The organism is Pseudomonas sp. BF-R-30, from assembly GCF_019956175.1.
Lineage (GTDB): Bacteria > Pseudomonadota > Gammaproteobacteria > Pseudomonadales > Pseudomonadaceae > Aquipseudomonas > Aquipseudomonas jessenii.
Window position 1 is genome coordinate 287,897 of sequence record NZ_JAHBDE010000033.1, and the last position, 42,741, is coordinate 330,637.

General features: G+C 61.1%; 37 protein-coding genes (1 of these 37 running past the window's edge). 17 read left to right on the plus strand and 20 right to left on the minus strand.

Annotated features, from left to right (window positions below):
* The 5 genes from cobG to KGB20_RS18420 form a co-directional block, all read left to right on the plus strand.
* A protein-coding gene (gene cobG / locus KGB20_RS18400; RefSeq protein ID WP_154910395.1) for a precorrin-3B synthase crosses the window boundary here: on the plus strand, positions 1–121 show its end. The gene continues 1,187 nt to the left of window position 1, outside the view; the window shows 121 of its 1,308 coding nt (coding positions 1,188–1,308); its start codon lies beyond the left edge, outside the window; its stop codon occupies positions 119–121.
* Positions 114–740 (plus strand): precorrin-8X methylmutase, encoded by a 627-nt coding sequence (locus KGB20_RS18405; protein WP_057712171.1) that lies wholly within the window; start codon positions 114–116, stop codon positions 738–740. The genes cobG and KGB20_RS18405 overlap by 8 nt, the downstream gene beginning before the upstream one ends.
* On the plus strand, positions 740–1,471 hold the full coding sequence (locus KGB20_RS18410; RefSeq protein ID WP_057716525.1) for a precorrin-2 C(20)-methyltransferase: 732 nt from the start codon (positions 740–742) through the stop codon (positions 1,469–1,471). Before KGB20_RS18405 ends, KGB20_RS18410 begins: the two co-directional genes overlap by 1 nt.
* Positions 1,471–3,180, plus strand: a complete 1,710-nt coding sequence (gene cobJ, locus KGB20_RS18415) for a precorrin-3B C(17)-methyltransferase (RefSeq protein ID WP_154910381.1) — start codon at positions 1,471–1,473, stop codon at positions 3,178–3,180. The genes KGB20_RS18410 and cobJ overlap by 1 nt, the downstream gene beginning before the upstream one ends.
* Before the next feature lie 186 nt (positions 3,181–3,366).
* The gene (locus tag KGB20_RS18420; RefSeq protein ID WP_154910382.1) at positions 3,367–4,212 is read left to right on the plus strand and encodes a hypothetical protein; all 846 of its coding nucleotides are present in this window, start codon (positions 3,367–3,369) and stop codon (positions 4,210–4,212) included.
* Positions 4,213–4,418: 206 nt separating this feature from the next.
* On the opposite strand, the gene KGB20_RS18425 is transcribed toward KGB20_RS18420, so the two are convergent.
* The 14 genes from KGB20_RS18425 to gcbA form a co-directional block, all read right to left on the minus strand.
* The gene (locus KGB20_RS18425; RefSeq protein ID WP_150813560.1) at positions 4,419–5,015 is read right to left on the minus strand and encodes a MarC family protein; all 597 of its coding nucleotides are present in this window, start codon (positions 5,013–5,015) and stop codon (positions 4,419–4,421) included.
* A gap of 65 nt (positions 5,016–5,080) precedes the next feature.
* The gene (locus tag KGB20_RS18430; RefSeq protein ID WP_154910383.1) at positions 5,081–7,858 is read right to left on the minus strand and encodes a hybrid sensor histidine kinase/response regulator; all 2,778 of its coding nucleotides are present in this window, start codon (positions 7,856–7,858) and stop codon (positions 5,081–5,083) included.
* Positions 7,859–7,958: 100 nt separating this feature from the next.
* A complete protein-coding gene (purD, locus tag KGB20_RS18435) occupies positions 7,959–9,254 on the minus strand; it encodes a phosphoribosylamine--glycine ligase (protein WP_154910384.1) in 1,296 nt (431 codons plus the stop codon).
* Between the two features lie 156 nt (positions 9,255–9,410).
* Positions 9,411–11,018, minus strand: coding sequence for a bifunctional phosphoribosylaminoimidazolecarboxamide formyltransferase/IMP cyclohydrolase (gene purH, locus KGB20_RS18440; protein WP_102669203.1), 1,608 nt, complete (start codon positions 11,016–11,018; stop codon positions 9,411–9,413).
* Positions 11,019–11,100: 82 nt separating this feature from the next.
* On the minus strand, positions 11,101–11,421 hold the full coding sequence (gene fis / locus KGB20_RS18445; RefSeq protein ID WP_015093301.1) for a DNA-binding transcriptional regulator Fis: 321 nt from the start codon (positions 11,419–11,421) through the stop codon (positions 11,101–11,103).
* On the minus strand, positions 11,418–12,428 hold the full coding sequence (gene dusB / locus KGB20_RS18450) for a tRNA dihydrouridine synthase DusB (protein ID WP_057712163.1): 1,011 nt from the start codon (positions 12,426–12,428) through the stop codon (positions 11,418–11,420). Before dusB ends, fis begins: the two co-directional genes overlap by 4 nt.
* 184 nt (positions 12,429–12,612) lie before the next feature.
* Positions 12,613–13,866 (minus strand): DUF3426 domain-containing protein, encoded by a 1,254-nt coding sequence (locus tag KGB20_RS18455; RefSeq protein WP_154910385.1) that lies wholly within the window; start codon positions 13,864–13,866, stop codon positions 12,613–12,615.
* 30 nt (positions 13,867–13,896) lie between these two features.
* A complete protein-coding gene (gene prmA, locus KGB20_RS18460) occupies positions 13,897–14,775 on the minus strand; it encodes a 50S ribosomal protein L11 methyltransferase (protein WP_090452919.1) in 879 nt (292 codons plus the stop codon).
* A gap of 253 nt (positions 14,776–15,028) precedes the next feature.
* Positions 15,029–16,387, minus strand: a complete 1,359-nt coding sequence (gene accC / locus KGB20_RS18465) for an acetyl-CoA carboxylase biotin carboxylase subunit (RefSeq protein ID WP_057712161.1) — start codon at positions 16,385–16,387, stop codon at positions 15,029–15,031.
* A gap of 17 nt (positions 16,388–16,404) precedes the next feature.
* A complete protein-coding gene (gene accB / locus KGB20_RS18470; RefSeq protein ID WP_008053948.1) occupies positions 16,405–16,869 on the minus strand; it encodes an acetyl-CoA carboxylase biotin carboxyl carrier protein in 465 nt (154 codons plus the stop codon).
* 24 nt (positions 16,870–16,893) lie between these two features.
* Positions 16,894–17,349, minus strand: coding sequence for a type II 3-dehydroquinate dehydratase (gene aroQ, locus KGB20_RS18475; protein WP_007971361.1), 456 nt, complete (start codon positions 17,347–17,349; stop codon positions 16,894–16,896).
* Between the two features lie 132 nt (positions 17,350–17,481).
* Positions 17,482–19,227 carry a protein-disulfide reductase DsbD gene (locus tag KGB20_RS18480; protein ID WP_154861082.1) on the minus strand — a complete coding sequence of 582 codons (1,746 nt, stop codon included), beginning with the start codon at positions 19,225–19,227 and terminating at the stop codon, positions 17,482–17,484.
* Between the two features lie 191 nt (positions 19,228–19,418).
* Positions 19,419–21,365, minus strand: coding sequence for a methyl-accepting chemotaxis protein (locus KGB20_RS18485; RefSeq protein ID WP_154910386.1), 1,947 nt, complete (start codon positions 21,363–21,365; stop codon positions 19,419–19,421).
* A gap of 52 nt (positions 21,366–21,417) precedes the next feature.
* Positions 21,418–23,088 carry a diguanylate cyclase GcbA gene (gcbA, locus tag KGB20_RS18490; protein WP_057712158.1) on the minus strand — a complete coding sequence of 557 codons (1,671 nt, stop codon included), beginning with the start codon at positions 23,086–23,088 and terminating at the stop codon, positions 21,418–21,420.
* Between the two features lie 486 nt (positions 23,089–23,574).
* Between gcbA and KGB20_RS18495 the strand changes: the two genes are divergently transcribed.
* The 6 genes from KGB20_RS18495 to KGB20_RS18520 all read left to right on the plus strand — a co-directional run bounded on the left by KGB20_RS18495 (position 23,575) and on the right by KGB20_RS18520 (position 30,353).
* A complete protein-coding gene (locus KGB20_RS18495) occupies positions 23,575–24,642 on the plus strand; it encodes a DUF2333 family protein (RefSeq protein WP_150813551.1) in 1,068 nt (355 codons plus the stop codon).
* Between the two features lie 3 nt (positions 24,643–24,645).
* On the plus strand, positions 24,646–25,203 hold the full coding sequence (locus KGB20_RS18500) for an NUDIX hydrolase (RefSeq protein ID WP_057712156.1): 558 nt from the start codon (positions 24,646–24,648) through the stop codon (positions 25,201–25,203).
* A 296-nt stretch (positions 25,204–25,499) separates the two neighbouring features.
* On the plus strand, positions 25,500–25,871 hold the full coding sequence (locus tag KGB20_RS18505) for a translation initiation factor Sui1 (RefSeq protein WP_057712155.1): 372 nt from the start codon (positions 25,500–25,502) through the stop codon (positions 25,869–25,871).
* A gap of 219 nt (positions 25,872–26,090) precedes the next feature.
* The gene (speA, locus tag KGB20_RS18510) at positions 26,091–28,004 is read left to right on the plus strand and encodes an arginine decarboxylase (protein ID WP_057712154.1); all 1,914 of its coding nucleotides are present in this window, start codon (positions 26,091–26,093) and stop codon (positions 28,002–28,004) included.
* 232 nt (positions 28,005–28,236) lie between these two features.
* Entirely contained in the window at positions 28,237–29,556 is a 1,320-nt protein-coding gene (locus KGB20_RS18515; protein ID WP_154910387.1) for a type VI secretion system Vgr family protein, read from the plus strand.
* Complete coding sequence (locus KGB20_RS18520; RefSeq protein ID WP_154947839.1) at positions 29,553–30,353, plus strand: DUF4123 domain-containing protein; 801 nt, start codon at positions 29,553–29,555, stop codon at positions 30,351–30,353. The genes KGB20_RS18515 and KGB20_RS18520 overlap by 4 nt, the downstream gene beginning before the upstream one ends.
* 31 nt (positions 30,354–30,384) lie before the next feature.
* Here the strand turns inward: KGB20_RS18520 and KGB20_RS18525 are convergent, their stop codons facing one another.
* Both KGB20_RS18525 and KGB20_RS18530 read right to left on the minus strand, forming a co-directional pair.
* The gene (locus KGB20_RS18525) at positions 30,385–31,734 is read right to left on the minus strand and encodes an MATE family efflux transporter (RefSeq protein ID WP_154910389.1); all 1,350 of its coding nucleotides are present in this window, start codon (positions 31,732–31,734) and stop codon (positions 30,385–30,387) included.
* A gap of 163 nt (positions 31,735–31,897) precedes the next feature.
* On the minus strand, positions 31,898–32,191 hold the full coding sequence (locus KGB20_RS18530; protein WP_154910390.1) for a hypothetical protein: 294 nt from the start codon (positions 32,189–32,191) through the stop codon (positions 31,898–31,900).
* A 262-nt stretch (positions 32,192–32,453) separates the two neighbouring features.
* Here KGB20_RS18530 and KGB20_RS18535 point away from each other — a divergent pair, with 262 nt between their 5' ends.
* The 4 genes from KGB20_RS18535 to KGB20_RS18550 are packed head-to-tail and all read left to right on the plus strand — an operon-like array spanning position 32,454 to position 34,745.
* A complete protein-coding gene (locus tag KGB20_RS18535) occupies positions 32,454–32,756 on the plus strand; it encodes a MazG-like family protein (RefSeq protein ID WP_085727452.1) in 303 nt (100 codons plus the stop codon).
* On the plus strand, positions 32,756–33,505 hold the full coding sequence (locus KGB20_RS18540) for a methyltransferase domain-containing protein (protein WP_154910391.1): 750 nt from the start codon (positions 32,756–32,758) through the stop codon (positions 33,503–33,505). The genes KGB20_RS18535 and KGB20_RS18540 overlap by 1 nt, the downstream gene beginning before the upstream one ends.
* Before the next feature lie 12 nt (positions 33,506–33,517).
* On the plus strand, positions 33,518–34,126 hold the full coding sequence (locus tag KGB20_RS18545; RefSeq protein ID WP_057712147.1) for a DUF4136 domain-containing protein: 609 nt from the start codon (positions 33,518–33,520) through the stop codon (positions 34,124–34,126).
* Between the two features lie 55 nt (positions 34,127–34,181).
* A complete protein-coding gene (locus KGB20_RS18550) occupies positions 34,182–34,745 on the plus strand; it encodes a DUF4136 domain-containing protein (RefSeq protein ID WP_057712146.1) in 564 nt (187 codons plus the stop codon).
* A 108-nt stretch (positions 34,746–34,853) separates the two neighbouring features.
* On the opposite strand, the gene KGB20_RS18555 is transcribed toward KGB20_RS18550, so the two are convergent.
* Together KGB20_RS18555 and KGB20_RS29035 are read right to left on the minus strand one after the other, a co-directional pair.
* Positions 34,854–37,622 carry an ATP-binding protein gene (locus tag KGB20_RS18555; RefSeq protein WP_154861075.1) on the minus strand — a complete coding sequence of 923 codons (2,769 nt, stop codon included), beginning with the start codon at positions 37,620–37,622 and terminating at the stop codon, positions 34,854–34,856.
* Positions 37,619–37,747, minus strand: a complete 129-nt coding sequence (locus tag KGB20_RS29035; RefSeq protein WP_256355997.1) for a hypothetical protein — start codon at positions 37,745–37,747, stop codon at positions 37,619–37,621. Before KGB20_RS29035 ends, KGB20_RS18555 begins: the two co-directional genes overlap by 4 nt.
* A 918-nt stretch (positions 37,748–38,665) precedes the next feature.
* On the opposite strand from KGB20_RS29035, the gene KGB20_RS18560 reads away from it, so the two are divergent.
* Entirely contained in the window at positions 38,666–39,022 is a 357-nt protein-coding gene (locus KGB20_RS18560) for a DUF6124 family protein (RefSeq protein ID WP_090452940.1), read from the plus strand.
* Between the two features lie 58 nt (positions 39,023–39,080).
* On the opposite strand, the gene KGB20_RS18565 is transcribed toward KGB20_RS18560, so the two are convergent.
* Positions 39,081–39,935 (minus strand): MaoC family dehydratase, encoded by an 855-nt coding sequence (locus tag KGB20_RS18565; protein WP_154910393.1) that lies wholly within the window; start codon positions 39,933–39,935, stop codon positions 39,081–39,083.
* 2 nt (positions 39,936–39,937) lie between these two features.
* Positions 39,938–41,290 (minus strand): 3-oxoacyl-ACP reductase, encoded by a 1,353-nt coding sequence (locus tag KGB20_RS18570; protein ID WP_150813542.1) that lies wholly within the window; start codon positions 41,288–41,290, stop codon positions 39,938–39,940.
* A 223-nt stretch (positions 41,291–41,513) separates the two neighbouring features.
* On the opposite strand from KGB20_RS18570, the gene KGB20_RS18575 reads away from it, so the two are divergent.
* Positions 41,514–42,741 (plus strand): acetyl-CoA C-acetyltransferase (locus KGB20_RS18575; RefSeq protein ID WP_223532832.1); only part of this gene is annotated, 1,228 nt, incomplete at its 3' end.

The following is a 42,741-nucleotide window of genomic DNA, read 5'->3' on the forward strand; positions in this document are numbered from 1 at the left end:
CGACCTCTATTTTCGCGATGCAGCGCAGCCGGGTTTCGGCGCGCTGCACGCACGCAACCTTACTATTGAAGCGGTCGCGACCCTGCTCGACGCCCGCTCACGGAGCCCCCTTGATGCTTGATTACATCCGCGACGGTCAGGAGATCTATCGCAACTCCTTCGCGATCATTCGCGCCGAGGCCAACCTCGACCGAATCCCGGACGATCTGGAGAAACTCGCGGTCCGTGTCATTCACGCCTGCGGCATGGTCGAGGCCATCGACGGCCTGCAGTTTTCCGAAGGTGCGGGCAAGGCCGGGCGTGATGCGCTGGCGGCCGGCGCGCCGATTTTGTGCGATGCGCGGATGGTCTCCGAAGGCGTGACCCGTGCGCGGTTGCCGGCGAACAATCCGGTGATCTGCACCTTGCGCGACGAGAGTGTTCCGGAACTGGCTCGTGATTTGGGTAACACCCGCTCAGCCGCTGCGCTGGAACTGTGGCGCCCGCATCTGGAAGGCAGCGTGGTGGTCATCGGCAACGCTCCGACGGCACTGTTTTACTTGCTGGAAATGCTCGACGCCGGCGCGCCAAAACCGGCGCTGATCCTCGGTTTTCCGGTGGGCTTCGTCGGTGCCGCCGAATCCAAGGCCGCGCTGGCGGCTGACAGCCGTGGCGTGCCTTTTGTCATCATGCAGGGTCGCCTGGGCGGTAGCGCCATGGCCGCCGCCGCCGTCAATGCCCTCGCCACGGAGATCGAATGATGCAGCAACCTGGACGTTTGATCGGCCTCGGCGTCGGTCCCGGTGATCCGGAACTGATTACCGTCAAGGCCCTGCGCTTGCTGCGCGAATCCCCAGTGGTGGCGTACTTCGTGGCCAAGGGCAAGAAAGGCAACGCCTTCGGCATCATCGAGGCGCATCTGCAGGAAGCGCAGAATTTGTTGCCGCTGGTGTACCCGGTGACCACCGAAGCCTTGCCGGCACCGTTGTCCTACGAGCAAGTGATCAGCGACTTCTACGATGACGCAGCCGACGCACTGGCGACGCATCTCGATGCCGGTCGCGACGTGGCGGTGATCTGCGAGGGCGATCCGTTCTTCTACGGCTCCTACATGTACCTGCACGACCGACTCGCCGAGCGTTATCAGGCCGAAGTCGTGCCCGGTGTGTGCTCGATGCTCGGCGGGGCCTCGGTGCTCGGTGCGCCGCTGGTGTATCGCAATCAGAGTCTGTCGGTGTTGTCCGGTGTGTTGCCGCACGACGAACTCAAGCGTCGCCTGGCCGATGCCGATGCGGCGGTGATCATGAAGCTTGGGCGCAACTTTCCCAAGGTTCGCCAAGTGCTGGAAGAACTCGGCCTGGCCGAGCGCGCGTTGTACGTCGAGCGCGCGACCATGGCCAATCAGAAGATCGTGCCGCTGGATCAGGTCGAGCCGATGTCCTCGCCGTACTTCTCGTTGATCATCGTTCCTGGTGAAAGGTGGCAAGGCTGATGACCCGTCCAGTTCCGGCGATTGTCATTCTTGGCAATGGCAGCCTCGCCACCGCGCGTAGTATTCAGCAGGTGTATCCCGACGCCCTGATCCATGGCTTGGCCGAACGGGTCGAAGGCGCGGATCGGGTCTATCAGGAGTTCGGTGCGACCCTGCGCGAACTCTATCAACAGGGCACGCCGATCATTGCCCTGTGCGCGGCCGGGATCGTGATCCGCACGCTAGCGCCCTTGTTGCTGGAAAAAGGCGCCGAACCACCGGTGTTGGCGGTAGCCGAAGACGGTAGCGCAGTGGTTCCACTGCTGGGTGGTCTTGGTGGGGTAAATGTGATGGCGCGGGAGATTGCCGCCGCGCTGGAAGTCGCGGCGGCGATCACCACCAGCGGCGAGTTGCGTTTCGGCACGTGCCTGCTCAACCCGCCCAGTGGCTATGCCCTTGGTGATCTGGAGTTGGGCAAGCGTTTCGTTTCCGATTTGCTCGCTGGCGAAACGGTGCGCATTGAGGGTGAGGCTCCGTGGCTGGCGCAGGCGCAGTTGCCCGAAGATGCGCAGGCCCGACTGGCGGTGCATGTCAGTCATGCCGAACGGACACCCGCGGCCAACGAGTTGTTGATCTACCCGCGCAATGTGGTGGTCGCCGTGGACGCTGGCCTGGTGAACGTCGCGGGAGCGGTGCGCGAGGCATTGCATCAGGCAAGAATCGCCGTGCAGTCGCTGGCTTGCCTGTTGGCCGCCGATACCGAAATGGCCAGCGCGGCGTTGCGTGAGGCAGCGCTTGAATTGGGCGTGCCGTTGCGCTTTGCCCATGCAGGGAAGGTGCTTGGCGAGCGTCTGCGTACTGCCATGGGTCAGCCCGTTTCCATGCTTGGTAACGACACTGTTGCCATTGCGATAGCAGAGCAGCCGCTGGACCCGTTGCAGATCGGCCGTCCGCGTGGACGGCTGGCGGTGATCGGCCTTGGGCCGGGGGCTGCAGAACTGATGGTGCCGGCTGTGAAGGCTGAACTGGCCCGCGCCAACGATGTATTGGGCTATGAAACCTACGTGCGTATGGCCGGTCCGTTTCGCGACGATCAGGTGCTGCATTGCACCGACAACCGCGAAGAGATGCAGCGTGCCCGCCACGCTTTTGAACTGGCGGCCCAGGGGCGTTCGGTGGTGGTGGTTTCTTCAGGCGATCCCGGGGTTTTCGCCATGGCCGCGGCTGTGCTTGAGGCGCTGCACGAGTCCACCGACGTCCAGTGGCACAACGTCGATCTGGAAATTCTGCCGGGTGTTTCCGCCTCCCTGGCGACGGCTGCTCAGGCCGGTGCGCCGCTGGGTCATGATTTCTGTGTTCTGTCGCTATCGGACAACCTCAAACCCTGGTCGATCATTGAAAAACGTCTGGATCTGGCAGCGCAAGCTGATCTGGCAATGGCGTTCTACAATCCGATCTCACGTTCCCGACCTTGGCAATTGGGGCGTGCGCTGGAGATCGTCGCCCAACATCGCGCACCTGGAACGCCAGTCGTGCTAGGGCGTGATGTCGGACGCCCGGGGCAGACATTGCGCGTGACGACCCTCTCTCAATTGACTCCAGAACAGGTGGACATGCGGACCATGGTGTTGATTGGTTCATCCACGACTCGTGTGTTTCATCGTTCGCAAGGAGTGCCGTGGGTTTATACGCCGCGTAGTTATGGTGATAAATTAAGCGATATCAACTAGGTTAATATCAAGGTTCAGTGCAGTGTTGTTCGAGCCGAATGGCTCGACAATTGCTGCACGTTTGTGAAGGTTGATGGATGCTTACATATGTCGACATTTAATCGGGTTTGATGACGGAGTTGGAGTGGTTTAGATTCGTTTTGTCTCTGTTGGAGACTTAAACGAACTTAAAAGGAATTGTCCGATATGGAAGTCGTGGAAGGTTTTATTACTCACAAGCAATGCACCGAAATTGGGAAGGCGCGTCTTGCCAGGTCAAAGGCGTTGTTGAACAGTGTTCCTCGTGCAAAAGCATTAATGTCGACCACCTCGTCGAGTTCACTTAAGGCGTTGGGCGATTCAAGTCCTACCAGGGAACTGGATGCTTTGGTTTTGGGTAATACGCTCATTGGTTATGGCGACAATATTTCGCTTGAAAATATGACGATTATCGAAAATCTCATAAAGTTTTCGAAGTTGGAGGCCGATCGCGAGACTAAAGAGAGTCATAGCCCCGCCGCTTGGCACCGAGCCTTTCTCCAGTGTATGGAGGATATGGGGTGTTCTGTTCCCATCAACGCGAGCATCGAATACAAAAAGAGGTCTGGCAGCGGGACAATGAGGAATGTTGTCAGCACTATTATCCAAGCGGGCGTTGAAGCGGCAAAAGCTGCTATTCCTGGTGCAACCGTGTTAAGTGCCGTCGCAGACAGCACATTGTCGGCATTGGAAAAAGAGCCTGAGACAATCAAGGTTTTCAACTATGAAGTTACTAAGGCTAAGGGTGTGAAGCTGGCCTTGCTGCCTTGTGAACAAACGAAGAACGGATTGGTTATGGTTTCGTTTTCATCCGTTAATCATGTCGGAGATCAAGTGGGTGGTGGGGTTTTGTTTCTGGATTTGAAAATTGCAAGTCTCGATATTTACCAGGGCTCCAACTTTCTCGCCTTCAATCCTTCTGCTTACGCCGAAGTGAAAGATGATGTCGAATTTATCCTGGCGCAGAATCGGAAAGAAGTGTTGGCTAAAAGATTTGTGCGTCGCAGGCAGTGAATTCAATCAAGCCGGGTCAGAGGCTGATTGTCTCTGGTCTGTTTGAAACATGTAGGGATGTTGAGGGGGAAGGGTTACCCGGTTTGCGTCCATGGGGATTGCGAGGAGTACGAAGCAGACGCCGTACAGCGGTGAGGCACACGGCGACATCTGGATGCTTCGAGTCCTCTGGCCCCACGATTGGCCAGAATCGGAGTGCTTGATGTTCAAGGTACCAGGTAGCCCCTGACCCCAGTGAAGATGATCTGTGCCGCCAGTGCACACACGAACAACCCCATCAATCGGCTGACGATCTGTAACCCCTGGTCGCCGAGAATCCGTTCGATGCGGCTGGACAAGAACAGCACCACGCCCACGGTAAAACTGGCCAGGGCAATGCCGACAATGGCCGTGAGCTTGTCGTCCCAGTGCGGCTGGCTCACGCCCATCACCAGCAAGGCACCGATGGTGCCGGGGCCGACTGTCAGCGGGATGGTCAGTGGAACGATGGTGACATCCTGCTGCACATTGTCGGTCTGTACCGCCGATTTGCCTTGTGCCATGCCCAGCGCCGAGATGAACAGCACACTACCGGCACCGATACGAAAGGCGTCCACGGTAATGCCGAACACACTGAAAATCACTCGGCCGAACAAGTACAGCAGAACGCTGGAGACCAGGGTGGCGACCGCTACTTTCCAGGCCAGCCGACGCTGTTCCTTGCGCGAATAACCACGGGTCAGGCTGATGAAGCAGGACAACACGAAGAATGGGCTATAGAGCACCAGCATCTTCAGATAAACGCTGAACAACACATGGAGCATGGTGCCGGGCTCACTGGCGAGGGAAGTCGAGGGGGAGTCTATCAGGGGTTGCGACGTCTGTCGGCTCAGGACGTTGGGGTCGTCGTGCGTTTCTGCTGATCACGCTGGGCGACCCAGTGTTCGATCAGTTCGCGCAACTGCGACAGTTCCACCGGCTTGGCCATGTGTCCGTCCATGCCAGCCTGGCGCGCACGCTCTTTATGTTCGGCAAGGATATGGGCGGTCAACGCCACCACAGGGGTGCGAACCCGCTGGTTGCCGACTTCCCAGGCACGCAATTGCTGGGTGGCCGAGAAGCCGTCGAGGATCGGCATTTCGCAGTCCATCAGCACCAGGTCGTAACGCTGGGCTTTCATCGCCTGCAGGGCTTCTTCGCCGTTGCAGGCGGTATCCGGTTGCAGGTTGAGCTTGCTCAGCATGCCGCGGATCACCTTGGTCGAGATGCTGTTGTCTTCAGCCACCAGAATGCGGAAGTCGCAGGGGACCTTGACCGGCAGCATCGGGCCGATTGGCACGGGCTGGGTCGCGACGAGCCCTTTGTTGCGCTGAGTCAGTTCGTCGGCCAGAGTGGTCTTGAGGGTGTAGCCGGCAACCGGCTTGGCCAGGATGCGCTTGATCCCGGAGTTGCGCGCGATGATCTTGCTCGGTGCGTTGCTGATGCCGGTGAGCATGATCAGCAGGATGTCATGGTTCAGGCTCGGGTCTTCCTTGATCTTGGCCGCCAGTTGCATGCCGGTCATGCCGGGCATGTTCTGGTCCAGCAAGACTATATCGAAGTAATCGCGCAAATGAGCCTTGGTGCGCAGCAGAGCCAGCGCCTCCTTGCCGGAAGATGCGGCGCTGACGTTCAGGCCCCAGGCGCTGCATTGCTGCACCAGCACCTTGCGACAGGTGTCATTGTCATCCACCACCAATACCCGCGCACCTTGCAGCGGGCCGTCGAGGTCGGAGGTCGGGTGTTCGAGGCGATCCGGGTCCAGCGGCAGGGTCAGCCACAGGGTGCTGCCCTGGTTGTTGCCGCTCTTGATCCCGAATTCCCCCTGCATCAAGCGGATCAGCTGGCGGGCTATCACCAGCCCCAGGTTGCCGCCCAACTGGGTGGCCGAAAGAAAATGCCGGCTGTGCAGTTCGGCATGCATCAGGGCGTCGCGCTCTTCGGCGTCCATGGGCTCGCCGCTGTCCTGTACGGCGATACGCAGGCGTGGTTTGGTGTTGCGCTCGTCGAGCGCCACGACGATCAGGATTTCGCCTTCATCGGTTTTTTTCAGGGCGTTTTCAAGCAGGCTCAACAGCGTCTGGCGCAAGCGTGTCGGGTCACCGCTGATCACCCGCGGCACTTGCGGCTGGATGAAACTGATCAACTCGACGTTTTGCTGCTCGGCCTTGGCGCGGAAGATGCTCAGGCAGTCTTCGATCAGCGCGTTGAGGTCGAACTGCACGTCGTCCAGTTCAATCTGTCCGGACTCGAGTTTGGAAATGTCGAGAATTTCGTTGATCAGTGTCAGCAGTTCGTTGCCGGCGCTGTGGATCGTCTGTACGTAGTCGCGTTGCTTGACCGATAGCGGTGTGCCCAGCAGCAGTTCGGTCATGCCGAGGACGCCGTTCATCGGGGTTCGGATTTCATGGCTGATTTTCGCCAGGAACTCGGCTTTGGCGTTGATCTCGGCGTTGCTGGCCGCCAGGTCACGACTGATGCTGAAGCGGTCTTCGGTGATGCGTCGCTGGCGCTCGCTCAGTGCGATGCTCATCAACAGGCCGCTGATGCAGATGAACGCCAGCAATGTGGTGATCAGGCCATGGGGTTCGATCAGGGTCAGCCCCAACAGAGCAGGCAGGATGACCAGTGTCCCGAGGTTGAACACCACCATGGCCGCCACGAAGAGGCGAGCCGGGCGATAACCTTTTTGCCAGTGATAGGCGCTTATGAACAGCATGGTCAGGCCAGCCAGGGCGACCAGGCCGTAGGTAATGAAGTTCAGCGGCAAGGTATTGACGAACAGCAGCATCAGGCCGCAGGCGGTGATCAGCAGGACCTCGCCAAGCAGCAACCGGTTCAGCGGATGTGGCCCGAGCGGGGTGAAGAAACGATAGGCAAGCATCAGGCCGCAGGGTGCGGTCATTAATAATGCCAGGTAAGCCCCTGGCGTTTGCAGTGCATGCCAGTCCGGCAGCCAGGGGCCGGCGAGATTCAGCAACAACAGCAGACTGAGCATCAACAGCCCTTCGCATGTCGCCAACCAGAGGGCGCTGTGCGAGCGGGTGTAGGCGTAGCGGATGAGGTTGTGCAGGATCAGCATGGCGATGCAACCGAACAGCAGGCCATAAATCAGCGTCTGGTTCTGGTTGGCGGCCGAGATGATCGCTGACTGCAGGGTGATGTAGGGGCGTAACTGATGGTCGGAGGCCAGTCGCAGGTATACGTCGAGGGGGGTGTCGCTTTGCGGCAGGGCCAGCATGAAGTCGCTGCTGGGCAATGGTCGCTCGGATTGGGGGTGTTCGTTGCCCGTGCTGGATTGATCGATCAGCTTGTCGCCGTCCAGTACGTACATGTTGAACTGGCGCAGGTCAGGCGCGAACACGCGCAGCAACTGTTCATGTTTGCCCGGTGCAAGCCTGAATCGCAACCATAACGCGCCATCGGGTTCGGCGGCGGTAATGCGGTCGAGTTCGATAGGGCTGAATTGATTGGTGTAACGTGCGGAACGGATGTCGCTCAGTTGCAGGTCGCCCTGTTCGTCGAGCAATACCGCCCAGCCACTGCCTTGCGCGGCCTGGGCCGGTAGCATGCAGAGCAAGGTCAGCAAAGTGACGGTCAAGCTTATGGCAATCCTGAGCCAGCGCACGGCGAAATCCCTTCGTTAGGTTGATGCCAGAATATAACGATGCGCGGCGCCGGAATAGCCAGGCAATAAACGGTGTTCATTGCCTGGCGCGGTGTTTACCTTATTCCGGATTTTCGCCACGCTCGCGGGCAATGGCGCGGTAGCCAATGTCCTTGCGATAGAAGCAGCCTTCCCAGTCAATCGAAGCCGCGAGCTTGTAGGCCTGCTGCTGTGCAGCGTCAACGCTGGCACCCATGGCCGTTGCGCAAAGCACCCGACCGCCGGCCGTTACGACTTGACCGTCCTTGAGCGCAGTACCGGCGTGGAAGACTTTGCCTTCCAGTGCGGCGGCTGCATCCAGCCCCTTGATGGCCACGCCTTTGGCGTAGTCACCAGGATAGCCGCCAGCGGCAAGCACGATGCCGACGCTCGGGCGTGGATCCCATTGCGCTTCTACTTTGTCCAGCGCCTGGGCCAGAGCAGCCTCGACCAGCAGCACCAGGCTCGACTGCAGGCGCAGCATCACCGGTTGGGTCTCAGGGTCGCCGAAGCGGCAGTTGAATTCGATGACTTTTGGGTTACCAGCCTTGTCGATCATCAGACCGGCGTACAGGAAACCAGTGTAGACGTTGCCTTCCTCGGCCATACCGCGCACGGTCGGCCAGATCACCAGATCCATGACACGCTTGTGCACTTCGGCGGTGACCACTGGCGCCGGGGAGTAAGCACCCATGCCGCCGGTGTTTGGACCGGTGTCGCCGTCGCCGACGCGTTTGTGGTCCTGGCTGGTGGCCATCGGCAGGACGTTCTTGCCGTCGACCATGACGATGAAACTGGCTTCTTCGCCGTCCAGGAACTCTTCGATGACCACGCGCGAACCCGCATCGCCAAAGGCATTGCCCGCCAGCATGTCGCGCACGGCGTCTTCGGCTTCGGCCAGGGTCATGGCGACGATCACGCCTTTACCGGCGGCCAGGCCATCGGCCTTGATCACGATCGGAGCGCCTTTTTCACGCAGGTAAGCCAGGGCCGGCTCGATTTCGGTGAAGTTCTGGTAGTCGGCAGTCGGAATCTTGTGGCGAGCCAGGAAGTCCTTGGTGAAGGCTTTCGAGCCTTCCAGCTGCGCAGCGCCGGCGGTCGGACCGAAGCAGTCCAGGCCACGGCTGCGGAACAGGTCTACAACACCGGCAACCAGCGGCACTTCAGGGCCAACGATGGTCAGGGAAACGTTTTTCTCGGCAAAGTCTGCCAGTTGCTCAAGCGCCAGTACGTCGATGGCGACGTTCTCGCACTTGGCTTCGATGGCGGTACCGGCGTTCCCCGGAGCCACGAACACCTTCTGCACGCGCGGATCCTGAGCCACTTTCCAGGCCAGGGCGTGTTCACGGCCACCGCTGCCAATGATCAAAACATTCATTTCAAAAACCTCGGATGACGCTAATTCTGGAGGCGGCACTGGAGCCGCTTTTCTGTGGGAGCGGGCTTGCTCGCGAAAACGGTGTGTCAGTCAACATCAATGTCGCTGACAGATTGCATTCGCGAGCAAGCCCGCTCCCACAGTTGATCGTCGTACTTAGTGACGGAAGTGGCGCATGCCGGTAAAGACCATGGCGATGCCGGCTTCGTCGGCAGCTGCAATCACTTCAGCATCACGCATCGAGCCGCCTGGCTGGATCACGGCAGTCACGCCTGCCTTGGCCGCATTGTCCAGACCGTCGCGGAACGGGAAGAAGGCGTCGGAAGCCATCACCGAACCGGCTACCTGCAAACCGGCATGTTCCGCTTTGATAGCAGCAATACGCGCGGAGTTCACGCGGCTCATCTGGCCGGCGCCGACACCGATGGTCTGGCGATTCTTGGCGTAGACGATGGCGTTGGACTTCACGTACTTGGCAACTTTCCAGGCGAAGATCAGGTCATGGATTTCCTGCTCGCTCGGTGCGCGCTTGGTCACCACTTTCAGGTCGTCGGCGCCAATCATGCCGATGTCGCGGCTCTGTACCAGCAGGCCACCGTTGACGCGCTTGTAGTCCCAGGCGGCAGCGCGGTCAGCCGACCACTCGCCGCAGGCCAGCAGGCGTACGTTGGCTTTGGCAGCGACAATGGCGCGGGCCTCTTCGCTGACCGACGGAGCGATGATCACTTCGACGAACTGACGTTCGACGATGGCCTTGGCGGTCTCGGCGTCCAGTTCGCGGTTGAAGGCGATGATGCCGCCGAAGGCGGATTCGGTGTCGGTGGCGTAGGCCAGGTCGTAGGCCTTGCGGATGCCGCCTTCGGCATCAGGGCTGACAGCCACGCCGCACGGGTTGGCGTGCTTGACGATCACGCAAGCCGGCTTGACGAAGCTCTTCACGCATTCCAGCGCGGCGTCGGTGTCGGCCACGTTGTTGTACGACAGTTCCTTGCCTTGCAGCTGGGTCGCAGTGGCGATGCCAACTTCGGCAGGCTTGGCTTCAACATAGAACGCCGCGCTCTGGTGCGGGTTCTCGCCGTAGCGCATTTCCTGGGCCTTGATGAACTGGCTGTTGAAGGTGCGCGGGAACTCGCTGCGACCTTCGGTGCTCAGGGTGTCGGCCGACTGGTTCACGGTGCCCATGTAGTTGGCGATCATGCCGTCGTAGGCGGCGGTGTGCTCGAAGGCCTTGAGCATCAGGTCGAAACGCTGGGCGTAGGTCAGGCCACCGGCCTTGAGGTTTTCCAGGACGCTGGCGTAATCGCTGGCGTTGACCACGATGGCCACGTCCTTGTGGTTCTTGGCGGCGGAACGGACCATGGTCGGGCCGCCGATATCGATGTTTTCGATGGCGGTCGGCAGGTCGCAGCCTGGCTTGTTGATGGTGGCTTCGAACGGGTACAGGTTGACCGCTACCAGGTCGATCGGCTTGATGCCGTGCTCGTTCATGATGGCGTCGTCGATACCGCGACGACCAAGGATCCCGCCGTGGATTTTCGGGTGCAGGGTCTTCACCCGGCCGTCCATCATTTCCGCGAAGCCTGTGTAATCCGCGACTTCCACTGCGGCAACGCCGTTGTCCTGCAGCAGCTTGAACGTCCCGCCGGTGGAGAGGATCTCGACGCCCAGGGCTTCAAGCTCCTTGGCGAATTCGAGGATCCCGGTCTTGTCGGAAACGCTGATCAAGGCGCGGCGGATCGGCAGGCGGGTAGTCTGGTCGGTCATCTCAATTTCCATCAAAAGCAAAGGAAGTCAGCAAAAAAGGCGACCGGTTTTACGCGGGCGCCTTTCTGGTTTGATTGAATGCTTACAACAAATCGTACTGCTTGAGTTTCTTGCGCAGCGTGCCCCGGTTAAGCCCGAGCATCTCGCTGGCCTTGGTCTGGTTGCCCTTGACGTAGTTCATCACGCACTCGAGCAGGGGAGCCTCGACTTCGGAGAGCACCAGGTTGTACACATCCGTGACGGCAGCGCCCTCAAGGTGGGCGAAATAATTGTGCAGCGCCTTCTCGACACTCCCGCGAAGGGTCTGACCTTCTTCGCTTGGCGTATTGAGGTGCTGTTTCAAATTCACGTTGTCGCTCACGGGTGTTGTTCCACTCACTAAAGTCTCGGTCATCATCGTCATGCGGCCACCCACTCTCCGTCCCCTGTCAGGCTCTTGTAACGCTCGGCGAAAAACGCCCGAACGTTGGCGCATTGTGCATCCGTACCATCCAAACGATTGAAGTGGGCGCGAAACTCCCTGGCGCCCGGCAGGGTTGCGAGATACCAGCCCACATGCTTTCGAGCAATGCGTACGCCCATCACATCACCATAGAAGGCGTGCAGGGCAGCCAGATGCTCTAGCAGAATGCGTTCCACCTCGATCAGTTCCAGCGCCGGGAGTTTCTCGCCGGTACGCAGGAAATGGTCGATCTCGCGAAAAATCCATGGCCGCCCCTGGGCAGCCCGGCCAATCAACAGGCCATCGGCACCGGTCGCGTCGAGCACGTACCGGGCTTTTTCTGGCGAATCGATATCGCCATTGGCGAAGACCGGAATCGACACCGCCTGCTTGATTGCGGCAATGGTGTCGTACTCGGCTTCACCGGTGTACAGGTCGGCACGGGTGCGGCCATGCACCGCCAGCGCCGTAATGCCTGCCTGTTCGGCGATCTTCGCCACCGTCAGGCCGTTCTTGTTGTCCCGGTCCCAACCGGTCCGGATCTTCAGGGTAACCGGCACATCGACCGCAGCCACGACGGCCTGCAGGATCTCGGTTACCAGGGGTTCATCCTTCAACAGTGCGGAACCGGCAGCCTTGTTGCAGACTTTTTTTGCCGGACAGCCCATGTTGATATCAATGATCTGCGCACCCATTTCAACGTTGGCACGGGCGGCGTCCGCCAGCATCTGCGCGTCCCCACCGGCGATCTGTACCGAGCGTGGCTCGGGATCACCTTCGTGGATCATGCGCATGCGCGACTTGCGGGTGTTCCACAAACTCATGTCGCTGGTGACCATTTCCGAGACGACCAGTCCCGCGCCCAAGCGCTTGCACAGCTGACGAAAGGGCTGGTCGGTGACACCCGCCATGGGGGCGAGAATCAAGCTGTTATGTAATGTGTATGGGCCGATGCGTACCGCCGACATAGGACTTCCCTGTTGTGGGGCCGGATCATGAGAGTTCGAAAAAGGGTTGGCATGATACCCGCTCTCGATGACTGGATAAAGGCTGAATTGAACAAATTCTGAACAGTTATTCTGTTATTACCCGTGGTTTGGTTTGCCTGGAGCAGTCAGAAAGCCGGCGTTAATCCGGGAGTAATGAAGCGTTTCACTCCGGAGAGTGGAAGCTCAGACTGTAGTTCACGGCCTTGGCACCTGGGTCGAGAATGTCCAGGGCGATGTGGATCGGCGTTTGCGGAGGCATCTCCGCCATGCCTTCGAGATCGCCATTGAGGTACTCGCCAGGCTTGAAGCGACGACTGGCGATCAGATGGCCATTGAGGTCGGCGAAACGCAGTTCCAGCAGCGGGAAGGGCTGGGAGAAGGGCGCGCGGTTATAGATGATCGCATCGACCACCAGGGCGCCATTGAACTCGGGGTGGCTGCGCACCACCAGATTGCTGCTTTTGATTTTCGCGATGTCGACTTTGGAGGGCACGGTGCAGCCGATTTGCGGGCACAGTTGCTGGAACCACGGGCGATATTGATCCTGTCGCGCCAGTTCGTCGAAATGGTAGGCGATGTACTGGCCGGCGAGGGCGCCAGCGGCAATCAGCACCAGCAGCAACCACAACAGCCGTCGGCCCCAAGGTGAACGGCGTTTTTGCCAGTCCAGTTGCAGCGGGTCGTCGGTCAGGTCTTGCAGCGCTTCGGCGCGTACGCCCGGTTCGCTGCGTTCGCGTCGCTTGCGCAGCGGTTCTATCGAGGGCAGGTTGTCGTCGATTTCGCTCTCGTCGGCGGCCGACAGGCGTTCGTGGTTCAGCGGCGCATCAAGAGGGTCGTGCAATCGCAAATGGGGTGGTTGCGATTCGTCGTCGAGATCAACCGGTTCCAGGGACAGCGAAGGTTCGGTGCGTGAGGTTTTGCTCGTTTCGACCGTCGGCTCTGGTGTTTCAAGGCTGTCGAGCGGTTCGTCGACTGGCGCACGATCGGCCGCCGACGCGCTGAACAGGCTGTCGGACCACGGCTCCTCGTCGTCCTGCCCGGCGCTGTCGCGACGGGCGCTCAGCGAGTCGTCGCGATGGCGGCCGAGTTCGGTGGCCGGCTGGATTTCCCGCTGTTCGAGCCGGGCGAGTTCTTCGTCGAGGTCGAGACTGTCCAGGTCCAGTTCGGTCGCGCTCCATTGCTTTTGGCTGATGGCGCGCGGTGGCGATGGCTCAAGGGGCTCCTCAGGCTGCACAGGCGGGAGCGGCGTCGCGACCGGTGCTTCCTTGCCGGCCTGCTCAAGCAACTGCCTGGCGGCATTGAATACCTGCAAGCAGGAGCCGCAACGAACCACCCCGCGAGCCACGCTCAACTGGGCATGGCTGACGCGGAAGCTGGTTTGGCAATGCGGGCACTGGGTGACGAAGCTGTCGGTCATGCGGCGATCCGGATTATGCAGGCGATCATTCTAGCGCCGACGGCCAGTGATGCGCACCCAGCCATCGCGATTGGCGATCGGGTCCAGATCGAAGTCCCTGGCGTAGGCGGCAGCGACTTCGTCACCCTGTTCGGCGAGGATGCCCGACAGCGCCAGGCGACCGCCCGACTTGACCAGGCCCGACAGCTGCGGCGCCAGGGAAACCAGCGGGCCGGCGAGAATGTTGGCCACCAGCACATCGGCTTGAACCTGTGGCAAATCTTCCGGCAGATACAGTGGGAACAATTCATCAGCGATGTTATTGCGCCCGGCGTTGTCGCGGGACGCTTCCAGCGCCTGCACGTCGATGTCGGTACCCACGGCCTCCTTGGCGCCCAGCAGCAGGGCGGCAATCGCCAGAATCCCCGAGCCGCAGCCGAAGTCCAGCACGTTGCAGTCTTTCAGGTCCTGGCCGTCGAGCCATTCCAGGCACAGTGCGGTGGTCGGGTGGGTGCCGGTGCCGAACGCCAGGCCCGGGTCCAGCAGCAAATTCACTGCATCAGGCTCCGGCGCGGCGTGCCAGCTCGGCACGATCCACAGGCGCTGGCCGAAACGCATTGGCTGGAATCCGTCCATCCAGCTGCGTTCCCAGTCCTGGTCTTCGATCACTTCGCTGTGGTGCTCGGGAAGCGGGCTGCCGGTCAACAGCTCCAGATGGGCCAATACCGGGCCTGGCTCGGTGCCGCCTTCGAACAAGGCCAGCAGGTGCGTGTGGGACCACAGCGGCGTGGTGTTGAGTTCCGGCTCGAAGATCGGCTGATCTTCGGCATCCATGAAGGTCACCGATACGGCGCCCACTTCAAGGAAAGCGTCTTCATAGGTTTCGGCTTGTTCTGGGCTGATGGCGAGACGGACTTGCAGCCAAGGCATGGCGGGCACCTTTGAAAAATATTGATTGCAGCCTAGCGGGCTGCGAGAAGCGCGCAAGTTTACGCGAGCGCGGGGCTTTTGTGGGAGTCCACTGTGCCTGTGGGAGCGGGCTTGCTCGCGAAAGCGGTATGCCAGTCAATAAATGTTTGCCTGACACACCCTCTTCGCGAGCAAGCCCGCTCCCACAGGGGGGGGTGAAACCTTTAGAAACAACAAAGCCGCCCGAAGGCGGCTTTGTTGATCGGGTCGAAGCTTAGTGCTTCTCGCCAGCCAGCTTGTGCTCGAGGTAGTGAATGTTCACGCCCCCTTTGCAGAAGCCTTCATCGCGGGTCAGGTCGCGGTGCAGCGGGATGTTGGTCTTGATCCCGTCGACCACGATTTCGTCCAGCGCATTGCGCATGCGCGCCATGGCTTCGTCGCGGGTTGCGCCGTAGGTGATCAGCTTGCCGATCAACGAATCGTAGTTCGGCGGAACCGCATAGCCACTGTACAGGTGCGAGTCGACGCGAACGCCGTTGCCGCCTGGAGCGTGGAAATGCTTGACCGTGCCCGGGCTCGGCATGAAGGTTTTCGGGTCTTCGGCGTTGATCCGGCATTCCAGCGCGTGACCGCGGATGACCACGTCATCCTGGGTGAACGACAGCTTGTTGCCGGCGGCGATGCTGAGCATCTCCTTGACGATGTCGATGCCGGTGACCATTTCCGAAACCGGGTGCTCTACCTGGACACGAGTGTTCATCTCGATGAAGTAGAAGCGGCCGTTTTCGTACAGGAACTCGAAAGTGCCTGCGCCACGGTAGCCGATATCGATGCAAGCCCTGACGCAGCGTGCGAGTACTTCCTCACGTGCGTTTTCGTCGATACCCGGTGCCGGCGCTTCTTCAAGAACCTTCTGGTGACGACGTTGCAGCGAGCAGTCGCGGTCGCCCAGATGGATGGCCTGGCCCTGGCCATCGGAAAGGACCTGGACTTCCACGTGACGTGGGTTGGTCAGGAATTTTTCCAGATAGACCATCGGGTTGCCGAACGCCGCGCCTGCTTCGGAGCGGGTCAGTTTCGCCGAGGCAATCAGGTCTTCTTCCTTGTGCACAACGCGCATGCCGCGACCACCGCCGCCGCCAGCGGCCTTGATGATCACCGGGTAACCGACTTCGCGACCAATGCGCAGAGCGGTTTCTTCGTCTTCCGGCAGCGGGCCGTCAGAACCCGGAACAGTCGGTACGCCGGCAGCGATCATGGCGTGCTTGGCCGATACCTTGTCGCCCATCAGGCGAATGGTTTCGGCTTTCGGGCCAATGAACGCAAAGCCGGATTTCTCGACCTGCTCGGCGAAGTCGGCGTTTTCCGCAAGGAAGCCGTAGCCCGGGTGAATGGCGGTGGCGCCAGTCACTTCGGCCGCGGCAATGATTGCCGGAATGTGCAGGTAGGAGTGGGCGGCCGATGCCGGACCGATGCAGACGGATTCGTCTGCCAGGCCCAGGTGCATCAGTTCCTTGTCAGCCTTGGAGTAAACGGCGACGGTCTTGATGCCCATCTCTTTGCAGGCGCGCAGGATCCGCAGGGCGATCTCACCGCGGTTGGCGATCAGAACTTTTTCCAACTTCGCAGTCATCAAAGGCTCTCCGCGGTTCAAACGATGGTGAACAGCGGTTGGTCGTACTCAACCGGCTGGCCGTCTTCGACGAGGATGGATTCGATCACACCGCTGGTTTCAGCTTCGATGTGGTTCATCATCTTCATGGCTTCAACGATGCACAGGGTGTCGCCTTTCTTCACGGTCTGGCCGACTTCTACGAAGGACGGCGAGGTTGGCGAAGACTTGCGATAGAACGTACCGACCATCGGCGAACGGGCAACGGTGCCGTTCAGTGCTGGCGCGGCGGCGGCAGCAGGTGCGGCAGCGGCAACCGGAGCGGCGGCAGCGACAGGCGCGGCAGCCGGAGCATGCATTGGAGCTGGCGCGTAGTACTGCTGAGCCGGGGTCTTGCTATGACGGCTGATGCGTACGGACTCTTCGCCTTCCTTGATCTCGAGCTCGTCGATGCCGGACTCTTCCAGCAATTCGATCAGTTTCTTAACTTTACGGATATCCATGAATCATCAACTCCCAAGGGTCGGTCAGGGGCGGTTAACTTGTTGTTCAAGCTGTTCCAGGGCGGCCTCCAGGGCCAGTCGATAACCGCTGGCGCCAAGGCCGCAGATCACTCCCACCGCTACGTCGGAGAAGTAAGAGTGATGGCGGAAAGGTTCGCGTTTGTGCACGTTAGACAAATGCACTTCGATGAATGGGATGCTCACCGCCAGCAGCGCGTCACGTAATGCGACACTTGTATGTGTAAAAGCTGCTGGGTTGATCAGAATGAAGTCCACGCCTTCACTGCGGGCAGCGTGGATGCGGTCGATCAATTCGTACTCGGCGTTGCTTTGCAGGTGCAGCAAATGGTGACCGGCTTCGCGGGCACGGCGTTCCAGGTCCTGGTTGATCTGCGCCAGCGTCGTGGCGCCGTAGGTGCCCGGTTCGCGAGTGCCGAGCAGGTTCAGGTTGGGTCCGTGCAGAACGAGTAACGTCGCCATCGGCGGTTCCTATGTTATCTGTGAGCAATTGTCAGAACCCGGCGACTATGCCGCAAAGCCTTTGTGACTGTCCAGTTCTCTGCAATAGCCAGCACGATGACCGATGTTTGCGCGAAATATATGACTGCTTGATTAAAATTGGTCATTCGCCCTGGTTACACGTTCGGCGAAGTCCCTGGCGTTGATCTCGCCGATCACCCGCACATCGGCGCGTTCGACACCGTCCTTGCCGAAAAACATCAGGGCCGGGGGGCCGAACAACTGGTAGCGATCGAGCAGGGCGCGTTGCTCGGCGTTGCTGGCGGTGATGTCGAAGCGGATCAGCCGGTAACCCTTGAGGCGTTCGATGACGACAGGGTCATCCAGTACCTCGCGCTCGATGACCTTGCAGCTGATGCACCAGTCGGCGTACCAGTCGAGCAGCAGCGGTGTGCCGGACGACCGGGCCTCAGCGAGCACGCGGTCCAGATCGGCGGAAGTGCTGACGGTTTGCCAGGTGCTGGTGTTTTGCGCGGGTCCGTTGTTGTCAGCGATACGGGGCTGGCCGATCGGGTTGAACGGATCGGTCTGGCCGCTGAAGGCGCCATACCAGCAGGCCAGTGCGTAAAACAGCAGGAACATGCCGAACAATTGCCCCAGGCGTTTGCGTGGTGGTTTATAGACGAACTCCAGCGCACCCATGAACAAGCCGACACCGCCGGCCAGCAAGCCGATCAGCAGCAAGGTGACCTGGCCCGGCAAGACGCGGCCGAGCAGGCCAACGGCCAACCCGAGCAACAACACACCAATCGCGTTTTTCACGTAGACCAGCCACGGACCGCTCTTCGGCAGCCAGGCTGCGCCACCGGTGGCCACCAGCAACAGCGGCGCGCCCATGCCGAGGCCGAGCACGAACAGTTTCAAGCCGCCGCCCAGCGCATCGCCACTGGCGCTGATGTACAGCAGCGCCCCGGCCAATGGCGCCGAAACGCAGGGTGAAACCAGCAAGCTGGAGACCACGCCCAACACCGCGGCGCCCCACAGTGACCCGCCTTCGGTGCGGCCGGCGATGCGGTCCAGGCGACTGCTGATGGCATGCGGCAGCTTGAGTTCGAAGACGCCGAACATCGCCAAGGCAAACACTGCAAAAAACATCGCGAACGGCACCAGCACCCAGGCCGATTGCAGCCGCGCCTGTAGATTGAGCTGGGCGCCGAACAGGCCCATCAGGGCGCCGAGCAGGGCAAAACAGGCGGCCATCGGCAGCACATAGGCCAGTGAAAGATTGAAACCGCGCCAGCCACCGACCTGACCGCGCAGCACCACCCCGGAAAGGATCGGCAGCATGGGCAGCACGCATGGCGTGAACGTCAGGCCCAGGCCGGCGAGGAAAAACAAGGCCAGTTCGCGCCAGCTCCATTGATAAGCCGTCGCCGGAGCGCCGCTGCCGTCGATGCTCAGGCGCTCGGTTTCCGGCGGATAGCACAGGCCTTTGTCAGCGCATCCCTGATAGGTCACGACCAGGGTGAAGGCGCGTTGGTCGGTGCGCGGCAATTCGATGTCGAGAATGCCGTGGTAGACCTCGACATCGCCGAAGTATTCATCGTGCTTTTTCTGGCCGTTGGGCAGTTTCGCCGCGCCGAGGAGGATATCGGCCGGATCGGCGCGAAATTGAAAGCGGTGGCGGTAGAGGTAATAACCTTCGGCGGCGACGAAACGCAACTTGATCGATTGCGGCGTGCTGTCAACCAGACTCAGCTGGAAAGCTTCGCGCACCGGCAGGAAGTCGGCGCTGTTGTTGATCGAGCCCAGGCTTGAGCTGGGTCGGTTCTCCAGCAAACCAGTGGCGCTGGCCGGCAGGACGAACACTAAAAACAACAGGCAGAGCAAGCGGCGCATGACGATCTCGCGTATCGGAATTGGGGGGATGATAGCGGACAGTTGCAGGGTGTGCAGCGGGGGAGCTTTGTGGTGAATGTTCTGATGCCTTCGCGAGCAAGCCCGCTCCCACATTTGATCTCTGGTGTTCACAAATGATGTGCACACAACAGAACCAATGTGGGAGCGGGCTTGCTCGCGAAAGCAATCTATCAGACGCGGAAGGCCTGCACGGCTGTATGCAATCGACCACCCAACACCAGAAGATTTTCTCCCTGTTCACGGCCTTCGCCGATACGCAGCAGGTTATCCCCTCCCAACTGATGAATACGCTCACTGTGGTCACGGATTTCGCTGACAGCACCGCTTTGCTGGGCGGTGACATCGGCGATGCGTACCGCTGTGTCGGAAATGGTCTGGATCGCCCCGACGATTTTATCCAGCGCGCCATCAGCGGCCTGGGCCTGGCTGGCCGTGGCTTCGGCGTGTTCGACCTGGGCTCGCATGCCCTCCACCGATTGCCGCGCGGCGGTTTGCAGCCCTGCGATCAGCGTCTGGATTTCTGCGGTGGCCCCGGCGGTACGTTGCGCCAGTGAGCGCACCTCTTCGGCCACCACCGCAAAGCCTCGACCCATTTCCCCGGCCCGGGCCGCCTCAATGGCGGCGTTCAAGGCCAGCAGGTTGGTCTGGTCGGCAATCGAGCGGATCACCGTCAACACGCCGCCGATGGTGGCCGACTCTTCGGCCAGGTGTTCGATCATTTGCGCATTGCCTTGCACTTCATCCACCAGCGCATGCAGGCCGGTGAGGCTCAGACCGATGACTTTCTGTCCGTGCTCCACGGCCAGGCCGGCGTGGCGGCTGGCTTCGGCGGCCTGGCTGGCGTCGCCGGCGACTTGTTGAATGGTCGCTTCCAGTTCGCTGAGGGAGTCGCGGATCAGTGCCGTATCACCGGCCTGATGCTCGGCACCTTCATGCAGGTCGTTGCTCAGGTCGGCCAGGGTGCGGCTGCTGCCGGCCACCTGTTCGGCATTGCGGCGAATGGTCCCCACCAGGTCCACCAGATAAGCGCGCAAGCGGTTGAGGGAGGCTTCAATGTCATGCAATTCGCGGTTGGTGTTGCCCAGTTGAATGTCGCGGCTGAAGTCACCTTCGGCCCAGGTCGAGAGGGCCGGGGCGAGGTTGGTCAGGGTCCGGGCGAGTTTGCGTTGCAGGGTGTCGATCAGCAATGCGATCAACAGAATCAAGCCGATCATCACGCCTTGCATCAGCCGTACTTCACCCTGGATCTGCCCGTGCTGGGCGCGCACCACCGGTTCCATCCCGGCAATGGCCTGTTGCACGTCGGCGATTTTCAGGTGGGTCGCCGCGCTGAGGTCGGCGCGCTTGCGGATTTGATCGCGAGTGCGCGAGAGCTCGGCCGGATAGCGGATGAGCAGGCTGTTGAGCTCGCGCTTCAGGCCGACGCCGGCATCTTCGGTGACGGTTTTTTCCGTGTTCTCAAGGCCCATCATCGAGGCGAAATCATCGGTGTTCGACTCGCTGCTGGTGGTCACGCCCAGCAATGGCAGGGCGTCGAGTTTCTCTGCCTGGATACGGATGTTGGCCACTTCGCGTTCGACATCGGCGGCCAGCTCGCTGCGGCCGCTGCTGACCAGTTTGTCCCGGGTCAGGGACAATTTTCCCAAGTGTTGCGATGCGGTGAGCAGCGGCGTGAGGTAGGCCGCATTGCCACTGGCGTACTGGCTGAGCTGATCGAGACTGGCACCCAGTTCCCGCTCGGCCTGCAGCAGCAAGGCCTGCGGATCACCTGCCAGTTTGCCGGCGGCCAGCAGGTCGGTCTTGCTGAATTCTTCAAGGGTCGACAGGCTGGGGCGCAACGCCTCGGCCAAGGCCGGTGGCAATTCGCCGAGTTCTTTTTGCAGGCTGTCGATGCCTTGGGCGGCACTGCTCAGGCGCAGCGCATCGCCGCTGCCCAGGTAATCCTCAATGCTGCGGGCGACGTCATTCTGAAATTGCTGCGACAGGCCCAGGTAGCGCTCCATTAATAGATATGGACGCTCCAGGGCTTTCTGCGACCACCACAGCGTAGCGCCGAGGGCCACGCACACGGCCACCAGAAGGAGGGTATTGAGATTGGTCAGCAGCTTCAGGCGCATTACGGACTACCAACGGCAGAAATGGTAAGTGCCTGAAGTTATTGCGTTTCTGTTACAGGGTTATGACCGTATCGGTCGATTCCGATAAAAAAGTGGCACTTTGCTTTGATGTGCGTGCGCCCTGTACGCGATTGCGTCCGCCGTGTTTGGCGCGATACAGCGCTTCGTCCGCCTGGTTGGCCATCATCAGGCTGTCGGAGCTTTCGCAAAGCTCAACCACTCCGGCACTGAAGGTGCACCACAGATCCTCGGGTTGCGCGGGGTAGTGAATCTCGGCAAAGCGCTGACGGATTTCATCGAGCACGTTGTAGGCCGCTTCGATATCGGTATCCGGCATGACGATGGCGAACTCTTCGCCACCGTAGCGGCCGATGAAGTCGGTTTTGCGCAGGCGTTGCTTGAGAAACAGCGCCAGGCTCTTGATGACCCGGTCACCCATGGGGTGGCCGTGGCTGTCATTGACCCGTTTGAAGTGGTCAATGTCGAGCATGGCAAAGCTCAGCGGCTTGCTTTCGCGGCGGGCGCGGAACGAGCAGTCTTCGAGCAATTGCAGGATATGCGTGTGGTTGTATAACCCGGTGAGACTGTCGCGGACCATCCGTGCCTTGAGGTTGCGTGCCCGGGCCGCGCGGTTGCGCACGGTGGTGATCAGGTGCCGGGGCTTGATCGGTTTGGTCAGGAAGTCGTCGCCGCCCTCGCTCATGGCGTCGAGCTGCTTGTCCAGGTCGTCTTCGGCCGACAGGTAAATGATCGGCACGCTGACGTAACGATCGTTATGGCGGATCACCTTGGCCAGTTCCGTACCGGTGCAGGCCGGCATGTACATGTCGAGGATGATCAGGTCCGGCTGGAAGTCCGCCAGTTCGGCCATGGCCTGGATCGGCTCGATGAGCGTGCGGGTGACGATCCCGGCGCTGTTGAGCAGGCGCTCGGTGTGCAAGGCCTGGGCGCGGGAGTCGTCGATGATCAGCACTTTATAAGGCTCGTACTGGGCAACGCAGGTCAGGACTTCGATCTTCTCCAGCAGGCTCGACGCTTCGAGGGTGCCGGTAAGGAATTCCTGGCCGCCGGCACGCACGGCGGCCAGGCGGGTCGGGGTGTCGGTTTCGTGCAGGCTGAAGAACAGCAGCGGCAGCTGATGATCGAGGCCTTCCTGGGCTTCGGCGGCCAGTTTCAGGCCGACACCGGTGCCACTAAAGTCCACGTCCATGACAATCGCCGCCGGCATGCGCTCGACCATCGATGAGCGAAACGCGTCTACGCTGTCCAGGGACTGGGCGCTGAGGCCGAAGAATTCCAGTTGTTTGGCCAGGCGCTCGGCGCGGTCGTGATCCTGCAACATCACGTAGATGGGCTTGCGCAGCGGCGGCAGGAAGGTTTGATCGAGTTGGTCGCCATGGCGCAGGCCGGTGCGTGACAGGCGCTGCATCAAGCGGTTGAGATCGGTGATCAGGCCACTGCTCAGGCGTCCGCGATTGGCGTCGACCGCTTCCAGTGACTGACCGATGTGGCGTGCCAGTTGCGAGTGTTCCGGTTGTTCGAAACGCTCGGCGAAACGCAGCAGGCGCAGATTGGCCTCGCTCAGTTCCGAAAGGTCGGCGGTGGACCACTCACTGCGTTGCAGGCGCTGCCATATCTCAAGAATCTGACGAGCCTGATGAATTACCCGCTGGGCAAAGTGGTGCTTGAGGCGCTCGCGGCTGGGATCTTCTGGCTCGGTCATATCCTGACTACTAGTTAGGGTGCACACTGAGGTCGAGTGGTGGCTCTATGCTAGCACCACTTTTCCATTACATGAGTGCTGTACGTCAATAATCTGCAATGTGTCTTTATTCAGTTTGTGACTGGCCGGTCTTGTTCTAGCCTTTCAAGTCGCGGTTTTAAGGGGCGAAGTGCCTGAATCAGGGCACTTGGCGGGCGCGGGGTGGAAGTGGACGAGTGACGGAACGCCGGCCATTCATGATTTTTTTGCCAGTGCTGATCGGCCCGTTTTTTTGGGCTTTAGAGGGTCGGGGATTCCCTTAGGGTGGCAATCCAAACCATTAGGGGGGATTTTGAGGGTCGCAGCGTCGTCGGGTGCACAGACGTTCTTTTGATCCGCAAGCCCGGTAATTTTCCACATCGGTGCGATGGCGGGTGCCGGGCCAAGGCACGTTGTTGTATGGTTGTGGTCGAACCGTTGAACTCAAGAGCTTGAAAGGATATCGCCATGCTGGACTGGAAGAACCGCACAGACAGTGCGCCTGAACGTACCGCTGAACCGAAGTCGGAGACCCGCAGTTATCTGGGTGGTCTGTTGTTCAGCCGGGCGCTGGCCACTCTGCTGGGCATCTACCTGTTGGTGGCGAGTGTCCTGGGCTGGTACTGGAGCCAGGAGCCGGCGCTGTTCCCGGTCCAGCAAACCGCTCAACTGGCGGCCGAGAAAGAAGGCAAGCAGATGGTCGTCGGCTACACCACGGTGGAAACCCTCAAGACCGTAGCCGGCACCTTGCTGACCAAGCCGGGCGGCTATATTTCCAACGACCGATTCCCGCCAGGCCTGTGGATGGACAACATGCCGAGCTGGGAATATGGCGTGCTGGTGCAGGTCCGCGACCTGAGCCGGGCACTGCGTAAAGACTTCGCCCGTTCGCAGTCGCAGTCTGCCGAAGACGCCGACCTGGCAAAGGCCGAGCCGCGTTTCAACTTCGACAACAAGAGCTGGGTGCTGCCGTCCAGTGAGTCCGAGTACCAGGAAGGCATCAATTCCCTGAGCCGCTATCAGGCGCGACTGTCCGATCCTAACCAGAAGAGCGCGTTGTTCTATGCCCGTGCCGACAACCTGAACAACTGGCTGGGTGACGTCGGCACCCGTCTGGGTTCGCTGTCGCAACGACTGTCGGCCAGTGTGGGCCGGGTCAAGCTCAACACTGCGCTGAAGACCGAGGTGGTGACGCCGGGTGTGGCGCCGCAAGTCGATGAGGAAATCGTCGAAACCCCATGGCTGCAGATCGACAACGTGTTCTACGAAGCTCGCGGCCAGGCCTGGGCTCTCTCGCATTTGCTGCGCGCCATTGAAGTCGACTTCGCCGATGTGCTGGCCAAGAAGAACGCCACGGTCAGCGTGCGCCAGATCATTCGTGAACTGGAAGCGTCGCAGGAGCCGGTGTGGAGTCCGATGATCCTCAACGGCAGTGGCTTCGGCGTACTGGCCAACCACTCGCTGGTCATGGCCAACTATATTTCCCGGGCCAACGCGGCGGTGATCGATTTGCGTCAACTGCTCAATCAGGGCTGAGTCATGGTCGATAATGCCAGGGAGGCCGCGCACCGTGCGGCTTCCGATGCCGAACAGATCGCCTGGGTTGACGAGCAGGACAACCTGCTCGGCGCCCTGGTCCGTTCCGATTTGCGCGAGCGCGGGCTGATCGGGCGCGGCACCTACATTATGTTGTTCAACTCCGCTGGCGAGCTGTGCGTGCATCGCCGCACCCTGAGCAAGGCAATCTATCCCGGTTTCTGGGACGTGGCGGCGGGGGGCATGGTGCTCGCCAGTGAAACCTATGCCGAGTCGGCGGCAAGGGAGCTGGAGGAAGAACTGGGCGTGAGTGGCGTGGAACTGACCGCCCATGACCACTTTTACTTTGAGGACACCGGCAATCGCCTGTGGTGTTCGGCGTTCTCGGCGGTGTGGGACGGCCCGTTGATCCTGCAACCGGAAGAGGTGCTCGAAGCGCGCTTTATCCCTATCGATCAGGTCATGCTGGAAATCGAGCAAAAGCCTTATTGCCCGGACTCTCTGGCCGCATTGAAGCGCTATTTGCGCTCACGCCGGATCGACGTCGCAAAACAGCTATAAATTGGCGCCGATTGGCTCTTAGCAATCGGCGTTTTTGCCGTTACACTGCGCGACCTTTTTAAACTGAACCGGTATGGCTTCCTGTAGGAGCGAGCCTGCTCGCGAAAAACGCAAGAACGACACGGGCTGTCTGACGTCCCGCGTCATCGTTGACGTCCATCGCGAGCGAGCTCGCTCCTACAGTGAAATGAATGTCGTACCGTTTCAGTAGCGCTGCCCCTGCCTGAGTGGGGCTTCGCGGTCGATAGCCTTCCCAAGTGCTGCGACCAGTCTTTGTCCTCCGAAGAGGATTGCCGGTGGCCAAAAAAGCCGCATCCTTCGCCGCCTTGGGCGGCCTGGTATTTTCCACCGACGCAGGTCGTCATTGCCCGGAATGCAGTAAACCGGTGGACGCCTGCATCTGCAGACAGACCGTTATCCCGGCCGGCGACGGCATCGCTCGCGTGCGTCGCGAAAGCAAGGGCCGTGGCGGCAAGACGGTGACCACCATCACCGGCGTGCCGTTGGCTGAAGACGCGCTCAAGGACCTGGCCACGACGTTGAAGAAACGTTGTGGTACCGGTGGGGCGCTGAAAGACGGTGTCATCGAAATCCAGGGCGATCATGTCGAGCTACTCTTGGCAGAACTGATCAAGCTCGGTTTCAAAGCGAAGAAGTCCGGCGGCTAGCAGCCTCTGTGAAAACCACCCTCGGCTTGATCCGGTCCTGATGACATTCAGGTCCGGCATCGTCTACATGGTTTTCACAGAGCCTGTTCATGACCGGTATCTAAACTCACTGCGGTCGGCGGGGTCTATTGCCTCGTTGACGAACCGTCATTTTCATTCTTTAGACTGCGCCGGCCTGAACCCAGGCGACGCACTATGACTTCTTTATAGGGGACTTCGATGTCCGTACGACGCACACGCAAAGACGATGGCAGCCAATGGACAGTTGCGGACAGCCGCAGTGTTTACGGGATTCGCCATTGGGGGGCCGGGTATTTCGCGATCAATGACGCCGGTCGCGTCGAAGTTCGTCCGAACGGTCCGAGCAGCTCGCCTATCGACCTGTACGAGCAAGTCGACCAGCTGCGCAAAAGCGGCCTGTCCTTGCCATTGCTGGTCCGTTTCCCGGACATCCTGCAAGACCGCGTGCGTCAGCTGACCGGCGCATTCGACGCCAACATCGAGCGTCTGGAATACCAGAGCAAGTACACCGCGCTGTACCCGATCAAGGTGAACCAGCAGGAAGCGGTGATCGAAAACATCATCGCCACCCAGAACGTTTCCATCGGCCTGGAAGCCGGCTCCAAGCCTGAACTGCTGGCGGTGCTGGCACTGGCGCCGAAGGGCGGCACCATCGTCTGCAACGGCTACAAGGACCGCGAGTTCATTCGCCTGGCGCTGATGGGCCAGAAGCTCGGCCACAACGTGTTCATCGTGATCGAGAAAGAATCCGAAGTCGGCCTGGTGATCGAAGAAGCGGCTTCGCTCAAGGTCAAGCCTCAGGTCGGCCTGCGCGTGCGCCTGTCGTCCCTGGCCTCGAGCAAGTGGGCGGACACCGGCGGTGAAAAATCCAAGTTCGGCCTGTCGGCGGCGCAACTGCTGTCGGTGGTCGAGCGTTTCCGCGCGGCGGGCCTGGACCAGGGCATTCGCCTGCTGCACTTCCACATGGGCTCGCAGATCGCCAACCTGGCGGACTACCAGCACGGTTTCAAGGAAGCGATCCGTTACTACGGCGAACTGCGCAACCTCGGCCTTCCGGTGGATCACATCGACGTCGGCGGTGGCCTGGGCGTGGACTACGACGGCACGCACTCGCGTAATGCCAGTTCGATCAACTACGACATGGACGACTACGCTGGTGTCGTGGTCGGGATGCTCAAGGAATTCTGCGATGCGCAGAGCCTGCCGCACCCGAACATCTTCTCCGAAAGCGGCCGTTCCCTGACCGCGCACCACGCGATGCTGGTGATCCAGGTGACCGACGTCGAGAAACACAACGACGACGTGCCGCAGATCGAGAACAAGGAAGCGCTGCCGGAAACCGTGCAGTGGCTGGTGGACCTGCTGGGTCCGACCGACATCGAAATGGTCACCGAAACCTACTGGCGCGCCACGCACTACATGAGTGATGTTGCCTCCCAGTACGCCGACGGCAAGCTGACCCTGGCCGAGAAAGCCCTGGCCGAGCAGTGCTACTTCGCCGTGTGCCGTCGCCTGCACAACTCGTTGAAGGCACGCCAGCGTTCCCACCGTCAGGTGCTGGACGAACTCAACGACAAGCTGGCCGACAAGTACATCTGCAACTTCTCGGTGTTCCAGAGCCTGCCGGACACCTGGGCCATCGACCAGGTCCTGCCGATCATCCCGCTGCACCGTCTCGATGAAGAGCCGCTGCGTCGTGCGGTACTGCAAGACCTGACCTGTGACTCCGACGGCAAGATCAACCAGTACGTCGACGAGCAGAGCATCGAGACCAGCTTGCCGGTGCACGCGTTGAAAGAAGGTGAGGACTACTTGCTGGGTGTGTTCCTGGTCGGTGCCTACCAGGAAATTCTTGGCGACATGCACAACCTGTTCGGTGACACGGATTCGGTGAACATCTACCAGAACGCCGATGGCAGCGTGTACCACGCCGGTATCGAAACCCACGACACCATCGAAGACATGCTGCGTTACGTGCACTTGTCGCCGGAAGAACTGATGACCCACTACCGCGACAAGTGCGCCAGTGCCCGCATCAGCGCAACCGAGCGCACGCAGTTCCTCGATGCCTTGCGTCTGGGGCTGACCCGTTCGTCTTACCTGTCTTCCTGAGGTAAGCGTCACGCTCATCAGGTCGTCTGAAAATTTACCGTTCGCTGCGGAAATTTCAGATGACCTGGTGCGGCAATTCTCCTGTTCCAGGCGAAATTTCCAGCATCTTCGACGACCCAACGCATTTGGTCTTCTTTTCGCGTAGGTTATTTCCTAATTTGTATTTCGGCACTCTACTCGGCCATGTCTCTCAGCGAGAATCCCCGGCCGCCCCTCCTGTAGAGAAACGCCGATGTTCAATCCAGTCAGCGAACCGTCATTTCGTCTGGATGTAGCAGGTCTGCCCGATTCCTTAGAGGTCCTGGTCTTTACCGGCAGAGAAGCCATCAGCGAGCCGTTCGTGTTCGACCTGGAACTGCTGATCGAAGACCCGGTGCTTGACCTTGCCAGTTTGCTGTATCGCCCTGCCTCGTTGCATTTCGGACCAGCCGGAAGCTACGTGCATGGACAATTGCATGAGCTCGTCCAGCGTGACCACGCCAGAGGACCCCGACTCTGCCAGGTGCGCCTGGGGCCAAAACTGGCTTGCCTGGCCCAGCGCTTCAGCCAGCGAATCTTCAGTGCCCGATCAGTGCCGCAAATCCTTGACCAGATCCTCAAGGAGCACGGCATTACCGGCAAGGATCGACGTCTGGAGCTAAGTGGCCAATACCCGCCCCGGGATTTTTGCACACAATATCGAGAGTCAGACCTGCAATTTCTCCAGCGACTGTGCGCCCAGGAGGGGCTTCACTACCACTTCGAACACCGGGCCCGCGGGCACTGTGTGGTGTTTGGTGATGACCGGCAGCATTTTCCAACCGGCGAACCTGTGGTATTGCGCAGCGAGGGCGATCGACCGGTGGTGCGGCAGTTCGAACGTCGGCGTAGCGGTGGGACGGCCGTGCAGTGCGCCGAATGCCGGACGGACCTGGCAACCTTGCGCAGCGGTCGACTGATGCCGCTGTCCGGTCATCCGGTTGCCGATTGCAATCGGCTCTGGCTGCTGACCAGCGTTGAGCATTGGGGCAGCCAGGATACGACGACGCCTTACCACAACCAGGCCCGTGCCCTGCACTGGCCGGCACCCATCAAACCGCCCTGTGCGACGATCGAACCAAGGATGCATGGCCCGCAACGGGCGTGGGTCGTCGAGGTCGATGAGCCAAGCCCTGACCCGCAAAGGCCGGTACCGGTGCAATTCGACTGGCTTTATCAGGGCGAAGGGGCGACGCCCAGTCATTGCTGGCTGCCCCTGGCCAGGCAGTTGCAGGGTTCGACGTTCACGCCGATACGGGAAGGGACTGAGCTGGTCGTGGGTTTTGTCGAGGGCGATCCCGATCAACCGCAGATAACCGGGGTGCTGCATGCGCCGGCAACGGTCGAGGTGACGGACGCCGACACCCCCCAGCCCGGCTGCACCCATGATGAGGGCCTGGAGCAATGGTTGCGCTCGGGGGAGCCATTGCTGATGTTGTGTCTGCTACCCGGTGGCGGCAGCTTCAACCATTGCGCACAGGCTTTGTGCACCTGTCGTCTGGCGACGCAGCTTGGCCAGAGCTCTGGAGCATGATTGCCACACGTACGCCCGAGGCACCCCCGCAGTGGCTGTTGCTGGATGTGCCGGGCACGCCGCAGGCGGGTGTCACACTTCGGCAAATGTTTGCCCAGGCCCGATGGTTCGGGTTGTTCGAAGGCACGGAGTGGCATGCACTGCATGAACAGGGGCCGGTCCTGGTCGATCTGCGCACCTGCCCGGCACTGGCCGATTTATGCATCGTCGACGGAAAACGCTGGCCCGGACTGCTGGTGGTCAGCGAGGCGGGCGCTTCGTCGTTGCTGGCGCATTTGCGGCGCATGCTCACGGTCACGCTTGGCCTGCACCGGGCCCTTTTGAGTTACTACAACCCAACCACGGCCAGTTATTTTTTCGATGCCTGCGATGCGGTTGAACTGAGTCGATGGCTAGGACCTATCCACCAGTTACGCTGGTTCGGCGGTAGTTGGGCCGACCGCGCGATGGGGTGTGAGGGCTGGCAGCGCTTGTCCAACCCGGGGTTGTCGGTCAGCCCGTTGGCAGTCGAGGAAAGCCTCAGCGTTGGGCAGCAGGGAAAATTGCAAACCTGCCTGCTCGAGCAGCATGCCTGGCGCTGGAGCCGATCCACCGGTGTCGATTTTCCCCGCCTGTGGGCTCATGTGCAGGAGGGGATCGCGCTGGGGTTCAGCGAGCGCCCGGTGCTTGATGGCTGGATATGGCTACGCCTGCAGTATCCCGACGCGGTGCCCGTGCAGCCGTTGCCGGGCGGAACTCAACAGGAACGCCTCGATCACCTGCGAAACCGGTGGCAGAACGATCCACCCTGGCCATGAGGTCGAAATTAATTGTCGGGGCCACGCCCGATCAGTGAATACCGCCGGCGAACCAGCCATCGTTACGGCGCAGGCGCCAGGCGATCATGCCAAGGGTCAGGCTGCGCAGCAGCATGAACAACAGAAAGGTTATCCACAGGCCATGGTTGCCCCCGCCTTGCAGTGCCCAGCCGAAAGGCAGCACCAGCGCCACGGTCAGCAGCATGCCGTTGCGCATCTCCCGGGCGCGGGTGGCGCCGATGAACAGGCCGTCGAGCAGGTAACTCCAGACGGCAATCAGCGGCAGTACGGCGAGGTAGGGCAGGTAGATGAACGCGGTGTCGCGCACACTTTGAATGTCGGTCTGCATCTCGATGAACAGATGCCCGGCGAACAGAAACAGCGCGGCAAAGCCCAGGCTTGCGAGCAACGACCAGCCACCGGCCACCACCAATGAACGGCGCAGGGCATCGCGGTTACGGGCGCCAAGAGCATGTCCGCACAGGGCTTCGACAGCGTGGGCCAGGCCATCGAGGGCGTGGGCGGTCAGCAGCAGGCCATTGAGCAAGAGAGCGTTGGCCGCGACCGTGGCGTCGCCCAGCCGTGCGCCTTGCACAGTGATCAGGAAGAACACCGATTGCAGTGCCAGGCTGCGGATAAAGATATCGCGGTTGACCGCCAGCAATGGCCGCCAACTCTGCCACAGCGCCAATGCCGCCCAGACGATATGCCCGGGGTAGGCGCGCAGGGCTTTGCGGGTCATCAGCAAACCGATCAGTGCGCCGGTCCATTCGGCAATCACCGAGGCCCGGGCAGCACCGACCACGCCCCATTCCAGGCCGAGGACGAACCACAGGTTCAGGGCAATGTTGACCAGGTTGGTGCTCAGCAAAATCGCCAGGGGTGCCCGGGCATTCTGGGTGCCGAGGAACCAGCCGACCAGGGCATAACTGGCGAGCGCCGCCGGCAGGCCGAACAGGCGGGTATGGAAGAACTCGCGGGTCAGCTGATCGAGCTCAGCCGACGGTTGCATGAAATGCAACGCGACCCCGCTCAAAGGCACGCCCACCGCACCCAGGACCACGGCCAGGCCGATGGCGAGCAGCAGGCCTTGCAACAGAATCTGCCGCAAGGCGGCACCATCCCCACGCCCCGCTGCCTGGGCGGCGAACCCGGTGGAGCCCATGCGCAGAAAGCCCATGGCCCAGGCAAGGAAGGTGTACAGACTGGCCCCGACCGCGACGGCACCGAGTTGATGGGCGTGGGGCAGGTGACCGATGACGGTGCTGTCGACCAATGCCACCAGCGGTACGGAAATGTTCGAGAGAATCATCGGCGCGGCGAGTGCCCAGACCCGGCGATGGGTAGGGCGGTCGCGCCAGTCGGCGGTCAGGTTGGACATGCAGGCTCCTTGGAGGAGCGGGCATTGTAGCGGCACATCGAGGGCGAGCCGCGATCAATTGTGGGAGCGGGCTTGCTCGCGAAAGCGGTCGTCCAGTCAATAATGACTCGACTGACCTGCCGTCTTCGCGAGCAAGCCCGCTCCCACAGTGATTTGTGTGGTGTCAGTGGATGATCCAGCTGAGCAACCACAGCCCCAGCAGCAACCAGATGAAACCCATGATGAACGACGCATTGAGAAAGGCGCGGATCGCTGACCACAGCAGGATCAGGCCGAGGATCAAGGTCACGATGCTGATGACCGAGGTATCCATGCCCAGCGCCTGGGACAGGCCTTCGATGAAATTGCTGCTGGCGTTGCTCAACAGATTGAACAGACCACTGAGGCCATCAACGATGAAGCGGATGATCGAGCCGAGTACCTGGCCGAGCCATTCGGAAAAACCTTCTACCTGCATGAAGTGAACGTCCTGTTTAAAGAGAATTGAGTCTTGGGCTGTCGATCATGCTGCCGAGTTTCCACAAGCATAGAGGGTTGCACAATACCTGTGGGAGCGGGCTTGCTCGCGAAGGTGTCATGACATTCAACATCAATGTTGACTATCAGTCAGCTTTCGCGAGCAAGCCCGCTCCCACAAAAAAACAATGCCAACCGCTCCAACTTTGTCACTTGCCTTCACCTGTGATCCCCCCGAAGCTATACGTCTTCAGGAGAGCCCGATGAACCTTGTTGAACTGACCGAACGCCTGCACGCCATCCGTGACCGCAATGACTGGCGGCAATTTCACAGCCCGAAAAACCTGGCCATGGCCGCGAGCGTGGAAATGTCCGAGCTGGTGGAAATTTTCCAGTGGCTGACCGAAGACCAGTCACGCCAGTTGCCGGCGGACAAACTCGCCCACGCCGGGCAGGAAGTCGGTGACATCGTGCTTTATCTATTGCTGCTGTGCAGCGAACTGGGCCTGGACATGGACGCCGTGGTGCGCAGCAAGCTGGCGGACAGCGAACGGAGGTTCAGCTGATGAGCGACCGTCATTTCGATCAACTGGCGACCCGTTTCGCCGAAAAAATCTACGGCGGTGCCAAAGGAGCGATCCGTCTGGCGGTGTTGCAGGCCGATCTGGCCGAAATCTTGCCCGACCGGCCGCTGCGCGTGCTCGATATCGGCGCCGGGCTTGGCCACATGTCGTTGTGGCTGGCCGAGCGCGGCCATCAGGTGACCCTCGCCGAGCCTGCCGAGCCGATGCTCGAAGGCGCCCGCCAGCGTTTTGCCGAAGCAGGGCAGAGCGCCACGTTCATTCAGGCACCCTGGCAGGAGCTGCTCGGGCAACTCACCGAACCCTACGACCTGGTGTTGTGCCACGCCGTGCTGGAATGGCTGGCCGAACCCCACGCCATCCTGCCGGTGCTGCATCAGCTGACCAAGGCTGACGGCTGGCTGTCCCTGGCGTTCTACAACCGTGACGCGCTGATATATCGCAACTTGCTCAAGGGGCATTTCCGCAAGATGCGCAAGAACGACATGGCCGGCGAAAAGCAGAGCCTGACCCCGCAACAGCCCCTTGATCCGCGCGAGCTGGCGGCGCAACTTGAAGGTCTGTGGCAGGTCGAAACCATGAGTGGCGTGCGGGTTTTCCACGATTACATGCCGGTGGAATTCCAGGCCCGCGCCGAGCTGGCGGATCTGCTGGAAATGGAACTGGCCCACCGTCGTCATCCGAGCTTTGCCGGGCTTGGACGTTACTTGCACTGGATCTGTCGGCCTGTCTGATCGGAGCACGCAATGAAAAGTCATTCAGGTGTACTGGTGTTCTGCCTGGGGCTGGCTGCCTGTCAGGGCAGCAACCCCTATGTCGCCACGTCCAACCCATTGCCACCGGCGCCGCCCCAGGCCGCCAACACCTTTGACCGCAGCGCTTACCCGGCAGCCCCCCGTGACTATGGGCGCTACCGCAGTTGGGCCTGGCTCGACGGGCATCTGCCACCGGGCACCGCCTGGGCCGACTCGGCACAGATCGCCGAAGCGGTCAGCAATGCGCTGGATCAACGCGGCTTGCGCCCGTTGCACGACAATCGCCCGGCCGACCTGTTTGTCAGCGCCGACCTGCGCCTGGAAACCCGTTTGCGCCAGGTACAGGACGACTATTACGGCGGCGGTTATGGTGGCTACAACGGCTACGGCCCTGGATATGGCGGGTACGCCACCGTACCTGTCGTTCGTACCTATCAGGAGCAAGTCGTGGTGGTTCAGGTGGATATGTTTGACGCCAGGAGCGGCCAGCCGGTGTGGAGCTCCAGCGCTGAAACCGGCAACCGGGGCAGCGAAAGCGAGCGGGCCGATGCCATACGGGAGGCTGTGAAAAAGGCAATGTCGGCGTATCCTCCTAGTTAGCTTCTTGTAGATAAGAAGCATTCCGCAGGATCATGCCTTCAACCGGAGACTCATCATGTTCCGCCGTTTTGTTTTACTGGCAGTGGCCGCGCTGCTCAGTGCCTGCGCCGCCAACCAGGTCAATCATGACTTCGACGCCAGCCGCGACTTTGCTGCCTATCGCAGCTGGACCTGGAAAGAACCCGCCCTGCAATACCGTCCCGACGATCCACGGATCAAGAGCGACCTGACCGAGCAGCGCATCCGTCAGGCGGTTGCCGATCAACTGGATCAGCGCGGTCTGCGCCCGGCCGCCGCAGGCGCCAAGGGCGATTTGAATGTGCAGACCTACCTGATTGTCGAAGAGCGGCAACAACAGGTGACCACCAATTACGGTGGCGGCTGGGGTAACCCGTGGTATGGCTACTACGGCGCCCCCATGTATAACGAAACCCGCAACGTCAGCTACAAAGTGGCGACCATCCAGATCGACCTGCTCGATGGCAAGGACGGCAAACTGGTGTGGCGTGGCAGTGACGAACAGATACTCAGCCGCACGCCGAACCCGACGGATCGTCGCGATGCCATCTGGGAAACGGTCACGCGGATATTGGCCAACTACCCGCCGCACGCATCCTAGAGTCAGCCAGTCTCTCAACCCCTGTGCCCTACAGGGGTTTTTATGCCTGGCACTGGCGAGCCTGGGGATCGACCTGAACAAAGTCGAGGTGGGTGCCAACCTCCGTTGTCACTCGGGACGCCCATCCCCGGCGATCTGATCCGGCAGCACAATCGGCAGTTCTATGCAGAAACGCGCACCCTCGGTGGAGTTCCTGACGCTCAGCTTGCCGCCCATGTTCTCGACAATGTCATAGCTCACCGAGAGCCCCAGACCGGTGCCGAAGCCCACCGGTTTGGTGGTGAAGAACGGCTCGAAAATCCGCTCCAGCAAACGCGGGTCGATACCGCCGCCGTTGTCCTCGACCCACAGGCGTACCGAGTGTGTATCCCGTTCGGTGTACAGCGAAATCCACGGCTTGAACCCGGGCAGGGTTTCGCGCTTGCCGAGCAGCGCGTCCCGGGCGTTGACCATCAGGTTGATCAGTACCTGTTCAAGCTGATCGACATAGCCGCGCACCTGCACTTCAAAACCGGTTTCGCTGATGCGCAGGTCGACGCCTTTGTCGCGCAGGTCCTCGGACAACAGTGAGAGCGTGCCTTCGATGGCCTGGACCGGGTTGAACGGTTGCTGCTCGGTTTCCGAGCGGCGGCCGAACACCCGCATGTGGTCCACCACCCGCGCGGCGCGCTGCACTTGCGTGTCGATGCGCGTGAGCTTGTCGATCAGGTAATCGACCTGTACATCGCCGTTGTTCAGGCGCTTGAGTACGTTGACGATAGCCATGCGCATCACGTTCAGCGGCTGGTTGATCTCATGGGCCAGGCCGGTGGCCATTTCTCCGAGGGTGGCCATTTTCGCGCTTTGTGTGAGCTGCTGCTGCGCGCGCCTCACCTCGGTGTTGTCGCGCCCCACGGCCTGGACCTCGAGCAACCGGCCGTGTTCATCGAACACCCCACGATCGGACCAGACCCACCAGGCGTGTTCGCAGCCGGGCAGTTGCAGGTTGATCTCGGCGGTGCTGACCGGAAACTCGGGGCTCAGTCGGTTCAGCCGCTGGATGAATGCAGTGCGCTGTTCCCCGGACATCCAGTCGCCCAGATTCACCCCCGGCAATTGTTCGGGCGCCAACTCCAGACAGGTGGCCAGCGGGCGGTTGCCGAAGGTCAGGGTCAGGTCCGGCTGGTAGCGGCAGATCATCGCCGGCGAGTCTTCCACCAACATCCGGTAGCGTTCTTCACTCTGCCTGACCTGTTCGGTGGCCAGGGTCGCTTCGGTGATGTCCAGCCACAGACCCACGGCTTCCACCGGCAGGCCGAGGTCGTTGCGCAACAACTTCGCTTCATCCAGCAGCCAGTGATAGTCGCCGTGACTGTCACGCAACCGATAGCGGGCGCGCACCGAGCCTTCACGCAGCAACAGCCGCGTGCGCTCGAAATACTGCGGTCGGTCGTCGGGATGCACCCGCTCCACGAGCGCCCCGGGTGCGCAGTCGGCGAGGGTCCAGCCGAGCAGTGGCAACAGGCTGTCGCTGAAAAACACCGGGTGCAACGCACCGTCGACATAGCGCTGTACGTAAATCACCGCCGGAGAGCTGGCGATCAGATTGTCCAGGCGTGCATGGGCGGCGATGGCGCTCTGTTCCTGGTTCTTGATGTCGCTGATGTCGAGCATGAACCCCACCAGACGACGGTTTTTCCCCGCGCCAAGAGCCTGGCCTTGCAGGCGATACCAGGCGGGTGCGGGCGCACCGTAGGGGCGATACAGGCGCACGCACAGCAGCAGGGGAGTGCCAGTCTCCTGCAAGTCTTGCAGGCAGATGCGCAGCTCTTCGCGGTCGGCGGGATACACCTGATCGAGCCAGTCCTGCATGGATAAACGCGACATTCCAAGGTTCAGGGTAGTGGCCAGCGAAGGTGCCAACTGAACCTCGTCGCTGTCGCTGAAAACTTCCCACCAGCCTGTTCCCAGCAAGGCTTGCAGCGATTCCAGGCGTTCCAGTTGCAGGTGATGCCGGTGCTCGCGCAGGCGCCCGAGCAAGGGACTGGCGAGCGCGGCGGTGATTTGTAGCCAGTCGCGTTCCGTGACATCGGGGGCGCGTTTTTGCGCCGTGAAGAAACCGCACAGCAACCAGGCGACCACCCCTTGCGCATCATGATAGGGCACGGCGAAGCCATCGGTATTGCCGAACGCACCTTGCAGGCGCGGGTGTTCGCGCGGGGTCAGGTGCTGCGGTGCCGAGCCGCTCAAACTGTCCAGCCCCGTGCCCAGGCGTTGACCGTTTTGCCACAGCTGCGGTGCATCCAGGGCTGCGTAGTGCTGGTGAATCTGCCAACCATGTTCCTGCTCATCGAGCAAGGCGAGAGCAATGCAGGGGATCTGAAAACGCTGGGCCAGGCTTTGCAGTTGCTCGGTCAGCACCTCGGGCAGGCGCGTCAGGCTGCACAGGCGCAACTGTTCGGCGATTTGCTGCGCCAGCACCTGGCATTGTTCGCGGTTGCGCGATTGCAGGCGCTCAAGCAGCAAGTCGCCGATGTCCAGCATCTGCAACAACCAGGTATCGGCCAAGGGCTGCGCCCAGCCGCGCAAATGCAGCGGGGGGCCGTTGAGGCTGTAGAAGTCCAGGTCCAGGGTTTGCCCCTGCCAGTCCGCCGGCGAGCCTTCGATGACGAGGCTGCTGTGGGGCAACAGGAAGTCGAACAGATGCGGTGCCTGCTCGCTGGGGGGGTGCTGGGCCAGCAAGTGCCGCAGCGGACCGCTCAGTTGAACGACACGCCCCTCGGCATTGAGCTGCATCTGCAATCCGAAACTGTGCACCCGCGGTGCCTCTTGCGGCTCCGGCGGGGGCGGCGGATGGCGATGGAGCAGGCGCCCGAAGAGTTTGTCCCCGGCACTCAAAATTGCAGGCTCGCACTGGTCGTGAGGGTCGCCGGCAGATTCGGATGAATGGCGGCGGTCAGCAATCCCAGGGCGAACTCATTCGCGGCGGCACTTTTTTGTTTGTGGGGGAGGCTGGCTTTCATGAGTGCGTCTACCTTGACCATCACTGAGTAATGTCAGCATAGAATCATTCCGCCAAAATGGAGGTTTGGGTTGTGTACATATCCATTGCTGCGGTAACGGCGGCTGGCGGTTTCGCCCTTACGGCGAGTCCCTTTTGGCAAACGCCCCAAAAGGAACCAAAAGGTCTCGCCCCTTACGTACGGCCCCTCGCTTAGGCTCGGGGTTCCTTCGCTGCGGTATTCATCCGGGGGCATTGCCCTCCGGTCGGCTTCGCTTCGACCTACATGCAATGAGTTCGACTGCGTCGAACGGCGCTGCGCGCCTGTCCCCGGATGAACACCTCCACTCAGCCTTCCGAGGGGGCGGGTGGATCAAGATCAAGAGCTGCAGGCGAGCTAACGCTCGGCCTGATGAGTGGTGAGAAGCAGCGGGTGTACGCCGACTTATTGTGGGAGCGGGCTTGCTCGCGAAGGCGGCCTGACAGCCGAACTGAATTTGGCGGATGTACCTCGACCCTGTGGGAGCGGGCTTGCCCGCGAAGACGGCCTGCCAGCCGATCTATTTCTTTCAGATGTACCCAGCCCAACTGTAGGAGCCTGCTCGCGATGACGTCCTTTCAGCCAACACATTCCTGTGTAGTTTTCCTCAGATCCCGAGGAAATCTCCGACATGTTTCTCAGGTTGTCCGTCGGAAGCGCGATCTCTAGCCTTTGTCGGTCGCTGCAAAATCAGTGATCGGGTTTGGTCGCCCGGGTTTAGAATGGCGCACAGTGCCGCGTGAGCGGCATTTTTGTGCTTGCTTAATGGCGAGCTGTGCGTGGGAGGGCTTAGGCCCTGCCGGGTTTCCATTCCCTGGTCGACCAACCTGCGTACGGTTCGCCACCCTTCTGCTTGGTCGCAGTGATGGCGAACTCCAAATCCAAGAATGGAGCTTCACCATGTTCAAACCCACCCCAAATCCCCCCGAATCCGACGACGTTTCTCCCTACCAATCCCCTCACTCAAATAAATTCCACGAAGCCGCCGACCGCGCCCTCGATCACTACCTCAATCCGCCCAAGCCACCTGCCGTTCACAAACCCAGCACTATGTTCGTCATCGCCCCGGACATCGATACCGAGACCCTGCTGGCCCACGCCTGTGAGTCGCTGGCGTCGGCGAGTGTGATGGCGAGTGATTTCGCAGGTTTTCTGGAGGGCTCGCAGCGCAACACCCTGCTGGGGATTGCGCAGGTGATCATGCTGGGTGAGCTGGCGGTGAACCGGGCGTTGGATAATCTCGATCCGCAAAACTAACCGCGGAGCTTTTGTGGCGAGGAGCCAGCGCCCTCGCCACGTCGAGGTATCAGCTTTATCAGGCAACCGGCCGCCAATGCCCGACCATATGCTCCAGCTCCCCGACACCCACCAACTGAAAATCCCCGCTCGGCCCTGGCGCACTGGCCAGTAACGTCACCTCGCTGGGCAACCGTACCGGTTTCTTGAACTGCACCGCGATCTCGACATTCGCTACAGGCAGATGCCCGGCCAGTGCAGCCAGCGTGCGCGCCTTGTTCCACAGGCCATGGGCGATGGCGGTCGGGAAGCCGAAGAGTCGGGCGCTGGCCGCGCTGAGGTGGATGGGGTTGTAGTCGCCGGACACCTTGGCGTATTGCCGGCCGATGTCCGAAGGCGCTTTCCAGTGCTCGACTTCGCTCAGGGCCAGGCTGGATACCAGGCTCTCTTCGAGCGGTTCACCCTCGAGTTTGACGCCGCGACAGAGCATCCGGCTTTCTGCTTCCCACAACGGCCCCAACTGATCGTCGAGGGTGGTCAGCAGATCGAACGTCGCGCCTTTGGCGTGGGGTTGCAGGTTCTGCACTTGCACGCTGACGCGCACCCGATTCACTCCACCCATGGGACGCAGTACACGAACGCGATTGCTCAGGTGAATCAGGCCCAGTAGCGGGAACGGGAAGTCCCTGGTCGTGAGCAGTTGCATCTGCAAGGCAAACCCGAGGATGTGCGGGTAGGTCGGTGGCAGCAGGCCGTTGTCGGCGAAACCACAGACCTTGCGATAAGCCGCCAGGCGCTTGGGATCGACTTCGACCCAGCAACTCAAACCCGAATCGGGTAGGGTGGTGCCCGTGATTTTTCGCCGTGTCGCCGCTCGTGCGTACAATCCCGGCAGGCCGGGTTCGCGGTTGAGTGTGTGCCAGTCGGTGATCATCCTTAAGCCCCCAGAACGCTTTGCCCGCATACACGCAACGCTTGCCCGGTAAACGCGCCGGTGCCCGGTTGCGCGAGCCAGGCCACGGCCTCGGCGACGTCCTGCGGCAGGCCGCCCTGGCCAAGCGAACTCATGCGGCGTCCGGCTTCGCGCAGGCCGAAGGGAATGTGCGCGGTCATCTGTGTTTCGATGAAGCCCGGTGCCACGGCGTTGATGCTGATGCTGCGCTCGTGGAGTAGCGGCGCCCAGGCTTGCGCCAATCCGATCAGCCCGGCCTTGCTCGCCGCGTAATTGGTTTGCCCGCGATTGCCGGCGATGCCGCTGATGGACGCCAGCAGGATCACCCGGCCGTTGTCGTGCAGGGCGCCGCTGTCGAGCAGGGCTTTGGTCAGCACTTGCGGCGCATTGAGGTTGACCGCCAGCACCGCGTCCCAGAATTCCGGGGTCATGTTGGCCAGGGTTTTATCCCGGGTGATGCCGGCGTTGTGCACCACGATGTCGAGCCCGTCGGGCAGTTGTTCAATCAACTGCGCGGCGGCGTCTTCGGCGCAGATGTCGAGGGTGATGGTGCGCCCGCCGAGGCGCGAGGCGAGGGCTTCGAGATCGTTTTTGGCCGGCGGCACGTCGAGCAGGATGACGTCGGCACCATCGCGGGCCAGGGTTTCTGCAATGGCGGCACCGATACCGCGCGCCGCACCGGTGACCAGTGCCTTGCGCCCGGCGAGCGGGCGTGTCCAGTCGGTGACGGGCGTCAAACACGGACTCAAGCGAATGACCTGCCCGGACACGAAGGCGCTTTTCGGTGAGAGGAAAAACCGCAGTGGGCCTTCCAGTTGCCCCTCGGCACCTTCACCGACGTAGATCAATTGCAGGGTGCCACCGCTGCGTAACTCCTTGGCCAGTGAACGGCTGAAACCTTCCAGGGCACGCTGGGCACTGGCGGCGAACGGGTCGCGCAAGGTTTGCGGATCGCGCCCGAGAATCACCAGGTGCGCACAGTGGTCGAGGTTTTTCATCAGCGGCTGGAAAAACTCGCGAAGTTGCTTGAGCTGATCGGTGTGCAGCAGGTCACTGGCGTCGAACACCACGGCCTTGAGTTTCGGTCCGTGGCCGGGAATCCAGGCCGTGGCCATCGAAGGCTCGGCGCCGTAGCTGTAGATTGCGTCGGTCAGACGGTTGGCGAAAGCGCTGACGTGTTCGGCCAACGGCCCGCCTCCAATCAGCAGGGCGCCTTCTACAGGTCGCAACCGGCCGGCTTGCCAGCGCTCCAGTCTGGTCGGTGTCGGCAACCCCAGGGCGCCGACCAGGCGATGGCCGATGGACGAATTGGCGAAGTCGATATAGCGGTCAGACATGGAACACGCTCCGAAAGCTGGGGATCAAAGTGTGGACCATGAATGGCGATCAGTCGTTCGATCCACGAGATAAGGCCTACGCTTGGTTACATTGTAGGAGCGAGCTTGCTCGCGATGGCGGTGTATCAGCCAACAACGATGTTGAGTGTGCCGGCCCTTTCGCGAGCAAGCCCGCTCCCACAGGGGGCTGTGTTCGGTTCAGATCATTCATCAGGAGCTTTTCATGACCCAACTGCACCGCGTCGCGATCATCGGCGGTAACCGGATTCCCTTCGCCCGCTCCAACGGCCCCTATGCCACGGCCAGTAACCAGGTGATGCTCACCGCCGCCCTCGAAGGCCTGATCGAACGTTACAATCTGCACGGCCAGCGCATTGGTGAAGTGGTCGCCGGGGCGGTGCTCAAGTTGTCGCGAGACATGAACCTCACGCGCGAGTGCGTACTGGGTTCGCGACTGTCGCCTGCCACCCCGGCCTATGACATCCAGCAGGCGTGCGGTACCGGGCTGGAGGCGGCGTTGCTGGTGGCGAACAAGATTGCCCTGGGCCAGATCGACTGCGGCATCGCCGGTGGCGTGGACACCACCTCGGATGCGCCAATCAGCGTCAGCGAGGGGCTGCGCAAAATCCTCCTGCAAGCCAACCGCGCGAAAACCACCGGCGACAAACTGAAAACCTTCCTGCAATTGCGTCCCAAACATCTGATCCCCGAATTCCCGCGCAACGGCGAGCCGCGTACCGGGTTGTCCATGGGCCAGCATTGCGAGCTGATGGCCCAGACCTGGAACATCCCTCGCCAGGCACAGGATCAATTGGCGCTTGAGAGCCATCAGAAACTGGCGGCGTCCTACGCCGAGGGCTGGCACAACGACCTGATGACACCGTTCCTGGGCCTGACCCGCGACAACAACCTGCGCCCGGACTCCACGCTGGAAAAGCTCGCCGCGCTCAAGCCGGCCTATGAGAAAAGCGCCAAGGGCACCCTGACCGCCGGCAACTCCACGCCACTGACCGATGGCGCGTCACTGGTGCTGCTGGGCAGCGAGGAGTGGGCCAACGCACGCGGGTTACCGATTCTGGCCTACTGGCGTGACGGTGAGGCGGCGGCGGTGGATTTCGTCAACGGTGCCGAAGGGTTGTTGATGGCGCCGGTCTACGCCGTACCGCGCTTGCTCGCGCGCAATGGTCTGTCCTTGCAGGACTTCGACTACTACGAAATCCACGAAGCCTTCGCCGCGCAAGTGCTGTGCACCTTGAAGGCCTGGGAAGATCCGGAGTACTGCAAAACCCGTCTCGGGCTCGATACGGCGCTGGGCTCGATCGACCGCAGCAAGCTCAACGTCAAGGGCAGCTCACTGGCGGCGGGGCATCCGTTTGCCGCCACGGGCGGGCGCATCGTCGCCAACCTGGCGAAGTTGCTGGATGCGGCGGGCAAGGGGCGGGGGCTGATTT

Excerpts from the sequence above, each read along its gene's own strand:
- KGB20_RS18405 (WP_057712171.1), top strand. The coding sequence starts at position 114 with ATGCTTGATTACATCCGCGACGGTCAGGAGATCTATCGCAACTCCTTC.
- KGB20_RS18410 (WP_057716525.1), top strand. The coding sequence starts at position 740 with ATGCAGCAACCTGGACGTTTGATCGGCCTCGGCGTCGGTCCCGGTGAT.
- cobJ (WP_154910381.1), top strand. The coding sequence starts at position 1,471 with ATGACCCGTCCAGTTCCGGCGATTGTCATTCTTGGCAATGGCAGCCTC.
- KGB20_RS18420 (WP_154910382.1), top strand. The coding sequence starts at position 3,367 with ATGGAAGTCGTGGAAGGTTTTATTACTCACAAGCAATGCACCGAAATT.
- KGB20_RS18425 (WP_150813560.1), bottom strand. The coding sequence starts at position 5,015 with ATGCTCCATGTGTTGTTCAGCGTTTATCTGAAGATGCTGGTGCTCTAT.
- purD (WP_154910384.1), bottom strand. The coding sequence starts at position 9,254 with ATGAATGTTTTGATCATTGGCAGCGGTGGCCGTGAACACGCCCTGGCC.
- purH (WP_102669203.1), bottom strand. The coding sequence starts at position 11,018 with ATGACCGACCAGACTACCCGCCTGCCGATCCGCCGCGCCTTGATCAGC.
- fis (WP_015093301.1), bottom strand. The coding sequence starts at position 11,421 with ATGACGATGATGACCGAGACTTTAGTGAGTGGAACAACACCCGTGAGC.
- dusB (WP_057712163.1), bottom strand. The coding sequence starts at position 12,428 with ATGTCGGCGGTACGCATCGGCCCATACACATTACATAACAGCTTGATT.
- KGB20_RS18455 (WP_154910385.1), bottom strand. The coding sequence starts at position 13,866 with ATGACCGACAGCTTCGTCACCCAGTGCCCGCATTGCCAAACCAGCTTC.
- prmA (WP_090452919.1), bottom strand. The coding sequence starts at position 14,775 with ATGCCTTGGCTGCAAGTCCGTCTCGCCATCAGCCCAGAACAAGCCGAA.
- accC (WP_057712161.1), bottom strand. The coding sequence starts at position 16,387 with ATGACTGCGAAGTTGGAAAAAGTTCTGATCGCCAACCGCGGTGAGATC.
- accB (WP_008053948.1), bottom strand. The coding sequence starts at position 16,869 with ATGGATATCCGTAAAGTTAAGAAACTGATCGAATTGCTGGAAGAGTCC.
- aroQ (WP_007971361.1), bottom strand. The coding sequence starts at position 17,349 with ATGGCGACGTTACTCGTTCTGCACGGACCCAACCTGAACCTGCTCGGC.
- KGB20_RS18480 (WP_154861082.1), bottom strand. The coding sequence starts at position 19,227 with ATGCGCCGCTTGCTCTGCCTGTTGTTTTTAGTGTTCGTCCTGCCGGCC.
- KGB20_RS18485 (WP_154910386.1), bottom strand. The coding sequence starts at position 21,365 with ATGCGCCTGAAGCTGCTGACCAATCTCAATACCCTCCTTCTGGTGGCC.
- gcbA (WP_057712158.1), bottom strand. The coding sequence starts at position 23,088 with ATGACCGAGCCAGAAGATCCCAGCCGCGAGCGCCTCAAGCACCACTTT.
- KGB20_RS18495 (WP_150813551.1), top strand. The coding sequence starts at position 23,575 with ATGCTGGACTGGAAGAACCGCACAGACAGTGCGCCTGAACGTACCGCT.
- KGB20_RS18500 (WP_057712156.1), top strand. The coding sequence starts at position 24,646 with ATGGTCGATAATGCCAGGGAGGCCGCGCACCGTGCGGCTTCCGATGCC.
- speA (WP_057712154.1), top strand. The coding sequence starts at position 26,091 with ATGTCCGTACGACGCACACGCAAAGACGATGGCAGCCAATGGACAGTT.
- KGB20_RS18515 (WP_154910387.1), top strand. The coding sequence starts at position 28,237 with ATGTTCAATCCAGTCAGCGAACCGTCATTTCGTCTGGATGTAGCAGGT.
- KGB20_RS18520 (WP_154947839.1), top strand. The coding sequence starts at position 29,553 with ATGATTGCCACACGTACGCCCGAGGCACCCCCGCAGTGGCTGTTGCTG.
- KGB20_RS18525 (WP_154910389.1), bottom strand. The coding sequence starts at position 31,734 with ATGTCCAACCTGACCGCCGACTGGCGCGACCGCCCTACCCATCGCCGG.
- KGB20_RS18530 (WP_154910390.1), bottom strand. The coding sequence starts at position 32,191 with ATGCAGGTAGAAGGTTTTTCCGAATGGCTCGGCCAGGTACTCGGCTCG.
- KGB20_RS18535 (WP_085727452.1), top strand. The coding sequence starts at position 32,454 with ATGAACCTTGTTGAACTGACCGAACGCCTGCACGCCATCCGTGACCGC.
- KGB20_RS18540 (WP_154910391.1), top strand. The coding sequence starts at position 32,756 with ATGAGCGACCGTCATTTCGATCAACTGGCGACCCGTTTCGCCGAAAAA.
- KGB20_RS18545 (WP_057712147.1), top strand. The coding sequence starts at position 33,518 with ATGAAAAGTCATTCAGGTGTACTGGTGTTCTGCCTGGGGCTGGCTGCC.
- KGB20_RS18550 (WP_057712146.1), top strand. The coding sequence starts at position 34,182 with ATGTTCCGCCGTTTTGTTTTACTGGCAGTGGCCGCGCTGCTCAGTGCC.
- KGB20_RS29035 (WP_256355997.1), bottom strand. The coding sequence starts at position 37,747 with ATGAAAGCCAGCCTCCCCCACAAACAAAAAAGTGCCGCCGCGAATGAG.
- KGB20_RS18560 (WP_090452940.1), top strand. The coding sequence starts at position 38,666 with ATGTTCAAACCCACCCCAAATCCCCCCGAATCCGACGACGTTTCTCCC.
- KGB20_RS18565 (WP_154910393.1), bottom strand. The coding sequence starts at position 39,935 with ATGATCACCGACTGGCACACACTCAACCGCGAACCCGGCCTGCCGGGA.
- KGB20_RS18570 (WP_150813542.1), bottom strand. The coding sequence starts at position 41,290 with ATGTCTGACCGCTATATCGACTTCGCCAATTCGTCCATCGGCCATCGC.